Origin of the sequence: Janthinobacterium sp. LPB2021202312-11-4 (assembly GCF_037049705.1) — a bacterium.
GTDB lineage: Bacteria > Pseudomonadota > Gammaproteobacteria > Pseudomonadales > Pseudomonadaceae > Aquipseudomonas.
The window spans coordinates 1-55,185 of the sequence record NZ_JBAGKV010000022.1 but is presented as its reverse complement, the minus strand read 5'-3'; the positions used below and the strand labels follow the sequence as shown (position 1 = coordinate 55,185).

Here is a 55,185-nt window from a genome sequence, read left to right as displayed (position 1 = left end):
CTGCCATCCATGACGTCGTAGATCACTTTAATCCCGGTTTCAGCGGTGAATTTGCTCAGGGTGTCTTCGGCAAAGTAATCGGCCCAGTTGTAGAGCCTGAGAGTCTTTTCCTCGGCGTGCAGCGACGACACGGCACACGCCAGTACCAGGGCACCGAGCAGCAGTTGATTGGCAGTTGGCATGTCAAACCCCTTGAGTCGTCCAGCGTGCATTGATGTGGCGCCCGTCCTGGCTCAACAGCGCTCCGTACATTTCCGGACGGCGGTCACGGTAAATGCCCCAGCTCAGACGTTCTTCGCCCATGGCGGCCAGGTCGAGGCTGTGCACCCGCACGCCAGTGCTGTCGCGGTCAGCCTCGGCGAGCAATTTGCCCTTGTGGTTGCAGATGAAGGACGAGCCGTAGAAGCCCATTTGCAAGGCCGGATCGGTGGTCGCCGTTTCCGGGCCGACACGATTGGCCGCCACCACTGGCAGCAAGTTGGCCGCCGCGTGGCCACGCATGGTCATCTGCCAATGGTCCCGGGAATCCAGGGTGGCGCAGCCCGGTTCGGAGCCGATGGCGGTGGGAAACAGCAGCACTTCGGCCCCCATCAAGGCCAGGCAACGGGCGGTTTCGGGGAACCACTGATCCCAGCAGATCCCCACACCGAGGCGCCCGAACGCGGTGTCCCAGACCCGGAAACCGGTGTCGCCGGGGCTGAAATATTCTTTCTCCTGGTAGCCGATGGCATTGGGGATGTGGGTCTTGCGATACACCCCGAGCAGGCGTCCGTCGGCATCGGCCACGCTCAAGGAGTTGAAGTAGGCATTGCCGGCCTTCTCGAACCAGCTCAACGGCAGCACCACGCCCAATTCTTTGGCCAGCGCGGCGAAGCGCTTGAGCACGTGGCTGTCGCGATATTCTTCGGCCAGCGCCAAATGCTTGTGGCTTTGCTCGATGCAGAAGTACGGCGTGGCAAACAGCTCTTGAAGCAGGATGACCTGGGCGCCCTTCGCCGCCGCTTCGCGCACTAATTGCTCAGCCTGATCGAGGTTGCTTTTCAGGTCCCAGGTACAGGGCATCTGGGTGGTGGCGATCGTCAATAACGTCATGATTTCAACCCTCCACCGGCCAAGCGGGTTGCTGCTGGGTGATGCAGTGCACCCCGCCGCCGCCATGGGCCAGATGATTGATCCGCACCGGCACCACCACCCGACCCGGGAAGGCTTGAGCCAGGACTTCGGCCGCCGCGTTATCGGCCTCGATGCCATAGGCCGGCATGATGATTGCGCCGTTGGCGATGTAGAAATTGGTGTACGAGGCGCAGAACACTTCGGCCTCGGTGTCCACCGCGTCGGTGGCTTCGAACAACTCGATCAGCTCGAATTTGCGGCCCCGGGCATCGGTGGCCAGTTCCAGGGCACGACGGTTTTCGCGAGCCACTTCTGCGTACACCGACTGCGTGTCATGGGTTGCGTCCACTAACAAAACACCGGGGCGGGCGAAGGCGCAGACGCCATCGACGTGGCCGTCGGTCATGTCGCCGATGACGTAGTCCGGATCGCCCGGCAGCCAGATGGTTTTCTTCACCCCCAGCAGACGAGCGAAGATCTCTTCCATCTCGGCTTTGCTGGTGTCCGGGTTGCGGTTGGCGTTGAGCAGTACCGATTCGGTGGTGATCAGCGTGCCTTCGCCATCGACGTGAATCGCCCCGCCCTCATTGCTCAACGGGGTGCCGAAGCACGGCAGGCCCAGGTGATTCAGTACGCGGCGTGCCAGGCCTTCGTCGAGGTCGTGGGCCGACTTGCCGCCCCAGGCGTTGAAGCGCCAGCTCACCCCGGCCACGCCTTGTTGCGGGTGGCAGACGAAGCTCGGGCCAGAGTCGCGGCACCAACTGTCGTTCACCGCCAAGACAATCAATTCAATGTTGGGTCCGCACAGCGCTTTGGCACGGGTGACCGCCGACGGATCGACAACCAGCTTCACCGGTTCGAAGCGGGCGATGGCGTTGGCCACCCGGGCAAAATCCTCCTGCACCAACGGCAAGGTGACACTCCAACCGGACTCCCAAAGGGCCTGATTGTGTGGCCAGACCATCCACGTTGCGGCGTGCCTGACCCACTCTGCCGGCATCATCCAACCGCTGTTTTTATTGTCGTTCTGCTGCATGATCACTACCTTCAAGTTAAGCCATTGTGTTCAATGGAAACCGCCTCGTTCGGCTTGCCATGCATGCTACGGCTGTAAAAACGGGCAAACAAACGATGGATTTTGCCCACAAGTGATTAGAGGAACTTATCAATATGCTCAAGCACTGGCCCCCGCTCAGCACCCTTCGCGGCTTTGAAGCCGCCGCCCGCCTGGGCAGTTTTCACAAGGCGGCGGCTGAGCTGAACCTCACGCAATCAGCGATCAGTCAGCAGATCCGCAGCCTTGAGGCGTACCTGGAACAACCGTTGTTTTTCCGCAGCGGGCGCAGCGTCAGCCTGACCGATGCCGGCCACGATTTGCTCAGCACCACCCAGGCGCTGTTGCAGCAATTGGCCGTGGGCATTCGCCGCCTCGGGCAATACCAGAAACCCAATCAACTGGTGCTCAACACCACGCCGGCGTTCGCCCGTCACTGGTTGTTGCCGCGTCTGGGGGATTTTCGCCGCCAGCACCCGGAGGTGGATCTGTGGATTTACAGCACCGATGAAGTCCCGGACATGACCACCCAGACCATCGACATCGCCATGCGCGACGACATCAGTTCCCAGGCCGAGTGCAGCTTCAAAGTGCTGCACGCCGACCGCCTCTACCCGGCGTGTCACCCCAGCGTGTTGGCGCTGCCACGGGAACAGCGCGCGACCCTGCACGGCGAGCGGGAAATGGATTGGAGTCACTGGGCGGTGGAGGCTGGCGTCGATGTCGGCCAGCAGGATCAGGGGCTGAACTTCTCTGATCCCGGCCTGTTGCTCGACGCCGCGTGTGCGGGGCTCGGCATCGCCCTGGTCAGTGAACTGTTGAGTTGCCAGGCACGGGCCAGCGGATTGTTGCAACCCTTGGTGGAGCAAACCATTCGCGGGCCGAACTGGGCGTTGCTGACCCATCGTGACAGTGAAAACAATGCGCGCAGTTTCAGCGAGTGGCTGTTGAGCAACCTGGAAGCGACGAACCCCTGAAGCGTCCATTCATGCGAAATCCGGCAACAGTGTTTGTCCGGTTGCTGGCTATTTGAGGGAGGGCTAAACACCTAGCATTGTCTCTACCCGCTGAGCAAACGGCTCACGAGGTAAAAAACCAAACCCTGGATGAGACGGTGAACATCATGAAAGTTACAAGCATTGCGTTGTTATTGGCTCTTGCCGGTTTAGGCACACAGGCCTATGCAGACGAGCTCGCGACCGGCAACGCCGCTGTTGAAACCTATGCCTATGGCATGAACCTCGATATCAAGAAAGTCGTGGCGATTACCGATACCGGTGATCAGTGCGGCCCCGTCCCGGCCCAGATGACTTATGAAGATTCCCACGGTCAGCAGCACGTTCTTCAGTATCAAGTAATGGGCAACGGCTGTTCGAACGGTTGAGTCCGGTGCAGACGATGGAGGGTCGACACTCCATACCTGCTGCGCTAGCGAACCCTTTCTTTGGGCGAGCCCACGATTTTTTCATCGGCAGCCAACAACCCGGGAATGCAGTGTTTAAGAAACTCCACCCAGGTTTTTATTTTTGCATCGACGAACTTGCGTGACGGGTAGATGGCGAACAGATTCAACTCTTCAAGATGATGGTCCGGCAGTACCCGCACTAACGTCCCCGCCTTCAAGCCATCAACGGCAGACGCAATCGGTTGAATACCGATCCCCATCCCGCTGAGTATCGCGACGGTCATCGCATCGGCGGTGTTCACATGAAATGGCGACAACGGAACGGTGACAGTTTGCGCGCCCTCCGGCCCTTCAAATGCCCAGTGTTCAACCGGCATCACGGTATTCACAATCCTCAGGCAATCGTGTGTGCCAAGTGCCGCCGGTGAATCCGGAGCGCCGCGTTTCTTCAAGTACGCGGGCGAGGCGCAAAGGATGCTGTAAGTGATGCCGAGCCGCTGGGCGACGAAACCTGAGTCAGGTAAATCCCGCGCCAGGACAATCGACATGTCGTAGCCCTCCTCCAACAAGTCCGGCAACCGATTGGTCAGGGTCAGATCGAACATGACCGAGGGGTGGGTCTCGCGGTACTTGGCGATCGCATCGATCACGTAATGATTGCCCACGGCCGACATCGCGTGAATTTTCAGCCTGCCGACCGGCATGACCTGCGCCGTACCCGCCTCTTCATCCGCCTCACGCACCTCGTCCAGAATCCTCTCGCAACGCTGCAAGTAACGCAGGCCGGCTTCGGTCAGCGCCAGGCGGCGGGTCGTGCGATTGATCAAGCGGGTCTGAAGCCGGGCCTCCAGGCTGGAGACGGCTTTGGAAACGTTGGTAGTCGTGGTGTCCAATAACTCGGCCGCAGCGGTAAAACTGCCGCTTTGCGCGACGGCGATGAAGACGCGCATGGTTTGGAAAACGTCCATCAATGGCACCTCAATAGCCTGGAATAAATAACAGGGCGAACAGAAAACCTGTGGCGAGGGCGCTTGCTTCCTCGCCACAGGTTCACGGCATTACGCTGGTTTCTTGCGCGCAATGAACCCCGGCACACCGGTTTCCACCACCGAATTGAAGCGTACCCGAGTCGTAATCTCTTCCTTGATTTCGCGCAGGGCCCTTTGCGGCAGGGTCGCAATATCAAAGTTTTCGCGGATGTGGCTCGGTGTTGCGGACGTGGTCAGGAACGCTACACCGCGCTGCACCGACCAGGCCAGCGCCACTTGCGCCGGGGTTTTCTGCACGCGCCGGGCGATCCCGGTAATCACCGAGTCTTCCAGCACTTTAGGCTCCATGCCGTGCCCGAGTGGCGCGAAGGCCAGGAGGATAATGCCCTGTTGCTGGCAAAACTCCAGCAGCTCCCATTCCGGCAGATAAGGATGAGCTTCCACTTGCACCACGGCCGGTTTGATCCGCGCCGCCGCGACGATTTCTTTCAACGCAGGCAACGTGATATCCGACAAGCCGATGGACTTGCAGCGGCCATCCTCCACCAGACGCTCAAGGGCCCGCCAGGTGTCGATCAGCGTCACGCCCGAGTCATAGATGACGTGCCCTTGCTCATCCCGTGGGTCCTGGTTGTCACCGGGTTGAAAAGCAAACGGGGTATGGATCAGGTAGCAATCGATGTAGTCCACTTGCAGGCGTCGGCAACTGGCCTCGAACGCCGGCTCGACACGCTCGGGACGGTGGTTGGTGTTCCACAGTTTGGTGGTGATAAACAGCTCTTCGCGGGGGACTTTGCCGGCGTCCAGGGTTTCTTTCAGCGCCACGCCAACCGCCTCTTCATTTCGATAACGCTCGGCACAGTCGAAATGGCGGAACCCCGCGTCCAGTGCATCCTTGACCGCTTGCGTGGTGACACTTAGATCGCGAAACAGCGTGCCAAAACCCACCGCCGGCATCGCGCCCGAACCGTGCTTGAGAGGAAATCGGGTGTCGCGAAGATCATCGTAAAAGGCTTCGTAAAAGGACATGTCTCTACTCCACTACCTGGGGCCGCAGCCGTTATTGATACGCACGTCGGGATGCTTCGCGAGTCGCGACTTTCTGCTCAAACACACCGACCGAATTGCCACCGAGCGCCACATACAGCCGCACGGTGTCGAGGTACTGGGCCGTCTTCACTCTGATCTGGCCGAGCAACGCCTGCTCATACGCGCGCTCCGCTTCCAGCACCTGAAGAATGCTGTTCTCGCCTTGTGAGTAGGCTTGCTGGTTCAAGCGAAAACTGCTGTCGGCGGCGCGCAACGCGTCGTCCTGGGCCAGGTTTTGCTCGGCGTCATGGTTGATCGCTTGCAGCGTGTCGGCGACCTGGCCGAACGACTTGATCACGGTCTGCCGGTAACCGGCGAGGGACGCCTGGTAGCCATCGACGGCAGCCTGGCGTTCAGCCTTGAGCGTGCCGCCATTGAAGATCGGCGCGGTCAGCCCGGCGGCGAACCCCCAAAGCGCGGCGCCGCCATTGCCGGAGGCCGCTTGGGCCAGCGACGCGGACAACTCGACATGGGGATAGAGATTGGCAGTCGCGACGCCCACCGCCGCGCTGGCCATGTGCAGTTCGGCCTCGGCTTGCAAAACATCCGGCCGGTCGTGGGCCATTTCGGACGGCAAACTGACCGGCACGTTGGATGGCAAGGCAAACTCGGCCAGTTCGAAGTCCGGCGCGACCCAGTCACCCGGTCCCTTGCCCGTCAGGATCGACAGCGCATGGCGGGCCGAATCCCGCTGCTGAGCAAGGGGCGGCAACAGCGTGCGATCCTGCGCGAGCCGCGTCTCGGCCAGCGACACATCGATCTGGGTGGTGGCGCCGTTGGCGTGGGCGGCGCGGACCAGTTCGAGGTTCTTCGCGTCATTGGCGAGCAAGGTTTCGACGGCTTTCATCTGCGCGTTGGCGGACGCCAGCAACAACGCCTGGCTCGCGACATCACCCGTCAGGGTCAGGTAGGCCGCCTCGTAACGATGGGTTTGCAGCGCGGTAAACGCTTGCTGCTGCTCGACCTGCCGTTTGTTACCGCCAAAAACGTCAAGGTCAAAACCAACCCGTGGCCCGATTGCATAGACGTTGGAAATCGTTGGCTCGGGGCCATTGTGGGTGCGTTGACGCCCGGCCTGGGCGGCAAAATCCACCTGCGGATACAACGCGCCTTCCGCTGCCGCGACCGAGGACGCGGCCTGACGGATCGTCGCGTCGGCGGCCACCAATTCAAGATTGCCGTCGATGGCCCGGCGCACCAACGCATCGAGCTTCGGCGAACGGAACGCCGTCCACCAGTCACCGTTGATCTTCTTGCCGATTGCGATGTTCCGAGCCAGACGCTGCTCGACCTGTTGATCGTAGTGTTGCGATTGACTTGCCGCTGGCGTTTGAAAATCCGGGCCGACGGTGCAGGCGGACAGGAACACCAGAAACGACATCGCACCTACCATGACGGGCAGATGTCTGTTGATGACGAACGCATGAGATTTCATTGGTCAGACTCCACGATAGCTAGTTGGTCGGAACGGGTTTGCGCAGGAACACAATCAACGGGCATACCAGCAACATCGCCCACATCAAAATCTTGAACTGGCCGATGACCGCGATAAACGCAGCCTGGCCGGTGATCATTTCGTTAAGCCCGCCGAGGGTTTGCAGGGAATGCCCGGCCACGCGATAAGGCGTCAGGTGACTGGCCAACGCCATGTGCATCGCCTGGGTGTTGTTGAAGAAGAACGTTTGCACCACCGCCACCCCAAGGGTGCTGCCGTAGACACGGGCCAGATTGAAAAACCCGGTGCCTTCCGGGCGCAGCTTGGGGTCGAGCGTGTTGAACGCCACTTTGCTGATCGACGGCATCAACACACCGAGGCCGATGCCCTGAAGCGCGCCGGCAATCGCCACGGGCGGCCAGTCCATCAACGGCGAATAGCCGAGCATCAGCCAATTGGCATACACCACCAGCCCGGCGCCCACTGCGACGAAGAATCGCTGGTCAAGGTGAGCAGGCGCACGCGCCACCAGCATGAATGCGCCAACCAACCCGGCGCCGCGCGGCAGTGTCATGCAGCCGGTCATGATCGGTGGGTAGCCGAGGATTTCATCGAGCATCGGCGACGTCAGCGCCATGGTCGACAGCAGCACAAAACCCAGGGCGAAGAAGATGAGCGTCGACAGCATGAAGTTGCGGTCTCTGAACAAACGCTTGTTGAGGAAATGCACCTTCGCGGTCAGCACGTGCACCCCGAACAGGTACAGCCCCGCCGCTGCGGCCACGGCTTCCAGCCAGATCTCGGGCGAGTCGAACCAGTCCAGGCGTTCGCCACGGTCGAGCAGCATTTGCAAGCCGATCATCCCCAGCGTGAAGGTGCCGACGCCGAAAAAATCAAACGGCGGGCGCTGATCGGCTTTCTTCTCGGCCAGTAACAGCGCCGCCACCAGAAAGATGAACACCGTCAACGGCACGCTGAGATAGAACATCGCGCGCCAGCCAAAAGAGTCGCTGACCCAAGCGCCGATGCTCGGAGCGCTGGCGATGCCAAAGAGCACGATGGCGGTGAACGTCGCGCCGAATTTGGCACGCCGATCCGCCGGCAATGTCTCCAGGGCAATCGCCATCGACAGCGGCGCCAACACGCCACTCGCAACGCCTTGAACAATCCGCGCGCCGACGAATTCCAGCGGCGTCGTGGCGACCGTGGCGAGCAACAAGCCCAAGGCAAAAAACCCTAGCGCCGTCAGGTACACGAACTTCAGGACAAAGCGCGCAGCAAGCCACTGGGCGACCGGCAGGGTGATGGCGCTGGCCGCGAGGTACGCGGTGAAAATCCACCCGGCCTGGTCGTCGGTCATCGACAAGCTGCCCTGGATAAACCGCAGCGCCGAATTGGGCAGCGGCAGGTTCGCGGACTGCATGTACGTCGCCAACAACGCGGCGAACCTGAGGGAACGCGACTGGGCGTTCATCAGAAACGACTCGCAGTCAGCAGCGATTTGAGCGGATGCCACCACGGCGTGCTGAACCCGGTATCGACCTTGACCGTGGCGCTGGTGCCCGAGAACAGCGGCGTCGCCGGGTCCAGCTCATCGAGCTCAAGGCGCACCGGTACACGCTGGACGACCTTGACCCAATTACCGGTCGCGTTTTCCGGCGGCAGCAAGGCGAAGTCCGATCCTGCACCGGGGCTCAGGCTGATGACGTGCGCCTTGAACAACCGATCCGGGTAGGTATCGATGCTGATCGTGGCTTCCTGGCCGGGGCGCATGTGCGTCACTTGGGTTTCGCGGAAGTTGGCCTCGACCCAGACCTGACGATCGGAGATCAGCGCAAAGGCTGGCGCCCCGCTGTTCACGAAGTTGCCGACCTGCAAATCATCGACCTTGGCGACGATCCCGTCGTCCGGCGCATACACCGTCGCGTACGACAGATAAAGCTGCGCCTCGTCCAGTTGCGCCTTGGCCTCGTGAACGGTCGGGTGGTTATCGGCGGCGATGTTTGGGTCACCGTTCAGCGCAACGACGGTGCTGGCGATCTGTTGCTCGATGGAGGCGATGCGTTGCCGTGAGACTTTGAGGTCGGTGTCGGCGCGTTCATAAATGGCCCGAGAGACAAACTCGGTGGCCACCAGCGCTTTCTTGCGGGCAAATTCCTTTTGGTCGAAATCCGCCGACTCTTTGGCCGATTGCAACTCCGCTTGTTGCTGGCGATAGCTGGCCTTGAGCCCGTCGATGCGCAACCGTGCCACGCTCAACTGCGCTTGGGCGCGGTCCACGGCGATTTGCAACGGTTTGGGGTCGATCCGAAACAGCACCTGACCTTTGTGAACCGGCTGGTTGTCCTCGACCGCGATCTCGACGACTTGCCCGGCAATGCGCGCGTTGATCGAGGCTTTCGCCACTCGGGCGTAGGCGTTATCGGTCGAGACAAAGGGCTCGTCGGCCACGTAATGAGCGTAGCCGATGACGGCTAACAGCGCTGGAAACCCCACCATCAGCAGTGGGCGGAGTTTTTCTCTGAGCGGCTTCTTGATGGGCGCGTCCGGCCCAGGGTGCTCGAAGGCGGGTGTTGCTGAGATGTCGAACTGTTTAGTCATGATCGAATGCACCTATAACCGGATGATCGGCGAACACGGCACGCTTTGCCGGCAGCCCAGAAGCCAAGGAAATTGGGGTTCTTATTTTTGTGCGATGATGTAAGAATATCCACGAAGCCCATCCTCATTCAAGAGTTTTGTACGACATGGCACAAAAAAAGATCACAGAAGGCAAAGGTCGTGGCCGCCCCCGCGCTTACGACCCGCAAACGGCGTTGCAACAAGCCCTCGGCGTTTTCTGGAACACCGGGTATTCCGGCGCGTCGCTGGACAGCATCGCCACCGCCGCCGGGATGAATCGCCCCAGCCTCTACGCCGCGTTCGGCGACAAGCACGCGCTCTACATCAAGGCGCTTGAGCAATATTGGGAGTTCGCGGCCGCCGCCATGCACCAGGCGCTGACCGACAGCCACCTGACGCTGAACGAGGCGCTGATGCGTTTTTACGAGGGGCAGTTGTCGATCTACTTTTCGGGCGAAGGTCAGCCACGCGGCTGCTTTGCCATCGGCACGGCGACCACCGAAGCGGTCGAGGACCCGGAAATCCGCGACGTGCTGTCCGACCGATTGAGCCGGCTCGACGCCGACCTGGAAACCCGTCTGCAAGCAGCCGTCAGCGCCGGCGAATTGAAAGCCGATGCCGACCCGGCGGCCCTCGCCGTACTCGCGTCGTCCCTGTTGCACAGCATTTCGATTCGGGCACGGGCGGGCAAATCCCGCGATGAACTGACCGCGCTGGCCCGCAATGCGGTCAACGTGATCTGCGGCTAAGAGGTTTTATCGTGGGTGAAAAACTCGAAGACATCCTGAGCGAACACCTGGCCGTGATTTTTTGCGGTATCAATCCGGGATTGCTGGCCGCCGCCCAAGGGCATCACTTTGCGGGTCGCGGCAATCGCTTCTGGCGCACGCTGCATCGGGCCGGTTTTACCCCGGAAGAAATCAAACCGGAAAACGATCGGACGATCTTGCAGTACCAGTGCGGGTTGACCGCCGTGGTGGACCGGCCCACGGCGCGGGCGGATCAACTGTCATTGGAGGAGTTCAGCGCGGCGGCGGTGGATTTTGAACAGAAGATCATTCGTTATGCGCCCCGCGTCGTGGCGTTTCTCGGTAAAGCGGCGTATTGCGCGCTGTCCGACCAACGGGATATTGCCTGGGGGCTTCAGCCACAGACATTCGGCCACGCATCGGTGTGGGTCTTGCCCAATCCGAGCGGGCGAAACCTGGCGTTCACACAGGAGCAACTGGTGGACGCCTACCGCCAGCTCTATTTAGCCGCGATCAACGACCCCAGAGTCCGGTAGCATTCCCCCTCTCAAGGATCACTTCCCGCCAAGGAGCTTCAATGCTGTTTACCACACGCCCGACCCACACCCCGTTTCTGCTGTGCCTGGGGATTTTCATCACGTTCTGGCTGGTTCAATTCTTCGCCTTCAACATCATCGTCTGGAGCTACAACTTCTGCCATTTCCTCTATGGCTTGTGCGCGGCGCTGCTGGCGGGCTACGTAACGGTGCCGACCCGATTCTTCAAGCGCTCGCTGCAAGAGAATGTCCACGCATTGAAAGCAGGAATGCCATGGAGCCCCTGGGGTGGCCTGATCATCGTGCTGTTTCTGTCGGCGTATAACGAGATGGTCGTAGACCCGCGAGAAAACGGCATCCCGTTCACCTCCGCCTACCAGAACTTTGTCGCCGATATGCTGGGATTGAGCCTGTGCCTGGTGCTCAGTCACTTTGCCTTTCGCGGCCGATCAGTGCTTGTTCATCAACCCGTGCAGCACACCAAAGCGTAACCCCGGCTCGGACGGCGTCATGTGTGAGATGCCAAACACTTTGAACGCCGCCAGCATCACCACCAGGCCTCCGGGCAAAATGCTCAAGCGATGGGTTTGCAGCCCGGCCAGCCTGAGTTGGTTGACGTGCCCCACTTCCAGCAGCCGCAACGACAGGCGCAACAACCCGCCATAGGTGATGCCGTTTTGGCCATCGTCGTTCAAGCCGTTGGCCTTGAGCACTTTGGCCAGCATCCGCGCGGTGCCGGACGAGCCTATGGTCTGCTGCCAGCCCAGCGCACGATAACGCCGGGCGACTTTCTCAAATTGCAGCGAGGCCACGCGCTCGGCCTCCAGCAACGCCTGAGCGGTGATGCGACCGCCATGGAAATAACGCGAACCGAAGGTGCCGCTGCCGATGGCGATGCTCTCGGCCACCAACGGCTGAGTGCCGCGCCCCAGGATCAGCTCGGTCGAGCCGCCGCCAATGTCCACCACCAGTCGCTGGCCTTCTGCACCCGGCAGCGTGTGAGCGACACCGGCGTACACCAGTTGCGCCTCTTCCTGCCCGGTGATGACGTCAATCCGAAACCCCAGGTGCCGCTCGGCGCTGGCCAGAAACAGTTGCGCATTATCAGCCTCGCGCACGGCGCTGGTGGCCACTGCCCGCACCCGGCACGACTCAAAACCACGGAGCTTTTTGCCAAATCGCGCCAGCGCCTGCCAGCCGCGATCCAGCGCCAGTTCGTCGAGCGCTCCACCCTGAAGCCCCTCGGCCAGACGCACCGGTTCGCGCAGGGTTTTGACTTCCTGGATCGCCCATTGCTGGTTCCGTTTGACCGACTGGCCAATCATCAGGCGAAACGCATTGGACCCCAGGTCAATGGCCGCAAACAGCGAGGCTTCTGCTTTCATGGTAGGGATTCCTGGCCGCTTCATCCGCCCGCCTTCAAGACGGTTTGCGAAGAGCTTGCCACGGCTTAGGTGACACGAAGATGACACCGCCACTCCTGCGTCCTACAGCCGTTTCGTCACCACTTCGTCATATCTCCCGGAATACCATCGTCAACGCCACCTTCCACGGGAGCCTCCTGCCATGCTTGCCAACAACGACACACTGATGCAGCGAATCCATCGCGAGCTGATCGATCACAACGACGAAGAGCTGGAACTGGAACTGCTGGAAGACGGACACGACCTCGATGCGCTGTTCGACGGGCACGTCGACGACGGCAGCGAGAAGGAAGAGCGGCGGCGCTATTTCAGCGAACTGTTCCGCCTGCAAGGCGAACTGGTGAAGCTGCAAAGCTGGGTGGTCAAGACCGGCGCCAAAGTGGTGATTCTGTTCGAAGGGCGCGATGCCGCCGGCAAGGGTGGCGTGATCAAGCGCATTACCCAGCGGCTCAATCCACGGGTCTGCCGTGTCGCCGCCCTGCCCGCGCCGAATGACCGCGAACAAACCCAGTGGTACTTCCAGCGTTACGTTTCGCACCTGCCGGCGGCGGGGGAAATCGTCTTGTTCGACCGCAGTTGGTACAACCGCGCCGGGGTCGAGCAGGTGATGGGGTTTTGCAACGCCGACCAATATGAAGAGTTCTTCCGCACCGTGCCGGAGTTCGAGCGGATGCTCGCCCGTTCCGGCATTCAGTTGATCAAATACTGGTTCTCGATTTCCGACCAGGAACAGCACCTGCGCTTTCTCAGCCGCATTCATGACCCGCTCAAGCAATGGAAACTCAGCCCCATGGACCTGGAGTCCCGTCGGCGCTGGGAGGCTTACACCAAAGCCAAGGAAATCATGCTCGAACGTACCCACATCGCCGAAGCGCCCTGGTGGGTGGTGCAAGCCGACGACAAGAAAAAGGCCCGGCTCAATTGCATCAACCACCTGCTGGGGCAAATGCCCTATGAAGAGGTGGAACACGCGGTGATCGAACTGCCGCAGCGCGTGCGCCAGGAAGATTATTCCCGCAGCCCGACGCCGCCCGAGCTGATCGTGCCGCAGATCTACTAAACGTCATCATTCTGTAACGTTGCGTGGCCGATACTCGGGCCATACACAACGCGTGCTGTTTTTTTATTGCTGCCTTAACCGGCGGCATTTTTTTTGCCTGCCGGTTTTGTGGCGAAAGGCTTCTCAGCTTGGCCCATCAAACCGTTTCAACGAAAACGCCGACAGGTCCAGCTCACTGCTGCCGCGAATGCAGCGTTGCGCCAGCGCTTCGCCCAATGCGGCGGAATGCTTGAACCCGTGACCGGAGCAAGCGGACACCACCGTCACGTTCTGCAGATGCGGGTGCTCGTCGATGATGAAATCGCCGTCCGGCGTGACGGTGTAGGCGCACACCGCAGACTTGGCCACCCGCGAGGTCACGCCGGCAATCTTGCCGCGCACCTGAGTATCGAACATCTCGCACGCTTCGGCGGCGCTGATGGTTCGGTCCAGGGTGTCGGGCGAAGACGTTTCGCTGTATTGCTCGCTGGCGACTTTCAGGCTGCCCTCGCCGGGTAACGGGGGAAAACCGTAATGCATGTCCGCATCGCCGGGGCCGTGGTGCAGGATGAAGGTTGGCGATACCTCGGCAAACCGGGCGTGCTCCTCCAGTTCGAACCAGAACAGTTTCTGCCGACACACCCGCAGTAAGCGGTCGAACGGCGCGCCGAGCAAATCCCTGGACCACATGCCGGCGCTGATCACCACTTTGTCGGCGAGGATCGTGCGCTGGTCGGTGGTGACGGTGACACCCTGCTCGTCGGAGGTCACTTGCATCACGGTTTCACCCTTGAACAGGGTCGCGCCGTGTTCTTCGGCGAGCCGCAGTTGCACGGCAATGCAGCGCTCGGGACGGACGTAACCGCCCGCCGATTCGAAGTAGCCGATGGCCGTGTCCAGCACCGGAGAAAATTGCGGGAAGCGTTGGCGAATCTGCGCCGCCGACAACACGTCATGCTCGATGTCATGGGTTTGCGCGAGATGAAGGGTGCGATGAGTGAAGTCGTTTTCGTCATTCGGGTCATAGTCGGGGTTGGAGCTCATCACCAGCACCCCGCATTGTTCGAACAGCGACTCACCGGACAGCGCTTCCAGTTCACGCCAGATCCTGTGGGCATTGCGCACAATCGGCAGGTATTGCGCGCCTTCACCCACCGAGAGCCGGGTGATGCGCGTATCCCCGTGGCTTGAACCCTGATCGTGCGGCGGGTGAAAGCGGTCGACACCGATCACCCTGACCCCGGCCTTCGCCAGTTGATACACCGTGGCCGCACCCATCGCGCCCAGGCCAAGCACCGCTACTTCACACCGTTCCATCGATACGCCTTCCAAAAAGCCCTTTGAGCGCGCAACCCTATGACATTCACCGAATGAAAAGCCAGAGGCCAATGCGGCGCTGGCACGCAACCCTCCATTACGCCTAACATGCCGCGATTCCAAAAACGGCAGACACTCCCTCATGTTCAAAGCAAGCCTGCGTAGCCACCTGACCCTTTGGTTTGCCGGTCTGTCGCTGCTCACATTGATGAGCGTGGGTTTCTATGTGGGCCACATCGCCACCGGACAGATCAAGCAGGCGAGCGGTAATGCGTTGTTGAGCACCGCCAAGTCGGCGGCTGAGCTGTTGGGGGCGCAATTGCGAGAGCGTCAACTCGAAGTGGACGTGCTCAGCCGCGCGCCGTTGTTGAAGCGCGGCAACCTGGACGACCCGGACATTTTGACGTCGATGCAATTGCGCACCCAGTCCCGCGCCGAATACGCCTGGATGGGCGTGGCGGATGCCGACGGCCGTGTGCGCCAAGCGGTGAACGGGTTGCTGGTCAATCAATCAGTGAAGGAACGCCCGTGGTTTCAGGCCGGGCTGCGCGGTGACTACACTGGCGATCCCCACGAAGCGGTGCTGCTCGCCAAACTGCTGCCGGGCAGCCCTGGCGGCGAACCGTTGCGGTTCATCGATTTCGCCGCGCCCATCCGCAATGCCCAAGGCCAAGTCGTTGGTGTGCTCGGCGCGCATGCTCACTGGAGTTGGGTGACGAAGATTGTCGATGCCGCCGTGTTGCAAAAAGACCGGATGCCCCAAGTGGAGGCCTTGATCGTCGACCATGACGGCAAAGTGCTGTACCCGGAACTGCTTGCCGGCGAACAACTGCCGAACCTGCCGGGCACCGCGCAAAACCCTGGCATCGCGCCGGGCTGGTCGGTGGACAATGGCTACCTGACCAGTGCCGTCGCCGTACCGACGCCCACCAGCGCTGGCCTGGCGTGGTACATCGCGGTTCGGCAACCGCTGGATATCGCCCTGCAACCGGCGCGAATCCTGTTTTACAAGTTGCTGGTGCTGGGCGTGATTGCTGCGGCGGTTTTTGGCCTGGTGGCGTACTACCTGGCGCTGTACCTCAGTCGCCCGATAGAACAACTGGCGCGGGCGGCCAAACAAGTGCAGGAGCAGCACCCGGACGTGGCGTTTCCGGTGGATCATTCCGTGCGGGAAATTGCCCAACTGGTGCAGTCGATCCAGGGCATGACCCAGTCATTACTCGGCAAGGAGCGCGAACTGCAAGAGGCCAATGCCTCGCTGGAGGCCACGGTCGCCCAACGCACCGCCGCCCTCACCCTGGCCAACGCCGAGTTGTTGAAACTGGCGACCCACGATGCGTTGACCGGTGTGTTCAACCGTCGTCGCTTCGATGAGAAGCTGGCCGAATGCAGCCTGTTGTTTCAACGCACCGGCCGTACCTTCGCGCTGCTGTTCATCGACGTCGATCACTTCAAGCGAATCAACGACACCCACGGCCACGCCATCGGCGATGACGTGCTGGAACAACTGGCGCGGCTGATCCAGGCCAACACCCGTGGCACCGACTTCGTCGCCCGCTACGGTGGCGAGGAGTTTGCCGTGCTGCTGCCGGAAATCGAAGAACCCGATAGCCCCGAGATCGTCGCCGAGAACATCCGCGCCGCAATCGCCGAGACACCCTTTGCCGTGGTCGGCCAGGTGACCGTGAGTATCGGCATCGGCTTGGCCGCTTCGGCGGACAGCAACACCTCGATGCTGATCAAACGTGCCGATCAGCAGCTATACGAGGCAAAGGGTTCGGGCCGGAACCGGGTGGCCTGAAACATTACGGCGCCGGATAGCCTTCAACCTGATCCGGCCACGGCGTCAGCACTTCAAAGCCGTCGTCAGTCACCGCGACCATGTGTTCCCACTGAGCCGACAGCGACAGGTCCTTGGTGACCACCGTCCAGGCATCGGCCAGGGTTTTCACATGGCGCTTGCCGGCGTTGAGCATCGGTTCGATGGTGAAGATCATCCCGGTTTTCAGGGTCAGGCCCTGGCCGGGGTAGCCGTAATGCAGGACCTGCGGCTCATCGTGGTAGACCTTGCCGATGCCATGCCCGCAGTACTCGCGCACCACGCTGAAGCCGTCGCGCTCGGCCACGCTCTGAATCGCATGGCCAATGTCGCCCAGGGTCGCGCCGGGGCGCACCAGCCGAATACCGGCGCACATGGCTTCATAGGTGGTGTTCACCAGGCGTCGTGCTTCAGGGCTCGGTTCGCCAACGAAGTACATGCGGCTGGTATCGCCGTACCAACCGTCCTTGACCACGGCAATATCGATGTTGACGATATCGCCGTCCTGCAGGACCTGGCCCGACGGGATGCCGTGGCACACCACTTCGTTGACCGAGGCGCACACGGTTTTCGGGAAGCCGTGGTAACCGACATTGCCCGGAATCGCTTTCTGTACGTTGACGATGTAGTCGTGGCAGAGCCGATCAAGTTCGTCGGTGGTGACCCCGGCCTTCACGTGGGGCGTGATCATCGCCAGCACCTCGGCGGCCAGCCTGCCCGCCACGCCGGACTGAGCGATTTGCGCCGGGGTATTGATCACGACGCTGGTCTTCATTGCCCGACTCATTGTTGAACTCCCGCAGCGGCACACACCTGTTGCAAATTCAGGCCACCGGCCTGTTCGGCACGAATCAGCAAGCGACAGATGTCGCTGTGGTCCAGGTCGGGGTGTAACTCGGCGAGCATGCCGATGCGCATCCAGTGCTCAGCCTGGGCGTTGATCGAGCGACTCAGCGCGTTGCTGGCGACACGCAAGTTCTCGTGCATGTCTTCGGAAATTTTTACGATACCCATGTTTACCACTCAATACGAAATGCATACGAAACGTATACTACTTCAAAGAATAGCCGCCGGCCAACTGCTGAATTTCAAAGCCCCCACGCAAGTGCTAGATTGACCCGCCCCGCTCGTCACCCAAGAGGTTTTGCCAATGTTCACCCCGCTACGCCTGCCGCAATGGCTGATCAGTTGCGCCGCCCTCGGCGTGTTCGTCGCCAGCGCCCAGGCCGCCACGCCCTCGCCGGCCCCCGAGGCGTTGAAACCATTACTGGAGACCTTGAATGAACGCCTGAACATCGGCGACCTGGTGGCGCTGACCAAATGGGACAGTGGCAAACCGGTCCAGGACAGTACTCGGGAAGCGCAGGTTATCTTCCAGGTCAGGGCCGAGGCGACGTATCTAAGACTCGATCTGGAAGACGTCAGCCAATTCGTCACCGCGCAAATGGAAGCCAACAAACTGGTGCAATACGGATTGCTGGCCCAATGGCAAGCCGCCGGCAAGGCGCCGGACACACCACGCCCGGACCTCGTGAAGCAAATCCGCCCGCGCCTGAACGAGTTGCAAAACCGTCTGCTGAAGCAATACATCGACTTCCTGCCTTATCGCCAAGACCCGCATTGCGTGGACTGGCTGACCGAGGCCCGGGCCCACCTGACCCAGGATCGCCTGCATGAACTGGCATTGATCCGCGCCACCGGCGAGTTGTGCACGGCCGATCTACCGCGTGCCTGACGTTGAGCCAAACGCCAGAAACTGAAAAGCCCGGCTAAACCGGGCTTTTCCACGTCTCAAGGCACGCTCGCCAATCGGCGAGACGTCGCGCTTACTGAACGTTTTTCAGCTTGACCACGTCACCGGAAACCTTGGTGGTGTAGCCGGTCAGGACCCACGCCCAGAACCAATTTTCCTGCACCTGGGTGTTGATCATGGCGTCGCCGCCCTTGGCCTGGATCGCCGCGTCTTGAGCGCGAACAAAACGGCTGTTCTGCTTGATCGGGATCACGCCAAACAGCAGCAGGCCGGTGGCGCTCGCTTCACTGTGGCCCAGGACCGTGTATTGGCTGCTGTCGTAATGCTGGGTCTTCATCGGGGCGCCAGTGCAACCCGCCAGAACCAGACCGAACAGGGAAACGGCAACCACTTTGCTGAGGTAATTCACGTGTAACTCCATTAGAAAACGCCCGGGACCCATCTCTCGGGCGGCGCACACTCTAACGGACGTGGTGGCTAATAGGTATCACTATTAGCGATGTTCAGCCCTCTTTGTGCACCACACCGCGCTCCTCCAGCAAGCGCACAAACATGGTCAGGCTCTGCGACACCGTGCCCCGGCGCCACACCAACCAGGTGCGCAAATAACGGAACGATTCCGACAACGGCCAGATGCTCACCGTGGTGCAGCCGGGCATGCTGTCGAGCATGCTGCGCGGCATCAACGCCAGGCCGGCACCGGCACTGACGCAGGCGAGCATGCCGTGATAGGACTCCATTTCGAAAATCTTGCCGGGCACCGAAGCGTCCTTGTTAAACCAGCTTTCGAAGTGATGGCGGTACGAACAATTGGAGCGGAACGCGTAAATGTTCTCGCCGTTGACGTCTTGCGCGCGGTGGATCGGCGCGTGATTGAGCGGCGCGATGACCACCATTTCTTCCTCGAACGCCGGCACGCCTTCCAGGGCCGGGTGCAGCACCGGGCCATCGACGAACGCGGCGGCCAAGCGGCCCGAGAGTACGCCATCGATCATCGTGCCGGACGGCCCGGTGGACAGGTCCAGTTCGACCTTGGCGTGCTTCTGGTTGTAAGCGGCCAACAGCTCGGGAATCCGCACCGCCGCCGTGCTCTCCAGCGACCCTAGGGGGAAAGCCCCTTGCGGCTCTTCACCGGCCACGGTGGCCCGGGCCTCCTGGACCAGGTCGAGGATGCGCCGGGCGTAGTCGAGAAAACTCCAACCGGCCGGCGACAGGCGCAAGCGGCTTTTCTCGCGGATAAACAGGTCCACGCCCAGATCCAGCTCCAGTTGCTTGATCCGCGTGGTCAGGTTAGACGGCACCCGGTGGATGTGCTGCGCCGCAGCGCTGATGCTGCCGTGCTCGGCAACCGCTTTGAAAATCTCGAGCTGGACCAGATCCAAGTCATTCTCCAAACATGAACGTTTCACTCAGTATTATTCAGTTTCCAGAAAACAACCACCCCCGTAATCTGAGCGCATACCCACCCAGCAGGACGGTGCCATGACCCAGATCTCCAGCCTCACCCATGCGATTTCGCTCAACCCCGCCAACGGCGAGCAGATCGGCCACTACCCTTTTGAATCCGCCGAGGCCCTGAACGCCGCCCTCGCCCGCGCCGCCACTGGCTTCGCGGGCTGGCGCCGGACGCCGGTGGAACAGCGCGCGCAATCGCTGATCGCCCTGGCCAAGGCGCTGCGCGACGACGCGCAAAATCTGGCGCACATGATCACCCAGGAAATGGGCAAGCCCACCCACCAGGCTCGCGGCGAAATCGAGAAGTGCGCGCAGCTCTGCGAGTGGTACGCCGAACACGGCCCCGCGATGCTGAGCGCCGAGCCGACGCTGGTTGAAGGCGGCAAGGCGCGGATTGAATACCGCCCACTGGGCCCGATTCTGGCGGTGATGCCGTGGAACTTCCCGATCTGGCAAGTGCTGCGCGGCGCCGTCCCCGCGCTGATTGCCGGCAACACCTACGTGCTCAAACACGCGCCGAATGTGATGGGCAGCGCTTATCGGCTGCGCGACGCCTTCCAGCGCGCCGGGTTCGCCGACGGCGTGTTTGAAGTCATCAACGTCACGCCGGACGGGGTTTCCAGCGCCATCAAAGACCCCCGCATCGCCGCCGTGACCCTCACCGGCAGCGTGCGCGCCGGCATGGCCATCGGTGCCCAGGCTGGCGCTGCGCTGAAGAAGTGCGTGCTGGAGCTGGGCGGTTCCGACCCGTTTATCGTGCTCAACGATGCCGACCTCGACGAAGCGGTCAAAGCCGCCGTGATTGGCCGTTATCAGAACACCGGGCAAGTCTGCGCGGCGGCCAAGCGCTTTATCATCGAGCAAGGGGTGGTCGAGGAATTCACCCGCAAATTTGTTGAAGCGACTCGCCAACTGGTGGTCGGTGATCCGCAGTCCAGCGACACCTATATCGGCCCGATGGCGCGTTTTGATTTGCGTGATGAACTCGACCAGCAAGTGCGCGACACCCTGGAAGAAGGCGCAACGTTGTTGCTCGGCGGCCAGAAAACTGAAGGCCCGGGCAACTTCTATGAGCCGACCGTGCTCAGCAACGTCACCGACCAGATGACCTCCTTCAAACAGGAACTGTTTGGCCCGGTGGCCTCGATCATCACCGCCCGCGATGCCGGGCATGCCCTGGCGTTGGCCAATGACAGCGACTTCGGGCTAACGGCGACGATCTACACCCGCAATCTGGAACTGGCCAAGCAAATGGCCGACGAACTGGAAACCGGCGGCGTGTTCATCAATGGCTACAGCGCCAGCGACCCCCGCGTCACCTTTGGCGGCGTGAAGAAAAGCGGCTTTGGCCGTGAGTTGTCGCACTTCGGCGTGCGGGAATTCTGCAATGCGCAGACGGTGTGGCTGGATCGCCGCTAAGTCACTGCGCAACCACAAGCTCGGGGCCGTTTGGCTCCCGGGCTTTTTTTACGCGCAGAAAAAATCCATCCTTTTCCCACTCAGCAATTGATGGCAAGCGGCCATCAACGGATAATCCCCGCCCCCGATTCTCACGCAAGGAACCGCCGTGAAAAAAGCCCTTATGCTCATCCCGTTGTTCGCGTTGTTACTGCAAGGCTGTGGCGTCACCATGACCCGTTATGAGCCGAGCTATGAGAATGTCCAGCGACTCAAACAAACGCCCCCACTGCAATCGATCGGCACTGCTGAAGTGAAGGCTGAGTCCGGTCAGGGCACCCTGACTGTTCGGGCCAATCCGATCAGTTCGCCAAGTGGCAGCATCCCGTTGCATATTCAGGACGCCGTCAACGAAGAACTGCGTCGGGCGGGTTTGCTGGACCCGCAAGCACCGCGTCACCTCAATATATTGCTGGTCAAGAATGAGCTGACGGCAGGCATGGGCACCGGTACTGGCCAGATCGCCGCCCGTTTCACCTTGCTCAAGGGCAATGACGTGGTGTACGACGCAACCAAGGACGTGAGCAGCCAATGGGACAGCAGTTTTTTCGGCGCCATTGCGATCCCTCGAGCGGCCTTCGCCTACAACCCGATGGTGCGTGATTTGCTGAAGACGTTGTACAGCGACCCGCAGTTCATCCAGGCCCTGAAATAAGGGCAAAAAAAGAGCCGCGATTGCGGCTCTTTTTGCATCAGGCCCGGGGCACGCCGGAATCGAGCGCCGAATACTTCAGGCTTTTACTGTCGACCATCTGTTTGAGCAGTGCGTTGACCTGGCGGCTGAAGGTATCGGTCACCGCTTCTTTCGGGGTATTACCCATCAACGGCACAAACCAGATGCCGATCCAGGTGTTGACCGAGTCATGATTGGCCGCGCTGCTGACGGCCTGACCTTGCGGGTCGAGCGTTTCAAGACTCATGGAGTATTGGTCAGTCGCCAACGACGGAATGACGGTCATGGTCAGCCCACTGATAAAAGCCATGACCATCTGACCACCACCCGGTGGATGGTTGTAAACCTTCAGGCGCAGGTTGTAATCACCCGGCTGCTTCTGGAATTCATCCAGGGTCACCCGACCAAAAAGCCCGGAATCGCTCAGCACTTTTTGCAACTCAGGCTTGAGCATGTCGCGGGCCTGGGGCACCTCAACGGCTGAAGAACTTTTCGGCATGCCTTGATAGAAGTCGAAATCCACGTAGACGTTCGGCTTGTTCGAATAACTGGACATGGACGGCAGATTGACCGGGGCCACTTCGTCCTGGGTAAAGCTTGCGCAACCGCTCAGCCCGAGCGCCAGGGCCAGCCCCAGCATTTTTCCGATTTGCATGACAACTTCCTTAATTGATGGCATTGCGCCTCCATCGCGGAGAACAGCGGCGGATTCTAGTGAGTGGCGAGTGATTGTAAAAGGCCATATCTCAAAAAAAATCAGCGCGCCGTGCCCCCCCTCTGTGGACTCACCGAATTCGGACAGTTCATTGGGTGTGACCGTCGATCAGTGATTTAGAGTTCCACCCAATAAAAACATATTTACATGCTTTAATTGATATTGTTGGACAATCCCACGAATCAGAGGGTGCCGTCATGAATATCAAAACCTTGGCTTTACTGTTGTTGGCTTTCTGCGCGCAACCGGCCTGGAGCCAGACACCTCCCACCCCCGAGCCCGGCGCTGACAGCGCCGCGCTGAGCACGCGCCTGGCGATGCGTGACCTTTGGGTCGAGCATGTGTTCTGGATCAGAAACTATGCGATCGCCAACCAGGCGACGGACAAACCCCAAGCGAAAGTCGCCGCCGACCAAGTGGTGGCCAACGCGACCCAAATCGCCAACAGCATCGCCCCGCTCTACGGCCAGCCTGCCGCCGATCAACTGCTCAAGCTGCTTGCCGGTCACTGGGGCGCGGTGAAACACTACAGCGACGCCACGGTTGCCAAGGACGCCAAAGGCAAGCAGGCGGCAGTCGCGGACCTGACCAGCAACGCCAAGGCCATTGCGGCGTTCCTGGCCGGTGCCAACCCTAATCTGCCCGAAAGCACGCTGGTCGGCATGTTGGCCGCCCATGGTGGTCATCATGTAGCGCAAATCGATGAGCTCGCCACCCACGATTACGCCGCTGAAGCACGCACCTGGCAGATGATGCGCCCCCATGTGCTGGCCCTGGCGGACGCGTTGACGGCGGCTCTGGTCAAGCAGTTCCCGGACAAGTTCTGACCCCGCGAGGCCACACCATGCTTGAAGGACTGGGCCGCACCCAGCAAGACCTGCTCAACGCGCTGCTGCACCATGCGGGCGGCATGAGCATTGACGAGTTGGCTGAGCGTCTGGCAGTCACCCGCACTGCGATCCGCCAACACCTGGCGGCCCTGGAGCGTGACGGATTGGTACTGCGCGGGGAAACCCGTCCGACGGGTCGGCGGCCGGAGCAACTGTACCGGCTCACCGACCACGCCAAGGAGCAGTTTCCCCGCCAGTACCAGATGCTCGCCAGCGTACTGATTGACGAAGTGGCCGACATCATCGGCCCCGAGGCACTGGCGACGCTGATGCGCAGCCTGGGCCGAAAACTGGCGCAGGACCGTGAACATCAGGTAGTCGACGAAGCGCGGATCGTGCAGCACATGAACCAGGCGGGGTACGAAGCCGAAGTGTTCTTTCGCAGCGCCGATGCCCCGGAAATCGTCGCGCACAACTGCGTCTTCCACCGCCTCGCCGAGGCTCATCCGGTGGTCTGCGAACTGGACCTGGCCTTGATCGGGGCGTTGGGCGGCGCGGACGTCGAGCACACGGAGTGCATGGTTCGGGGCGGCCATGTCTGCCGCTTCAAGCTGCGACCTGCCGAACCTGAGGCGGTCGTCGATTCGCAATCAAACTAACGGGGTGGCCGGCCCAGGTCGAACAAACCATTGGCCGGTAATCCGTGCGCCCCAATGCGCTCCTTCCTGCTCCTGCTGCAACGTGAAACCCACGTCTTCATAGAGTTTGCGTGCCGCCTCCAGGCCTTTAAAGGTCCAGAGCTTCGTCTCAGTAAAACCGCATTCATCGCAGAACTTAATCGCCTCAGCCAGCAAGCGTTTGCCAGCCCCTTTACCCCGGGCGCTGTCATCCAGAATGAAACAACGCAGCACCGCCGCCCCACCCTCGCCTTCGCCGTCAATGGCAATCGACCCGACAATGCGCTCGCCCTCCAGCGCGACCCACACCTCGTTGCGCGGGTTGTGCAAGCGGCCCATCAACTCAGCCATGTCGCTGGCCACCAGGCTTTCGAACGGCTGACCGAAATTTGCGTGTTTGGCGTAATAGCAGGCGTGCATTTCGACGATGCGACCGATGATCCCAGGACGATAACCCCGGGCAATTTCCAATGGCGGTTTGGGCGATCCTGCACCGAGGCGCTGGGTGCGCAAGGCAACGGCGTAGTGACCGAGGCCGTCACTCACCGTGCGCTGTTGCGCCTCGGTCAAGTGCGCCATGGCCGCGCCGACCCGCTGAGTGGCAAAGGCATCCACTGCACGCAGGGTTTGCCGGCCTTGCTCCGTGAGTTGGAGTTTTTTCGAGCGCGCATCGTCCTCGTTGGGCACTTCTTCGATCTCGCCCGCCTCGATGAGCTTGCGCACCATGCGGCTGACGCTGGATTTTTCCAGGCCGAGCAGCGCGACCAGTTCCACCGCCGTCAGCGAATCGCGATTCCCAAGCTCGACAATGGTGTGCACAGAAGAAGGCGGATAGTCCGTCGCCGCCAGTGTGGTTTGCATAAACCCCAACTCCCGCACCATCAAGCGCGACGCCGAGCGGACATTCTTGATCAGGTCTGAATCGATCACGGCGCACACCTCATGGGAAACGATCATTTAGTTGTATCGCACAACAAAATGCTCGTCAATTGAGGCTTACCGTGCAATGGCCGTCCTGACCCGGCTTGCCACCGTAATGGCGAGCGCTGCGACGATCAGAGCAGCGGCCACCGCAAACGTAAGTCGCATACCGCTGGCGACGGCTTCGGGGGTCGTCGTCACGTCCGGCGCCGCCGAAGCCAGGGCAAACACGGCGCCCATTGCCGAGGCGCCGGTGATCAAGCCGAGATTGCGCGACAAACTCAGCAAGCCGGACATTACGCCGCGCTGGTCCGACGGCACGTCCAGCATCACCACCGTGTTATTGGCAGCCTGGAACAACTGATAACCGGGGGTCAGGATGGCGATAGCAGCCACATACCCCGCCAGGCCGAAAAACGCCGGGAGCACCGAAAGCGCAATCGACCCGGTCGCCATCGCCATGAGCCCGACAATGACCATCACCGGCGCGCCAAAACGGTCCACCACCCGCCCTGCCGGAAAGCCGCTCAGCACCGAGATGATCGGACCTATCGACATGACCACACCGACAACAGCCAGGTTAAGCCCGAGCCCGCGAAAAAGATAAAACGGCCCGACCACCAGCGTCGCCATCATCACCGTCGAAACGAACACGTTGGTGGCGAGGCTGGCGCTCAGCGCACGATCGCGGAACATCGCCAGACGGATCAAGGGCGATGCCACCCGCGACTCGATGAGCACAAAGAGTCCGACACCCAGGACGGCCATCAACGACAGCCCCACGTTGAGCGCACCGAAACTGCCGCGCCCCAACGTCATGGCCAGTGCATAGGCCGCGAGCGTCAGCGCCAGCAACAGCGTGCCCGGCAAATCGAAACCACTGCCCCCGGTCTTCAATCGCGGGCGATCAGCGGGCAGATAAAGCCAGGCCAACGAGAACGTCAGGATGCCCAGCGGCACATTGATCAGGAAGATCGCCTGCCAGCCGAAACCAGCGATCAGCACGCCGCCAAGGGACGGCCCCAGCGCAGTGCCAACGGCGGACATCGTCCCGAGCAGCCCCATGGCGCTACCGGTCCGGGCCTTGGGCACCGTTTCGGCGATAAACGCCATGGTCAGGGCCATCATGATCGCCGCGCCAACACCCTGCGCCGCCCGCGCGGCAATCAGCCACCAAAGCGAGGGCGCCAGGCCGCACAAGGCGCAAGCCAGCGTGAACAGCGCGATGCCAGCCAGCAGCAAGCGACGGCGGCCGATAAGGTCACCCAGCCGTCCGACGCTGACAATCAACGTGGTAATGGCGAGCAGGTAGGCCAGAACGACCCACTGCACCGCTTGAAAGGTCGCGCCGAACACCTCGGCCAAGGCCGGCAAGCCTACGTTGGCGATGCTGGTGCCAAGCGACGATAGCAACATCGACAGCGACAGGCTGGCAAGCACCCAGCGAACTGAAAGTGCCCGTGGGGCGCTGGCGGCGAAGGTCTGGTTTAGATCGGTCATGAGGCTGAACTCCTTGGCTGACGACTCCAAAAACGGAGCTGTCAAAAGCGTACGGCGTCGTCTGACCAGGCGGAAGACGCACCGTTTGCACATTACTTGTGCGTCTGACGCCACATCCCGACCGAGCGTGTGCTACCGTCGCCACATGTCGATGCCCGATCTCAACTTGCTCATTACCCTGGATGTTCTGCTGACAGAAGGCAGCGTCACGCGCGCGGCCCAGCGACTGCGGCTGAGCCCCTCGGCGATGAGCCGGGCATTGGCGCGCTTGCGTGAGACGACCGGCGACCCATTGCTGGTCCGCGCCGGTCGCGGTCTCGTGCCAACGCCCCGGGCCCTCGAACTGCGTGACCGGGTCAGCCAATTGGTCCAGGACGCCGAAGCGGTCCTGCGCCCGGTCGAACAACTCGATCCGAAACACCTGGGGCGAACCTTCACCATTCGCACCAGTGACGGTTTTGTCGAAACCTTCGGCCCCGACCTGCTGGCGCGCATCAGCGAAGAGGCGCCGGGCGTGCGGCTGCTGTTTGTGAACAAGCCCAACAAGGACAGCACGCCACTGCGCGACGGAACCGTGGACATGGAAACCGGCGTGATCGGCAAGTCGATGGCGCCGGAAGTACGAACCCAGGCCTTGTTCCGGGACCGTTTCGTTGGCGTCGTGCGCCTGGAGCACCCGCTGAGTCAGGGCGAAATCACGCCCGCCCGTTATGCCGCCGGCCGCCACATCGGTGTCTCGCGACGGGGCCTGGACAAAGGGCCGACGGCCATTGATGACGCCTTGAGCGCCCTCGGCCTGGAACGGGAAATTGTCACCCTCGTCGGCGGCTTTTCGACCGCGCTGGCACTCGTTCGGGCCTGCGACCTGATCGCCAGCGTGCCGGAACGGCATACCACCAGCCTGCGCACCGGACTGCACAGTTTTCCCCTTCCGGTCTCCATCCCGCCGATCACCGTGTCATTGTTTTGGCACCCGCGACTGGATGCCGACCCGGCACATCGCTGGTTGCGCGGGTGCATTCGGGACATTTGTGCGTTGCCGCTTTTGTAGCGCGATGTGCAAGCCCTGTGGGAATGCCGGCATCAGCATGGGCTGATACACCGCTTTCGCGAGCAAGCCCGCTCCCACAGGGGGCCGCGTCGATCACACATTCCGCGAACGACACCGAACAAATGTGGGAGCTGGTTTGCTCGCGAAGACGTCAGATCAGGTACCTCGCAAAGGCCTGACCCTCAACTAGTATGACTACTGGCCGCCAACCACGCCCACCCACGACCCGCCGGTCAGATCGATCTCCAGCGTTGGCACACCCACCCAATCACGAGGGGATACACGCCATGAATTTCATTACGACCAAAGACGGCACCGAGATTTTCTACAAGGATTGGGGGCCCAAAGACGCGACGCCCCTGGTGTTTCACCACGGCTGGCCACTGAGCGCGGACGATTGGGATGCCCAGATGATGTTCTTCCTGCTCAAAGGCTACCGGGTGATCGCCCACGACCGCCGAGGCCACGGGCGCTCGACCCAAACGTGGGAGGGCAACGAAATGGACACCTACACCGCCGACGTCATCGAACTGACCGATGCGCTCGACCTCAAGGGCGCGATCCACATCGGCCACTCGACCGGTGGCGGTGAAGTCGCCCGTTATGTCGCGCGGGCCAAACCGGGACGCGTTGCCAAAGCCGTACTGATCAGCGCGGTTCCGCCGATCATGGTCAAGTCGGAAAAGAACCCCGGCGGCTTACCGCTGGAAGTGTTCGACGGGTTCCGTGCGGCACTGGTCGCCGGCCGTGCGCAATTTTACGTGGACGTGCCGGCAGGCCCCTTCTATGGCTTCAATCGACCCGGGGCCAAGGTCTCGCAAGGCGCCATCGACAACTGGTGGCGCCAAGGCATGATGGGTGGCGCAAAAGCCCATTACGACTGCATCAAGGCGTTTTCCGAAACCGACTTCACCGAAGATTTAAAGGCGATTGAGGTGCCCACCCTGGTCATGCATGGCGAGGATGACCAAATCGTGCCGTTCGCCGACTCCGCGCCGCTGTCCGCCAAATTGTTGAAGCACGCAACGCTCAAGACGTACCCAGGCTTTCCTCACGGCATGCCGACCACCCACGCGGATCAGATCAATGCTGATTTGTTGGCGTTCATTCGCGGTTGAGTGCTGACGTCACTTGCCTAATGCCAGTCAGTCAAGAGATGGAACCAGCGATAAGCAACCTGTGGCGAGGGCGCTTGCTCCCTCGCCACAGGTTGGGTGTCGGGCCTAACTGATGGGTACTAGTCCACTTTGCCGCGTTCATTTAAGCCAGCAGCTCGGTAATCCACCGGGCCTGCGTGGCGATGTCTTGCAACTTTTCCTCGGGCACGGCCTGCCGCGCTCGGGCGAACTGGCTCAGGGTCTTTTGTTTCTCGCGCAGGATGCGCTGCCACTTGCTCAGGAACACCGGCGTGCGTGCCTGCATCTGCAACGGGCCGAAGTACAGTTCCTCGGCGCTGTACATCATTGGCCCGGTACGCTCGGCAACGATGATTTCGTAGTCGAAGCGGTTTTCCCGCAGCAGTTCCTCGCAGAGGATGCGGTAGCCATTCTCCATCAGCCATTGGCGCAGCGGCTGCTCGCCGCCGTTGGGTTGCAGGATCAGGCGTTCCTGACCGCTGAGCCGCGTCTTGCCGCTGTCGAGGATGTCGCGGATGGTCTCGCCGCCCATGCCGCAAATGCTGATCGCGGTGATCCCGTCTTCCGGCTCAATCGCCGCCAAGCCATTGGCAAGGCGCACGATGATCCGCTCGCTCTGGCCGTTTTCGCTCACCGTGCGTGAAGCTGCGTGGAACGGCGTCAACGCCACCTCGCCGGCCACCGCCGCCGCAATCACGCCCCGGCGCATCAACGCCACCGGCAGGTAGCCGTGATCCGAGCCGATGTCGGCCAGGCGCGCACCGGCGGGCACATGCGCCGCCACCCGCTCCAGGCGCATGGACAATGTCTGTTCGTTCAACTGCAACCCCTTTTCACCACGAACGACCGGCCGCTTTGACCGGATCGGGGCGCGACTCTATCGGGCAACGACGTGTATTTCAAATGGGCGCGACCGGGGCCGTGACAAATAGACAGATCAACTCCAACTCGGAGCCTAATGCCCTGAGAGCGCACCACCGCGATCAGGATTCAGATTGAAGCTGATATCATCCAGGCTTTTACACGCTGAGCAGAAACACATGAATCGTCAAAAAAAACTACAGCAGCTATTTAAGGCTAAAGCCAAAAAGGCGAGTGCCAAACTGGCCCCGCAAAGCAAGACTAAATACATCAGTAAAGCGGACCGATTGAAACTGGCGGCTGAAGCCACTCAGGACCCGACCCTTACGGTTGAGGACTGATCGCCGAACTGGCTGGCCGGCATTTCCCGTACAGAAATTCGTCCGAATCCGCCCCGCGCTCAACTTGCATGCTCAGTAGTGAGGGAGCAGTGCTCCCTCACTGACACACCTGGCGACTACCCAGGCTTGTGGTTATCCAGTACCCGATTGACCGCCAGCTCACCCAACTTGATCACCTGTTGCAGCACCAGCATCGTCCTGCGTTGCGGGCCGTCCATTGCTTCGGCGAAATCACTGGCCATGTCGCAAGCGGATGCAAGCGATTCGCTGGCCTGGACGAGCAACGTTTCGTCATCCACCACCGTCGGGTCGATGATGAAAATGGTGCTGCGGGGCGGTATCGGCTCTTTCAGCGCCCCGGGGTTGAGGTAGAAGTCGAGCGCGCGGTCGGCCGCCTCTTTCAGTTTTCTGGGGTCCAGAGCGGCGTCGTGGGGGACTGGATCGGTGTTCGGGGGGTTTGGCGTTACTTTGAACATAGTTTGCTGCTCCACATTGGAGCCGCTGATCTCTTCTCTACTAAAAGAAGGGTGGCGGCTGTACGCAGGTTAGTAGACCGGGGGAGTCAGCAAGACCGGCGCGCCCGAGGGCGCCCTGCGCACAGCCACCATCAAGTGCAGGCATGGAAACACCTGATTGAATCGCGCTCGTGCACATACCGACAACCACGGGCTACTAAACCCGACCACTGATGAGCAGTGGCAGGGAAACAATAGAGGCCGGGGTCAAGGCGCACAAGCCGGCGGATTCTGGCTGAACCGTAGGCAAAGGCACAAGGTTTTGTAGCCTTTAGGACGTAACTTCGAGTGTCGTTAAACGCACATCGACAAACATGTTTAGGCAATCGACTGCCTGGTCCTGCATTTCGGAAATGCACTACACCCCCAATATTGTTGGCCGATTTTAGTACCGCTCTTGAATGTCCGAACCACCAATGCACTGCCACATCGCGGACATTGGCGCGAGGCAGACAAGTCACTGCGCTGTTTGAGTCGTTGCACGTGCTCGCGCCCCGTCGCCAGCGTTGGCGCTCGGCGACCGGTTTGCAACGCCTGCACCATCGCCCTCACCTCTTCTTCGCTAAACACCGGCTGCCGAAAGGATTTGATATAGCGGATGAAGCGCATGCCTTGGGTGACGTTGGCTGGCATTTCGGTCTTGAATGTTGTGCCGCCAACAAAGGCAATTACTGAATGCAGATGTTCCAGCTCAATCCCCAGCGCGACCTCCAATGCCTTCAAGTGCTTGTAGTTCTGTCGTGTCGGGTTCTGGAAACTGAAACGCCGGCTATATAGCTGCTGCGTCCATTGCGCCTGATGTTCACTGCCAAAGATCCAGCCGCGCATGTTCTTGGTCTCCAGCACGAAGACGCCGAAGGGAGAAAGGAACACATGGTCGATCTGCGTGGTGCCGTCCGGGGTGTCCAGCGTCACGTTATGCAGGCGTCGATAGACTTGGCGATCCAGACAATAGTGGGCGAAAAACCCTACCAATTGCTCACCGAACCAGCCCTTGAACGTGGCTGTTTTCAGCAGCTTTACCACCAACCAGATCAGCAGTACTGGCGGCAACAACCATTTCAGGGTGTGGAACAGCGGTTGAAAAGCATGGAGGGCATTCACAGGGCATTCCTTTGCTGTAGGTGCTAACTGGGTAGGCGACCCAATCGGTGGCATATCGGCATTGTGCGCGCAAATATCGACGCGATGCGGGTGAGTTTGATAGGTGTTCGATGCAGATCAACGTTGCCCGAGATGCCCGATGGTCGCCGGTCAGGGTGGGCTGCAATTGCCGATCTATACTCATGAGTTCGTTATCCGAGTGTCATGCAACACGTCGACACCCGTGCGCTGTGGGCGCACCCGTGCCAATCGCCAACGTAATCAGCCCGAGCCCGTGCGTCGTGCCTCCCTGGATCAAACGACCGGCAGTGTTCAATCACTTTGTGGCTGATGGGTTATGGAGAACATCATGAAACATAAGCTTTTTTCAGGCGTTGTTTTGGCCCTCGCGGCAGCCGTGGTCATGCCCGGTGCCTGGGCTGCGCAGGCGCAAGCCCTGGCGGCGGATGGCTCAGATCATGTTGGGGCTGGGGCAGTCGCCGCAGATGGTGCTGATCACGTCGGTGCCGGGGCAGTCGCTGCGGATGGCTCGGATCACGTCGGTGCCGGAGCAGTTGCAGCGGATGGCGCAGATCACGTCGGTGCCAACGCTGTCGCTGCGGATGGCTCGGATCACGTCGGCGCCAACGCAGTTGCAGCAGACGGCGCTGATCACGTCGGCGCCAACGCAGTTGCAGCAGACGGCGCTGATCACGTCGGCGCCAACGCAGTTGCAGCAGACGGCGCTGATCACGTCGGCGCCAACGCTGTCGCAGCGGATGGTTCCGATCATGTTGGGGCAGGTGCAGTTGCAGCGGATGGTTCCGATCATGTCGGCGCCAACGCTGTCGCTGCGGATGGCGCCGATCACGTCGGTGCCGGGGCAGTCGCAGCAGATGGCGCCGATCACGTCGGTGCCAACGCAGTCGCCGCGGATGGCGCTGATCACGTCGGTGCTGGGGCAGTTGCAGCGGATGGCGCAGATCACGTCGGTGCCGGAGCAGTTGCAGCGGACGGCGCTGATCACGTCGGTGCCAACGCTGTCGCCGCAGACGGCGCCGATCACCTCAGCGCAGCTCGCCTCGCCTACGCGCGCAGTGGCATCGGTTCGGATCGGGTGGCATCCTCGCTCATGGACGGCAGTTACTCCGACCAGTTCAACAGCCCGATCATTAACCAGTAACACACCACTTCAACGAGGGAATGACCGTACATGACGACGCAAACCGAAACCGCGATCCTGGCCGGTGGCTGCTTCTGGGGCATGCAGGATTTGCTGCGACGCTACCCCGGCGTGCTGGCCACGCGGGTGGGTTACTCGGGCGGCGATGTGCCGAACGCGACTTATCGCAACCACGGCAACCACGCCGAAGCGATCGAGATCGTGTTCGACCCACAGCAGATCAGCTACCGCCAGATCCTCGAGTTTTTCTTTCAGATCCACGACCCGACGACCCAAAATCGCCAGGGCAACGACATCGGCGCCAGCTATCGGTCTGCCCTCTTCTACCTCAGCAATGAGCAAAAAGAGATCGCCGAAGACACCGTCGCCGATGTCGACGCCTCGGGTCTCTGGCCCGGTAAAGTGGTCACCGAAATCAGCCCGGCGGGCCCGTTCTGGGAAGCTGAACCGGAACACCAGGACTACCTCGAACGCCTGCCCAACGGCTACACCTGCCACTTTATCCGGCCCGGCTGGAAACTGCCTCGACGCGGGTAATCACTGAATCGCGCCGCCCCCGGAATGTTGGCCGCCAAACGGGCCGGGGGCCGGCGCACTGTCTTCTAAACTGAATAAAGCACGACCCTACAGACGCTTCTCCAGCCTCTTGATTCAGGGGAAATGGGATGACCGGGAAAACAGCACGCCAATGCTTGTCATGGGGCCTACTTTCCCTGCTCGCCATCGCCCTGGCGCTAACCGCAGGATGTGCCGGCAAAGGGGCCAAGGCTCGCTATTCGACCTCAAGCACTGGCTCGAACTGCTACGCAAAAGCGCTGCCCACGTCCGGCGAGGGCGGCCTGGCCTGGGGCGACACCTTGAGCATGGCGCGGCAAAAATCCATGGATAATTGCGCCCGTTATGCCGGCCAGTCCGGCGGCACACCGAGCACCTGCCAAGTGGTGTTGGCGCAGTGCAAGCATTAGCCCCGCGCCGTCGGATCAGCCCGCAAACTCAGCCCTTGGCCGCCATCGCCGTCACTTCCACACGCATGCCTTCAACCGCCAGCGCAGCCACACCAACCGCCGCGCGCACCGGCCAGGGTTTGGCGAAGAAACGTTTGTATACCTCGTTGAACGCAGCACGGTCGGCCATGTCGGTGAGGTAGATGGTCAAGTGCAGCACTCGGTCCATGGAACTGCCGGCACCTTCTAGCGCGACCTTCAAGGCCTGCAAGGTGCATTCGCTCTGCTCGACAATGCCGCCCAGTTCCAGGCTGCCATCAGCGCGAGTAGGAATTTGCGTGGAGACCAGCAGGCCACCGAAACCGGCGACGTCGGAGGAAATGGAATCCGCGTCAGGGTCGGGGATGAACGTGATGTCTTGGTTTGCCATGGAAACTCTCTTGTTTGCAGGTGTGCGTGAATTCGGCGGCCAGTTTACAGGCCACTGGTGCAGTCGGTGTGAATTGGCGCAGTTTCGCAGGCCCACCCGGTATCGATCGACAAGTTGCCGAGCAGCGCTCAGCCATCGCAATGCTGGATATCACGCCATCGCTCAGGAACGGTGAACAACGATATCCAGCCCCTCGCGCGCATCAGGAACACAAAAGTAGCGGGTGATCAGGTCAAACTCGGCATCGGTCGCTGCAAAGTCATGTCCGCCCTGCTCGTTGCGGGCGTGCAGCCTGGCACGACACGTATCGTCATCCACCTCGAGATAGTGCAGAGAATGCGGCACCTTTGCCGCCTGCGCCAAATTGCGCAGCCATTCACGATCCGGGCCTGTGTTGCCAGGAAAATCCAGAACCACACAAACGCCTGACTCAAGCATGTCGATGACTAATGGCCCCAGCACTGCGCGAATACGCTGTGCACAGCGCAGGTAATCCGCTACCGAGTTAATCTCGCCAGGATAGAGCCGTGAGAGCCATTGATCCTCACTCAGTAAAATCGCGGAATGTTCGGCAGCCAGTGTCTTGGCGAGCGTTGATTTTCCTGAGGCGATCTTGCCGCACATCAGGTGCAGTGTCGGGGTGGACATGGGGACGTTTCCTTATGTCGAGTTATCGATGATGCACAACACAGGCTGACGGAGCAATTGAAGGCCTGTCGAGTAGACGCCACAGGGCACGACCCGTAGCCTCCTGTATTCACTGCACTGACCATTCACGTTGCCCAACGCGCTGGGGCGCCGGCGCAAGGCCTGAGCGCTGCCCCCATCTGCGGGAATGGCACCCTAGCCAGCCTGTAGGCGATACTCACCGCCGACTCCAATCACAAAGGCATTCGGATGAACACTCCAATCGCGATCATCGGTGCGGGGCTCGGTGGCTTGACCCTCGCGCGGGTGCTTCATGTGCACGGTATCGCGGTGACGATCTACGAGGCGGAACCTTCGGCAGACGCCCGAGCACAGGGTGGCCTGCTCGACATTCATGAATACAACGGGCAGCTCGCGCTCAAGGCTGCAGGCCTGTTCGACAGGTTTCTTGAAATCATCATCGAGGGTGCGGATGCCAAACGGATCAGCGATCAACACGGCAACATCCTGCTCGATTGGCCCAGCCCGGACAACGGCGGTCGGCCTGAGGTCGAGCGCGGTGAGTTGCGGCGGATTCTGCTTGAATCGCTGCCAGCCGAGACGATTCGCTGGGGACACAAGCTCACCGCCGTTGCCTCGCTCGGCGGCGGACGGCACGGGCTGACCTTCGCCAACGGGGCAGCCGTGACGACCGCCCTTCTAATCGGGGCCGATGGCGCTTGGTCGAGAGTTCGGCCACTGCTATCGGATGTTAAACCTGCCTACGCCGGCCTCTCGTTCATCGAGACATTCCTGTTCGACGCCAACCGTCGCCACCCGGCCAGTGCCGAGGTGATCGGCGACGGCACCCTGATGGCGGTTGTGCCCAATAAAGGCATCCTTGCCCACCGACACGCCAACGGCACCCTGCAAACCTACGTCGCCCTGAACCGGCCTGAAGCCTGGTTTGACCGCCTCGACCTCTCCGACCCCGTGACGGCCATGGCCCTGCTCGCCAAGGAATTCGACGGCTGGGCGCCAGCACTGACCGCGCTCATCACCGATTCTGATACTGCCCCCGTGCTGCGCCCGATCCATGCGCTCCCGGTCGCACACCAATGGGAGCGCATCCCCGGCGTGACACTGCTCGGCGATGCTGCACACCTGATGTCGCCGTTCGCTGGCGAAGGCGCCAACCTTGCCCTGTACGACGGTGCGCTGCTCGCTGAGGCGATCGTCGCCCACCCTGCCGATGTCGAAGCGGCGCTGACCGCGTATGAAAAAGAGCTCTTCCCTCGAAGTGCCGAGACCGCGGCGGAAACGGACAAGAACCTCAAGTTGTTTTTCAACGAGACCGCGCCCCAAGACCTGATTGATTTGTTCACCCAATACCTTCCCGACAAATGACCGACCACACAGTCCCAAGTCCCTGAACCAGATCGAAAAACCGCAGTCCTAGACCTGCCCTGAACTGCGCTCGCCGCCCCAAACGGCCAGCGCAGCCTCAGCCCCATGGTCGTCTTTCATCAGAGCCGTTCGCCTCATGCGCCAGCCCGTCGTGTCCTTTCGCGTTGTTTCGCTCTGCCTCATGCCTTTGCTTCCCCTGTTTGCCCTGCCCGCCCACGCCAGTGAAGAACGGCAACTGGTCTCGGAGATCAATGCCTACCGCGCCCACCCCCGTGGCTGTTCGGTGCGCCCGCCCCAGGCGTTGGCACCGCTGGCGTTGAAATCGAGCCTTGCCCTGCCAATCGGTTATGGCGGCCCATTGCGTGACGGCTTGAAGCAGAACGGCTATCAAGCGGTGACCGTGCGGACCATTCGCCTGGTCGGTGCGCAAGACGCCGAAGAAGCGTTCGATATGTTGCAGGGCCGCTACTGCGGGGCGTTGCTCGATGGGCAGTACGCCGACATCGGCATCAGTCGCGCTCGCAGCGAATGGCAAGTGGTGTTGGCGCGGCCGTTACTCGACAGTCGCATGGGTGACACGCGGGCGGCGAGCAAGACCTTGCTGGCCGAGGTCAACGCGGCGCGAGCCCGGCCACGGTTGTGTGGCCGCCAGCGTTTCGCCGCCGCCCGGCCATTGAGTTGGAACGCCGCGTTGGGCGCCGCCGCGCAAGGTCACAGCAAAGCCATGGCCTATGGCAATTACTTTGCGCATCAGGACCCCGACGGTGATATGCCGGCGGATCGCGCCCGGGCCGCCGGTTACCGGGGCCGGCAGATCGGCGAGAACATCGCCGCCGGCCAGGGCTCACCGAGCAAGGCGATGGCCGGTTGGCTGGCCAGCCCCGGGCACTGCGCCAATTTGATGAACCCGATGTTCACCCAGGTCGGCGCAGCCTTCGCCACCGATGCGCGCAGCGACGAAGGTGTCTACTGGACGATGCTGTTCGGGGCCAATTGACTCAACCGCCGTCTACAGAAGCGCCAAGGATTTAGGTAGAGTGAGGGCCTTGCGCAACGCCTGTACACGGGGATTCACCATGATCAGTCTTTCAGTCCTTGCGCTGTTTTCCGGCGCCTGCCTTGCCCTGGCGCTCACGCCCGGCCCCGACATGCTGCTGATCGCCTCGCGCAGCGCCAGTCAGGGACGGGCCGCCGGCTTCGCCTCCCTGGCGGGCATCCAGCTCGGCACCTATTGCCATGCACTCGCAAGTGCGCTGGGGCTTTCCCAACTGTTCGTCACGGTGCCCGTCGCCTATGACGTGGTGCGTTTCGCCGGGGCGGCGTACCTGGCCTTCCTGGCCTGGAAGACTTTCCGTTCCGCCGGCACGCCGCTGTCGACGGGCATCGCCGTCGCCGCCCATCCCCTGCCGCAGATTTTCAAGCAAGGCCTGCTGACTAACTTGCTGAACCCGAAAATGGCGCTGTTTGTGTTGGCGCTGTTTCCCCAATTCATCAACCCGCAGTCAGGCTCAATCGTCGTGCAGATGCTGGCCCTCGCCACCGTACTGAACCTGATTGGCCTGCTGGTGAATGGCGGCGTGATTGTCATGGCCAGCAAACTCGGTACACGCATGGCGGCCAGTAAACGAGTCGGTAAATGGATGAATCAATTGCTGGGCGTGGTCTTTCTCGGACTGGCCTGTCGTTTGGCCCTGGCCAGTCGCAACTGATGAATCAGCCCGCCTCGCCGCAACCCGCCACGGCCCCCGGCAAACTCACCGCCCGCGAACTTCGCGGGCTGGTGGCCATTCTCATGTCGATTGCCCTGGCGGTACTCGACACCGCCATCGCCAACACGGCGCTGCCGACCATTGCAGCGGATTTGAATGCCTCGCCCGCCGCGTCGGTGTGGATCATCAATGCCTATCAATTGGCGGCCGTGGCCACCTTGCTGCCGTTCGCCGCGCTGGGCGGCATCATCGGGCATCGCAAGGTGTTTCTCGGCGGCATCATCCTGTTTGTGGTGGCGTCGGCGTTTTGCGCACTGGCATGGTCGCTGCCGACCCTGACCGTCGCCCGCGTCCTCCAGGGCGTCGGTGCCAGCGCCATCATGAGCGTGAACGCCGCGCTGATCGGTTTGATCTTCCCCCCGGAACGCCTCGGCCGTGGCCTGGGTTTGAATGCGCTGGTGGTCGGCACCTGCTTCGCCGCCGGCCCGACCATCGCGTCGCTGGTGCTGTCGGTCGCCAACTGGCCGTGGCTGTTTGCGATCAACCTGCCGCTGGGCCTGTTTGCCCTGACCTTCGCCTGGAGTTCATTGCCGACCAGCACGCCCAAAGCCGTGGTGTTCGACCGGCGCACCGCGATGCTCAATGTCATCACCTTCGGCGCGTTGATTTTCGCGCTGAGCCAGGCTGCGCAATTGGGTTCGATGATCAGCGTGTTGATTGCCCTGGCGGTTTTCCTCATCGCTGGCGCCTTGATGCTGCGCCGCGAAGCCGGGCACCCGGCACCGATGTTCCCCCTCGACCTGCTCAAGCGGCCGATGTTTGCCTTATCGACGCTGACCGCGTTCTGTTCCTTCGCTGCCCAAGGCCTGGCATTCGTCTCGCTGCCGTTCTTTTTCGAAACGACGTTGGGCCGCGATCCGATCCAGACCGGTTTCCTGATGACCCCATGGTCCATCGTTGTGGCGCTTATCGCGCCGGTGGCCGGACGCCTGTCGGATACTTATCCGCCAGGCCTGCTGGGCGGGATCGGGCTGGCAATTCTCAGCGCGGGGATGGTGTCGCTGGCCTTGTTGCCCAGCGATCCGAGCGCCCTCGGGATTGTGATCCGCATGATCGTCTGCGGCATCGGCTTCGGTTTCTTCCAGGCCCCGAACCAGAAAGCCCTGATGACCAGTGCCCCCCGGGAACGCGCCAGCGGTGCCAGCGGCACCATCGCCATGGCCCGGTTGATCGGCCAGGCCACCGGCGCGGCGTTGGTGGCGTTGAGTTTCGGGATGTCCGGCACCCACGGCCCGGTGCTGGCGTTGAGCATCGGCGCGGGGTTTGCGGCGGTGGGGAGTGTGGCGAGTGCGTTGCGGTTGGTGGCGCGGTGAGCTGAAGGTCAGGCCAACTATTCAAAAGCTGACACAAAACCTGTGGCTAAGGGGCTTGCTCCCGCTGGGTGCGAAGCAACCCCCAAGAAGGGACTGCTTCACAGTCCAGCGGGAGCAAGCTCCCTCACCACAAAAGCCCTGCTGCTAAAGCTTATTCTGCGTTTCCCTGTCTGACTTACCGCGCCGCCCACGCATTAAAGCGTTCTTCCAGCTCCTCGCCATGGTCCACCCAGAACTCCGCATCCACGGCTCGAGCCTTGGCCATGTTGGCTTCTGCCGTCGGCAATTGCTGTTGCACGGGCAGCGGCAGCAGCGCTAACGCCTGACGGTGAACCGGGCCATACGGGATGTTTTCGGAGAACACTTTCTGAGTCTGCGGCTGGCTGGCAAATGCGATGAAACGCTCGGCCAGGGCCTTGTTCGGCGTGCCTTTGACGATGGCCCAGTATTCCGGGTCGTACAGGCTCTGTGGCCAGACGATGCTCAGCTTCATGCCCTCTTTCTGCGCGGCGGCGATACGCCCGTTGTATGCGGCGCTCATCACCACGTCACCGGCAATCAACCACTGCGCCGGTTGAGCGCCGGCCTCCCACCACTGGATATTCGATTTGATTTTGTCGAGCTTGGCAAAGGCCCGGCTTACACCCTCAGGGGTGCCCAGCACTTTGTAGAGTTGGTCCGGCGCGACACCGTCGGCCATTAGCGCGATTTCCAGGGTGTACTTGGCGCCTTTGCGCAGGCCGCGCTTGCCCGGGAAGTCGCTGACGTTCCAGAAATCCGCCCAGGAGCTGGGTGTCTTGGCCAGTTTGTTCTGGTCGAAGGCCATCACCATCGACCAGACATAAGTGGCCACGCCACACTCGGTAAACGTCCCCGGCACGTACTGGCTCTGATCGCCGAAACTGGCGGCGTCGAGTTTCTCGAACAGGCCGGCATCACAGCCGCGTAGCAGCTCCGGACTCTCGACCTCGACCACGTCCCAACTGGTATGGCCGACATCGACCATGGCCTTGATTTTCGACAGTTCGCCATTGTATTCGCCGGCGACGATGCGCCCGGCACCGCTGGCGTCGAAGGGTTGGAAGTAGGCCTTGTCCTGGGCCTGCTTGGTGACGCCGCCAAAAGAAATGACGGTCAAATCCTGCGGCGCGGCGAACACGCCGGTGCACAACAGGGCCAGGGAAAAAGGGACACAGGTACGCAAAGATAAAGACATGGAACGCTCCCACAGCTGTTTTTTAAAATTAGGGTAAAGCCGGGCAGTGCTGGCCAGAGACCATTAACCGTTCAATCGTGGCGGGCTCTTGGGGCCGACATCGTTGTGTAGAAGACTTTCATCCTGGAAAGCCGTATCGCGCTTGGTGAAGCTCGATAGTGCGACATCCCTCTGCATAGGAAAATTAGTAAAAATATGCTTGGGAGCGATAAAAAAGCTCTCTAGCCGGGCCAGCCGACTGACGGTATCCAGTGCTTGCTGTCGCAGCACAAACCCCTCTGCGCCAAGGCTTTTAATCCTTTTCTGTGCGCGCATCCCGAGTAAAGCCAGGATTTTTTACGCCTCGTGTTGATATGTTTATTTTCACTGTATTGATTTATGAAATATTACGTGTCATTTATAGCTCCACAAAATCGCCCCCCCAAGGAGTCAACAACATGAACAAGACAGCACTTCTAGGCGCCCTGGCCCTGTCCGCTGCAAGCTTTTTGGCTCACGCCGACGACGACAGCCTGCGCATCGGTATCGAAGCCGCTTACCCGCCCTTTTCCTACAAGACGCCGGAAGGCAATGTCAGTGGTTTCGACTACGACATCGGCAACGCGCTGTGCGAAGAAATGAAGGTCAAGTGCGAGTGGGTGATCCAGGAATTCGACGGCATGATCCCGTCGCTCAAAGTACGCAAGATCGATGCCGTGCTGTCATCGATGTCGATCACTGAAGACCGGATGAAATCGGTGGATTTCAGCGAAAAGTACTACCACACGCCGGGCAAGTTCGCGATGAAGGCCGGCAACGTGATCAACGATCCGCTGGTGGACCTCAAGGGCAAGAAAGTCGGCGTGCAGCGCTCCTCGACCTACGACCGTTTCGCCACCGAGCAGCTTGAAAAAGCCGGGGTCGATGTGGTGCGTTACGGCTCACAAAACGAAGCCTTTCTCGACCTGGCCTCGGGTCGTCTGGACGCCACCCTCGCCGACATCGTCAACACCAACGAGAGCTTTATCAAAACCCCGGCAGGCAACGGTTTTGCCCTGGTCGGGCCGGACATCAACGACCCGAAATACTTCGGTCGCGGCGCCGGGATCGCGGTGCGCAAAGGCGACAGCGTGAACGTTGCACGCCTCAACACCGCGATTGATGCGATCCGCGCCAACGGCAAGTACCAGCAAGTCATGGCCAAGTACTTCGCGTTCGATATCTACGGCGAGTAAACCCTTACCCGCAAGCCTGGCGCCCGCCTCTGGCAGGCGGCGCACCGGGTTGTCTCGCGCGTTTTTTGAGGAACTTCATCATGCTTCACGGCTACGGATCGAGCATTCTCGATGGCGCCTGGCTGACCATCAACCTGGCCCTGACCTCCATGGCCATGGCGATTGCCCTCGGCCTGATCGGCGCGGCCTTTCGCCTGTCGCCGCTCAAATGGCTGGCGATGCTCGGTGAAACGTACACCACACTGATTCGCGGGATTCCGGACCTGGTGCTGATCCTGCTGATCTTCTACGGCGGCCAGGACCTGGTGAACCGCATCGCCCTGGCGTTCGGTTACACCCACTACATCGACATCAATCCGTTCATTGCCGGCGTCTGCACCATGGGCTTCATTTTTGGCGCCTATCTGTCGGAAACCTTTCGCGGCGCGTTCATGGCGATCCCCAAGGGTCAGGCCGAGGCCGGCGCGGCGTATGGCATGAGTGGAGGGCAAGTGTTCTGGCGGATTCTGATGCCGCAGATGATCCGTTTCGCCATTCCGGGGTTCACCAACAACTGGCTGGTGCTGACCAAATCCACCGCGCTGATTTCGGTGATCGGTCTGCAAGACATGATGTTCAAAGCCAAGAACGCCGCCGACGCGACCCACGAGCCGTTCACGTTTTTCCTCGCCGTCGCGGCGCTGTACCTGATGCTCACCAGCGTGTCGCTGCTGGTGCTGCGCTATCTGGAAAAACACTATTCGGTCGGCATCAAAGCCGCCGAATTGTGATCGGGAGCCAACACTGATGCTCGACTACAACCTGATCTGGGAAAACCTGCCGCTGTACCTCAACGGCGCCGTGTTGACCCTCAAAGTGCTGGCGATTTCCCTGGCGTTCGGCCTGATGCTGGCGATCCCGCTGGCGTTACTGCGCGTCTCCCGCTCACCGCTGCTCAGCTTCCCGGCGTGGCTCTACACCTACGTGATTCGCGGCACGCCGATGCTGGTGCAGTTGTTCCTGATCTATTACGGCCTGGCGCAATTCGCCGCCGTGCGTGAAAGCGTGCTCTGGCCGTACCTGTCCAGCGCGACTTTCTGCGCGTGCCTGGCGTTTGCGATCAACACCAGCGCCTACAGCGCGGAATTGCTGGCCGGCAGCCTGAAATCCACGGCCCACGGCGAGATCGAAGCGGCCAGAGCCATGGGCATGTCGCGCTTCACCTTGTACCGGCGGATTCTGCTGCCCTCGGCCCTGCGCCGGGCGCTGCCGCAGTACAGCAACGAAGTGTTGATGATGCTGCAAACCACCAGCCTGGCGTCAATCGTCACGCTGGTGGACATCACTGGCGCGGCGCGAACCGTCAGTTCGCGGTTCTACCTGCCGTTCGAGGCGTTCATCACCGCCGGCCTCATCTACCTGGCCCTGACCTTCATTCTGGTGCGCCTGTTCAAGCTGGCCGAGCGCCGCTGGCTGGCCTACCTGGCACCGCGCAAGCATTAAGGAGCGCTTATGGAACACATTGAATATTTGTTGCCGTGGAGTGCTTCTGGCACTGAACGGCGTCTGTCGTTGTTTCGTTTTGGCAGCGGGCCGCGCAAGGCGTACATCCAGGCGTCGCTGCATGCCGATGAGTTGCCGGGGATGCGCGTGGCGGTTGAGCTCAAGCGCCGTCTGCGGGTGCTGGAGGAGCAAGGTCGGCTGAACGGCGTGATCGAGTTGGTGCCAATGGCCAATCCGATTGGCATCGCGCAGATGTTCCAGGCCACCCATCAGGGTCGTTTCGAGTTCAACAGCGGCAAGAATTTCAATCGGGATTTCCCGGAGCTCGCCGAAGCCGTGGCGGCGCTGGTGAAAGATCAACTGAGCGACGATGCCGACCTCAACGCGCTGCTGATCCGCCGCGCCATGGTCGATGTCGTCGCCGACATGCCACCTGCGACCTCGGAACTCGACGGCCTGCGCCGCTTGCTGCTGCAACACGCCTGCGACGCCGATGTGGTGCTGGACCTGCACTGTGATTTCGAGTCGATCATGCTGCTTTACGCCATGCCGCAACACTGGCCGCGTCTGCGCTCATTGGCCGCGCGCCTGGGTGCCGACGCCGCGCTGCTGGCCGAAGATGCCGGCGGCAGCGCCTTCGATGAAGCCTGCGCGATCCCTTGGTTGCGTTTGGCCGAACTGTTCCCGGACGCCGCGATTCCCCTGGGCTGCGTGGCAACCACCATCGAATTGCGCGGCATGGCCGACACCGAGCGCGAGCCATGTGTCGACAGCGCCGAAGCGATCCTGGGCTACCTCGCCGACCAAGGCCTGATCAGCGGTGACTGGCCCGCCGCACCACCGAGCCGCTGTGAAGCAACACCCTTCGCCGGCGCGCAATACGCCTACGCGCCGCACCCCGGCGTGGTGAGTTTTTTGCAACCGTTGGGCGCCAAGGTTCGGGTCGGCGATCCACTGTTCGAAGTGCTCGATCCGCTGACCGACCGCCACAGCATCGTGCGCGCCAGCACCGACGGCATCCTCTATGCCCGGGAACGCCTGCGTTTCGCCCAGCCCGGTTTGTGGCTGGCGAAAGTCGCCGGCACCCGCCTTATTCGCCAGGGTCGCTTGCTCAGCGACTGACCCCAGAAGAGTGAACAGCATGTACAAACTTGAAATCCAGAACCTGCACAAAAGCTACGGTTCACACGAAGTCCTGAAGGGCGTGTCCCTGGAAGCGAAGGCCGGTGATGTGATCAGCATCATCGGCTCCAGCGGCTCCGGCAAAAGCACCTTTCTGCGCTGCATCAACCTGCTGGAGCAGCCCAACGCCGGCAACATCGTGCTCAACGGCGAACCGCTGAAACTGGTCTCCAATAAACTCGGCGGGCTCAAGGCTGCCGAGCCTAAACAGTTGCAGCGTATGCGTTCACGGCTGTCGATGGTGTTCCAGCATTTCAATCTTTGGTCGCACATGAGTGCTTTGGAAAATGTCATGGAAGCCCCGGTGCATGTGCTGGGCATCGGCAAAAAAGAGGCGCGGGAAAAGGCCGAGCATTACTTGAACAAAGTCGGCGTCGCTCATCGCAAGGATGCGTGGCCGGCGCACATGTCCGGCGGCGAACAGCAGCGCGTGGCGATTGCCCGGGCGCTGGCGATGGAGCCGGAAGTGATGCTGTTCGACGAACCAACCTCGGCACTCGACCCGGAACTGGTCGGTGAAGTGCTCAAGGTCATGCAGGACCTGGCCCTGGAAGGCCGGACCATGGTGGTCGTGACCCACGAAATGGGTTTCGCCCGCGAGGTGTCGAACCAATTGGTGTTCCTGCACAAGGGCCAGGTCGAAGAACGTGGCGACCCGCGTGAAGTGCTGGTCAACCCGCAGTCCGAACGGCTCCAGCAGTTTCTGTCCGGGAGTTTGAAATAGTCAGTCAAACCCGCGCAGCGCACCGACGGTTGGCTTCGGATACACTCCAGCCAACCTTATGCCCTCAGGACGTATCGAGCCGCACATGCCGAGCCCCTCGAAAAACACCACGGTCTATGCCGCGCCGGTCATGCGCAAACTCGCGGAAATCGTTGCCGATCTGCCGCCGTCATTGCGCAAGGTCGCGGACTTTATCCTGCGTCATCCCTTGCGAGCGGCGACGCTGACCATCGAAGAGATGGCCCACGAAACCTCGACCTCACCCGCGGCGGTCAACCGTTTGGCCAAGGCCATGGACCTGGGCGGCTACACCGGGATGAAGGCCGAACTGGTCGCGACATTGCAGCAAATGGTCTCGCCGGTGGACAAACTGCGCAACGAACTGGCCCATCGGCCGGGCGGAGCGTTTGGCCTGCATGAACAAATCCAGAGCGCCAGCAGCAACCTCGCCACCGCAGCGACCAACAACCACGCCGACACCTTTGAAGCCTTCGTCACCCGACTGACCACCGCACGCAAGATCTACATCCTCGGCTTTGGCAACAGCGTCTACTTCGCCGGCCTCGCGGCCTCGACCCTGATGCCGTTCTGCGCCGACGCCACCGCAATCAGCATGGAGGGCGGCAACGAAAACGCCGCGTACCGCCTGGCCGCGATTACCGATCAGGACGTGTTGCTGGCGATCTCCCTGCCGCGCTATTCCCTCGACACCCTGCAACTGGCGCGCTTCGCCAACGAGCGCGGCGCCGCGGTATTGGCGATCACCGACTCCCCTGCCTCGCCGCTCACCAGCATCGCCGAACACACCCTGTTCGCCCCCGCCGACCACCCGGTGCTGACCAGTTCCAACATCGCCGTACTCGCCTTGATCGAAGGTTTGGTCGCGGGGGTGATGGCGCGTAACAAAGAAGCGGTGAAACTGGCGACCGAGCTGACCGAAAGCGTGATGGCTTACCTGCATATCCCCAGCAGCGGCAAGGTGCCGAAAAAATGATGACCACCACTGCGCGATTGATTTTGAGGGCGCCGAAAGCTGAAGACCTGACTCGCCTGTTTGCGATCTACGGCGACCCGGCGACCCATCAGTTCAACCCCGCCGGACCGCTGACCGAGCTTCGTCAGGCCGAAACACTGCTGGAGGGCTGGCTCAAACACTGGCGAGAGCACGGCTATGGGCAATGGGCGATTGCCACCCGTGAAGCGCCAGACCAGGTGATCGGTTTCGGCGGCATTGCGCTGTACCACTACCTGGACGACGAACGCCTTAACCTGGGTTATCGGTTTGATACGGCGGCGTGGGGCAAGGGTTATGCGACAGAGCTCGGCACTGCGGCGCTGGAATTCGCCTTTGCGGACCTGAATGCCGAGCAGGTGTTTGCGCTGGTCAGGCCCGCCCACTCGGCGTCTATTGGTGTGCTGGAAAAAATCGGCATGCAGCGCTTCGACGTCCTGGATGACGTCCCGGGGCAACCCCAGAGCCTCGTGTATCTGGCTCGCCGCACCTGACACTGGAGGTCTCCCATGCACCCGTTTTGCAAGCTCGTCCCGGCCCTGTTTCTCAGCCTCGTGGTGCCGTGCCTGGCCAGCGCCGAGCCGCGTCCCGAGCACATGGTCTACCTGCGTTCGATCGACCCGAGCATCGAGCAAGACATCCGCTACGCCACGGCACATAACTTCACCGGCCATCCCCTCGACGGTTACGAGGCGCCCGAGTGCCTGTTGTCCGTGGACGCGGCCAAGGCCCTCAGCCGGGTGCAAACCGCATTGCGGGCGCAAGGCTATGGGTTGAAGGTGTTCGACTGCTATCGACCGGCCCGCGCGGTCGCCGACATGGGCAACTTCGCCAAAGTTGCGGGCGATCCCACCAAGGCCGAATTCTATCCTCGGGTGGACAAACAGGACTTCTGGAAACTGGGTTATGTGGCGCGAGTCTCGGGGCATTCCAAAGGCAGCACGCTGGACCTGACGCTGACCGGCCCTGACGCCATCCCCGCCGCCACCTGGACGCCCTCGGCCAAACAAGTCGATTGCACCTTGCCTTATGGCCAGCGCTTTACGGACGGTGCGCTGGACATGGGGACCGGTTTTGACTGCTTCGACGAGCCGGCACACGCCGACAGCACGGCGATCAATGCGACCGCCAAAGCCAATCGCCAGCGACTCACCAGCGCTTTGGAAAAAGAAGGGTTTGTCGGCTATTCGAAAGAATGGTGGCACTTCACCTACAGCGGTAATCCGGCATTGAATCAGGTGATGGATTTCCCCATTACCCCGCTGGCGCTCAATACCCGCAACCAGCTAATTATCGTCACCACCAAAAACTGGACCGACATCCAGGGCACCGCTCAGCGCTATGAACGGCACGGGCCAACCTTTCAAAAAATCGGCGACCCGTTTGCGGTGGTGGTCGGTAAAAGCGGACTGGCCTGGGGTAAGGGGCTGACGGTGGTTGACCCGCGCGACGGCCCCATTAAACGCGAGGGCGACGGCAAAGCCCCGGCCGGAGTTTTCAAACTGGGCACCGCATTTGGCTACGATAAAACCGCCGAAACCCAACTGCCTTACTTACCGCTGACCCCGACCATCGAATGCGTGGATGACAGCCAGTCCAAACGCTACAACCAACTGGTCGATGGTGCGACCGTGACCAAGGACTGGAACAGCTCCGAACACATGCGCCGCGACGATGACATGTACCGCCAAGGCATTTTTATCGAGCACAACACCCCCGCATCTGCTGGTGCAGGCTCATGCATTTTCTTTCATATCTGGCGCGGGCCGGCGTCGGGGACGCTGGGCTGCACGGCCATGGACCCTGCGGACATTGCGCGCCTGCTCAAATGGCTGGACCCGCGTCAGGGGCCATTGCTGGTGCAGTTGCCGGAGTCGGAATATGCGCAGTTGCAAGAGCGTTGGGGCCTGCCGCAACGTTGATTTGTGCATCAGAGACTGACGTTCAACTCACGCTCTGATCGTGACGGGCATCCGCGTCGATCCCCCGCTGCACACACCAGGACAACGGCAACGTCAGCAACAGGGTCGTAGCCAACAACATCACCGCGACGGGGACACCGGTGGCGTCACCCAGGCTGCCAAACAGCACCGGCGCCAGCGCACCACCGCCGATGGTGCCGGTGTAAAACACCGCGAACGCCTGCTCGCGTTTGCCCGACCCTGCCAGGTCCGGCACCGCGCCATACAGCACCGACGACGTGCCATTAAGCGCCAGCCCCAGCAACGGCAACATCACCATCAGGCCGAAAAACGGCAGATATACCGCCATAACGATCAACACCGCTGTGGTGAACTCGGTCAGCCACACGGTTTTCACCATGCCGATGCGTGCGCCCAGATAGCCGCACAGCAACTTGCCGAATGCACCGCCGATAAACAGCATCGTCAGCGCCAGACCGATGCCAGCGGTCCCGGCACCTTTGTCTTTCAACAGGAAGGGCAAAAATGTGAGAAATCCCATGCGCACTGCACTGTCCAACGTTCCGGTCAGGATCAGCGCCCGCAACCCACTGGCAGAACCGCTGCCGGTGATCACCCTGGACGTCTTGGCGTGGGTGGTTGCAGACTCGCAACGCGCCGGAATCAGCCACCACAGCAAGCCTGCTGCGGCCAATCCCAGGAAGCCCAACAGAGTGACGCTGGCACGCCAACTGATGACCGTCAGCAACAAACCGATCAACCCCGGAACCAGCGTTTTGCCGATATCTCCGGAAAAGTTGTACTGCGCCAACGCCTGCTTGACCCCGCCGCCCGCCTCATACGTATCGGTGATCAACGAAGACGCCAGCGGATGCTGGGTACTGGCGCCCAACCCGCCCAATAGCAGCGCCAGCAACAACACCGTCAACCCGCCGGCCTGCCCAGCCAGCAAATAGGCCAGGCCGGCGAGTGCCGTTCCGCCCACCAGCAAGCGCTCGCGCCCCCAGCGCTTGGCGGCCCGACTCGCCAGCAGTTGAAAACCGGCCATCATCCCCGCATAGGCGCCGCGCAACAGCCCGATCTGGGCGAAACTCAAGCCGAACTGCGCCTGCCAGATCGGCAATAACACATAAATAACGTCGGTCAGCCCATCATGGATGGCGTGAGCACCGCAGCCAGCCACCAGGGAGCGGCGCCGGTCAGACGCCTCGGCAGAGGGCGATGGGTGAAGAGAAGAGAGATTGTCTTTCAGGTCGGTCATTGTATTGAAGGCTGAGTCGTCGGAAGTTTCTATTCAAGCAGGTTTTTAGGAAGACCTAGAAAAAACACACCGACTCGGGCCAGGCACGAACCCAACGATCAGCTGTGATCCACACCCGCACGCTTAAGCATCTTCTTGCAGCGCTCCGACAAGTGAAACACCTGCAGATGCTTGCCGACCTTTTCATAGCGTTCACGCAAAGTCTTTAGCGCCGCGATGGCCGAGTAATCGACGAAGCTCAAATGACGACAATCGAGCGTCACTTGCGCCGGATCGTTGGCCGGATCGAACTGGTTGAGAAACGGCGCGGTCGAGGCGAAAAACAACGTGCCGTGCAGGCGATAGAGTTTGCTGCCGTCGGTTTCCAGGTACGTGTCGGCGTACAGCTCGCGGGCCTGCTGCCAGGCAAAGTTGAGCGCGGCGATGATGATCCCGCAGAGCACGGCAGTGGCCAGGTCGGTGAACACGGTGATGGTGGTCACGGCGATGATCACCAGCACATCGTTGAGCGGCACTTTATTAATCACCCGCAACGAAGCCCAGGCGAAGGTCTGCTGCGAGACCACGAACATCACACCAACCAACGCCGCCAGCGGAATACGCTCGATCAGCGGCGACAGAAACAGCACGAACAACAGAATCATCACCCCGGCAATGACACCGGACAGTCGACCACGACCGCCGGAACTGAGGTTGATCACGGTCTGGCCGATCATCGCGCAACCGCCCATGCCGCCAAACGCACCGGACACCATATTCGCCGCGCCCAGCGCCACGCACTCGCGATCCGGGTAACCACGGCTCTCGGTGATTTCGTCGGTGAGGTTCAGGGTGAGCAGGGTTTCCAGCAGGCCGACCAGGGCCATCAATATCGCGTAGGGCGCGACGATGCGCAGGGTGTCGAGGTTCCACGGAATATCCGGCCACGCAAAACCCGGCAAACCGCCGGCGATGTGCGCCATGTCGCCCAATGTGCGCGTCGGCAGGCCCAGCAGGTACACCGCCAACCCGACGCCAAGAATCGCCACCAATGCCGGTGGCACCGCACGGGTCAAGCGCGGCAGCAGATAGACGATGGCCATCGTCAGCGCCACCAGGCCGCCCATCAGGTAAAGCGGTGTGCCGCTGAGCCAGGTGTCGCCGCTCTTGAAGTGCTCCAACTGCGCCAACGCAATGATAATCGCCAAGCCGTTGACGAAACCCAGCATCACCGGGTGCGGCACCATGCGCACCAGTTTGCCCAGGCGCAACAACCCGAACGCCATCATGATCACCCCGCCCAACAGCACCGTGGCCAGCAAGTACTGCACGCCGTGCTGCACCACCAACGCGACAATCACCACCGCCATCGACCCGGCGGCACCGGACACCATCCCCGGCCGGCCGCCGAACAGCGCGGTCAACGTGCAAATAATGAACGCGCCATACAGGCCCATCAGCGGATTGAGGTGCGCCACCAAGGCGAAGGCGATGCATTCGGGCAGCAATGCAAAGGATGTAGTGAGCCCGGCCAGGGCATCGGCGCGCAGACGTTGTGGTTTCATGACTGACCTGAAAGGCGGGCCGATGGTGCCGGCCGCTGGGAGATGCGGAGAAAGAAGGTTGCGGATGTTACGGAATTGGGGGCGGCAGGGCCAGCGACAGTGGCGACCACCGAACCGCAATCAATCCTGTAACAAGCGATCGGTGATTTTTCCCGAAAAAACCGCCTCGACCGGCCCGGTGAGAAAGACCGGCCCTGCGCCATCCCACTGAACCGTCACGGTGCCGCCATCACATTCAACCTCAACGCAATTGTCCAGCAGGCCACGACGAATCCCGTTAACCGCCGCGCCGCAGGAGCAGGAACCCGAACCGAGCGGAATCCCGCCCCAGCGTTCCCAAATGCGCAGGCGAATGTGCTTACGATCAATGATCTGAACGAAGTGCACATTTGTTCTTAACGGGAACAAGGGATCGATTTCAAGGGTCGGCCCGAGTACCTCTACATCGACGGCGCTCAGGTCATCCACAAAATAGGTGCAGTGCGGATTGCCCATGCTGCACGCGGCCGGGCCGCCGGTCAGGGGCAGCACGGCGGTGTCCAGTTCTTGCGCCAGGGGGATATCCGGCCAGCCGAACAGCGGCGCGCCCATGTTGACGGAAATGGCACCGGTCGAGGTTCGCTCGCACGTGAGCAAGCCGCGATTGGTTCGCAGCGTTACCGAACGGGTATTGGATTCGCACATCAGCATCGCCGCGACGCCCCGGGTTGCGCTGCCACAGACAGCCAGCGTCGAGCCATCGGCATTCCAGAACATCAAGCGTGCAGTGGCGTCAGCGCAATCGAGCATCACCGCGAGTTGATTGAAGCCAATGCCCCGGCGCCGATCACCCATTCGCCGGGCGAGGGTACTGGTGATGGGATTGGCCGAGTTTCGCGAGTCGACAACAACGAAGTCATCACCATTGGCGTGCATTTTGTGAAAACTCAGCGGCATACGGAGGTCCTGGCGGCGGCATCGAGTGGACTGATGTTTAAAGGCGATTGGGCTGTGAGTCAATTAAACGATCCGTTCGAGCGCGTACTCAAAAGCCGCTGTCAGGTATAACCTCCCCCTCATTGAGCAATGAACATGAGCCAGCGCCCCTTGATTCCAGCACCCGCCCTCACCGCCCGCGAAGTCTGCCAAATCCTGCGCGACGCCGCCTTGGAAGTCCGCCCCTTGCGGCGGCTTCATCAGCCGTGCGAACCCGGCCAGGTCCAGGTCAATATCGAAGGCTGGCGCCTGACCCTGGACTTCGACGGCCTGCGCTTGCAGCACTGCCAACACTGCCTGAGCCCGGACGGTCGCGAGGGAACCCTCGACGCCTGGCGCTTTGGCACCGACCCGGTGAGTTTGCTGAGTACCTGGGAGTTGGCGCAGATTCAACGGCTGTTGAGCTGAGGCGATCAGCCCTGCTTCAAATCGAGGCAATAGGTGTAGTAACCCGTATCCCGCACGTACCCCACCGACTCATACAAGCGCTGGGCGCCGTAATTGTCGGTCGCCGTTTCCAGCATCAATCCCTTCGCCCCCGTCGACAGCGCAAAAGCGCGGGCGGTGTTCATCAGCAACCTCCCTACCCCACGGCCCCGTGCGGCGGGCGTGGTGAACAGGTCACTGAGCAACCACGCGCGGTGGGCGTCGATGGAGGAGAACGTCGGGTACAACTGCACAAAACCCAATGCCTCGCCGTCGGCGTCCAGGGCCAGGAAAATCGCGGACTCATCCTTGGCGATGCGCTCGGCGATGAAGTCCCGGGACTGCGGCAGGTTCGAAGGTTGGCCGTAGAAACCACGGTAGGCGTCGAAAAGGTTGGCGGCTTGGTCGAGGTGGCTGGCGTCGGCGCGTTGGGCGTGGATGGCCATGGGGACTGTCTCCATACAGATTGAAAGAATGTATCGAATTCGCGGGGGCTAACTCTATCCTGTGGCGAGCGAGCCTGCCCCCTCGCCACAGCAAGCTCCTCGTCACAAGGAGTGTAAGCGCTCACTGGACGCCTGAGCGCCGACTCGGTCCTGACGACGCAGGTTTTCAGGGGGCCATCTTGCTCGGCAGTATTATTTTTTTTGTTCCGCATTCAAAACGGCGACCGGAACCGATAGGCGATCCAGCCCCACGAACGGTGCCTTGGCCCACACCACTTTGCCGCCGACCATCGTCAGCAACACGTTATTACGCGCCAATTCCACTTCGGGCACTTGCATGAAGTTCTTGTCCAGCACGATCAGGTCCGCAAACTTGCCAACCTCGACCGAACCCACCACCGCGTCCAGTTTCAACTGCTCGGCGGCATTCAGGGTAATGGTGCGCAGCACTTCGGCACGGGATAACGCCGGATCGGCGTTCAACCGGCCCGCGTACTGAGGGCCGTAACTGTGGGGGTTCAGCGGATCGCCCGAACGGGTGACACCGATTTTCAGCGCAAGAAACTCGTCGAGCGGGTCCACCGGCCAATCGCTGCCATAGGCCACCCGACCACCCGCCCGGGCGATGCTGCCCGACGGTTCCATGCGGGCGAACCGTGCGGCGCCGAGATGATCGCTGGTGCCATCCACCGTGGACGGCGCCTGCTGTGCCCACTGGAAGGACATGTTGGCGGTCACGTCCAGCGCCTTGAAGCGCGGATAGTCGGCGGGGTCCACGGACTCGTTGTGAGTAATCGTCGGACGGAAAGCCTTGCCCGGCAGTTGCTGGCGCACGTACTCGATGCCGTTCAACGAGTCACGCACCGCGCGGTCGCCGGTGGCGTGCAGGTGCGGATCAAAACCGGCCTCGACCGCTTTCAGCAGCAACGGATTGAGCACCTGCGGCGGGAAGTACAGTTCACCGAGGTTTTTACCCGGCGCCCACTTCGGCGTCTTGTCGGTGCCCGCGTTGTGCAGGTAGGGCGTCAACATTGCGCCCGTGTCAGCCGGCGCGTTGATGATGCCATCCATGAACAGTTTGACGTGGCGCATGCTCACGCCCGGCGCGACTTTGGTTTCGCCCTGATCGTACGTGTTGGCGAGGGCCTTGGCCTCGGCGATGGTTTTGGTCGGGTCTGCCGCCGCAGCCGCCGGGTCCAGTTTGATCGCCAGCAAGGCCCGGGCGGTCAGTGCGCCGGATTGCTGCAGGGTGGTGAAGGCTTTGCCATTTTCCGGCCCCGACAAGGCGTCGAAGAAACTGGTGATGCCTTGCTGACGCATCGCGTCCAGCGCGGCGCGGATCTGGGTCAGTTTCTCGGCATCGGTGGCGGGCGGCACCACGGCGGCCATCGTATCCGCCGCGCCGTCCTCGCAAATACCGTTCGGGTTGCCGGTGCTGTCGCGCATGTACTTGCCGTCACTCGGGTTGGCGGTGTGCTTGTTGATGCCCGCCACTTCCAGGCCCCGGGAGTTGACCAACACCGTGTGGAAATCCGTGGAGCGAACCTGGATCGGACGTTGGGTCTTCAGCGCGTCCAGCGTCGATTTATCCGGATCGCCGTCGAGCCCGTCCATGCCCATGCGATCCCAACTGCCCACCTCCAGCCACACGTCCGGTCCCTTGTCCTTGTCGGCATCGAGGCACGCCTGAATGGTGTCCTGGAACACCTTGCGCGTCATCGTCTGGTATTTCAGATCGCACAACGTCATGGCACGGCCGCCGTCACCGGGGTGCATATGCCCGTCGATAAAACCCGGCATCAACATGCGACCGGCCAGATCGATCAGTTGTGTCTGTTTGCCGATGTAGGGCGCCACACCGTCATCGCTACCGACATAAACGATCTTGCCCCCGGTCACGGCGATCGCCTGCTGCACCGAATTCTTGCCGTCGACGGTATACACATAACCATTGCGCATCACCATATCCGCGCCGGTCGAACCCTGGGTCTGACACCCCACCAGCGCCCCACCCGCCGTGGCCGCAATCGCGATAAAAAGCCTGGAAAATTTCAACGGAACCACCTCTGTTCTTATAGTTTTTGAAGTGCCCGAACGGACTGAAACGCAAACCCGTGGCAGGCAGGGCCTACCCTATAGGGTGCGGTGGGAATTCGGACCTCTGCAAATGAGGAGGGTTGGGGGATTAATGGGCCGGCGCGGCGAACCCATCGAGACCTACTGAAGGCCAATATTTTGTGCCTTCAGACGGGTTGGTATTTGCGACAGGAAATCGTCAGGAAGACTGAAATTACTTAGCGAGAAACGTTGATTCGTCTCTTTCAGATCAATGATCAGCGACTTGAAAAACGGATTACGTCGAACCCGGATTGAGCGTATTTCTTCGCTCAGGATCAAGTCTTGACGATTGAAACCTGGGGCTTCGTCGCGAAAAATTAATCCCTCGGGGACTATGGAAATGCTGACTTTATGGTCGCGTCTTGCAAAGGCGCTGGTGACGATAAGGATTATGTTCGCCAGAATTGACAAGCTTATTAGCCAAAAACCT

General features: G+C 61.2%; 60 protein-coding genes (1 of these 60 only partly in view). 30 read left to right on the top strand and 30 right to left on the bottom strand.

Translation table 11 applies throughout. The features are described 5' to 3' along the window. The 3 genes in view from V5E99_RS21915 to V5E99_RS21905 are tightly spaced (at most 4 nt apart) and all read right to left on the bottom strand, a layout consistent with a single transcriptional unit that may run on beyond the window. Positions 1-182: the beginning of an extracellular solute-binding protein gene (locus tag V5E99_RS21915; protein WP_499804338.1), read on the bottom strand. Its footprint begins 916 nt before the window's first position; only the first 182 of its 1,098 coding nucleotides appear in the window; its start codon is at positions 180-182; its stop codon lies beyond the left edge, outside the window. A 1-nt stretch (position 183) separates the two neighbouring features. Next, positions 184-1,092: an N-carbamoylputrescine amidase gene (aguB, locus tag V5E99_RS21910; RefSeq protein WP_499804337.1), complete on the bottom strand. Its 909-nt coding sequence runs from the start codon at positions 1,090-1,092 to the stop codon at positions 184-186. 4 nt (positions 1,093-1,096) lie between these two features. Then, complete coding sequence (locus V5E99_RS21905) at positions 1,097-2,149, bottom strand: agmatine deiminase family protein (RefSeq protein WP_499804336.1); 1,053 nt, start codon at positions 2,147-2,149, stop codon at positions 1,097-1,099. Between the two features lie 134 nt (positions 2,150-2,283). Here V5E99_RS21905 and V5E99_RS21900 point away from each other — a divergent pair, with 134 nt between their 5' ends. Together V5E99_RS21900 and V5E99_RS21895 are read left to right on the top strand one after the other, a co-directional pair. Next, the gene (locus V5E99_RS21900; protein ID WP_499804335.1) at positions 2,284-3,144 is read left to right on the top strand and encodes a LysR family transcriptional regulator; all 861 of its coding nucleotides are present in this window, start codon (positions 2,284-2,286) and stop codon (positions 3,142-3,144) included. A 146-nt stretch (positions 3,145-3,290) separates the two neighbouring features. After that, a complete protein-coding gene (locus V5E99_RS21895; RefSeq protein ID WP_499804396.1) occupies positions 3,291-3,551 on the top strand; it encodes a DUF2790 domain-containing protein in 261 nt (86 codons plus the stop codon). 44 nt (positions 3,552-3,595) lie between these two features. Here the strand turns inward: V5E99_RS21895 and V5E99_RS21890 are convergent, their stop codons facing one another. From V5E99_RS21890 to V5E99_RS21870, 5 genes are all read right to left on the bottom strand, one after another. Further along, the gene (locus tag V5E99_RS21890) at positions 3,596-4,540 is read right to left on the bottom strand and encodes a LysR family transcriptional regulator (RefSeq protein WP_499804334.1); all 945 of its coding nucleotides are present in this window, start codon (positions 4,538-4,540) and stop codon (positions 3,596-3,598) included. 90 nt (positions 4,541-4,630) lie between these two features. Continuing rightward, positions 4,631-5,590, bottom strand: a complete 960-nt coding sequence (locus V5E99_RS21885; protein WP_499804333.1) for an aldo/keto reductase — start codon at positions 5,588-5,590, stop codon at positions 4,631-4,633. Between the two features lie 31 nt (positions 5,591-5,621). Then, positions 5,622-7,085, bottom strand: a complete 1,464-nt coding sequence (locus V5E99_RS21880) for an efflux transporter outer membrane subunit (protein ID WP_499804332.1) — start codon at positions 7,083-7,085, stop codon at positions 5,622-5,624. Positions 7,086-7,104: 19 nt separating this feature from the next. After that, on the bottom strand, positions 7,105-8,559 hold the full coding sequence (locus V5E99_RS21875; RefSeq protein ID WP_499804331.1) for a DHA2 family efflux MFS transporter permease subunit: 1,455 nt from the start codon (positions 8,557-8,559) through the stop codon (positions 7,105-7,107). Then, positions 8,559-9,686: an HlyD family secretion protein gene (locus V5E99_RS21870; RefSeq protein ID WP_499804330.1), complete on the bottom strand. Its 1,128-nt coding sequence runs from the start codon at positions 9,684-9,686 to the stop codon at positions 8,559-8,561. The genes V5E99_RS21875 and V5E99_RS21870 overlap by 1 nt, the downstream gene beginning before the upstream one ends. A gap of 146 nt (positions 9,687-9,832) precedes the next feature. On the opposite strand from V5E99_RS21870, the gene V5E99_RS21865 reads away from it, so the two are divergent. The 3 genes from V5E99_RS21865 to V5E99_RS21855 are packed head-to-tail and all read left to right on the top strand — an operon-like array spanning position 9,833 to position 11,483. Continuing rightward, positions 9,833-10,456 (top strand): TetR/AcrR family transcriptional regulator, encoded by a 624-nt coding sequence (locus V5E99_RS21865; protein ID WP_499804329.1) that lies wholly within the window; start codon positions 9,833-9,835, stop codon positions 10,454-10,456. Positions 10,457-10,467: 11 nt separating this feature from the next. Beyond that, positions 10,468-10,992 carry a G/U mismatch-specific DNA glycosylase gene (gene mug / locus V5E99_RS21860; protein ID WP_499804328.1) on the top strand — a complete coding sequence of 175 codons (525 nt, stop codon included), beginning with the start codon at positions 10,468-10,470 and terminating at the stop codon, positions 10,990-10,992. Between the two features lie 41 nt (positions 10,993-11,033). Further along, positions 11,034-11,483: a hypothetical protein gene (locus V5E99_RS21855; protein ID WP_499804327.1), complete on the top strand. Its 450-nt coding sequence runs from the start codon at positions 11,034-11,036 to the stop codon at positions 11,481-11,483. On the opposite strand, the gene V5E99_RS21850 is transcribed toward V5E99_RS21855, so the two are convergent. Further along, positions 11,442-12,377, bottom strand: coding sequence for a Ppx/GppA phosphatase family protein (locus V5E99_RS21850; protein ID WP_499804326.1), 936 nt, complete (start codon positions 12,375-12,377; stop codon positions 11,442-11,444). The two genes, V5E99_RS21855 and V5E99_RS21850, sit on opposite strands and share 42 nt — an antisense overlap. A 181-nt stretch (positions 12,378-12,558) precedes the next feature. On the opposite strand from V5E99_RS21850, the gene ppk2 reads away from it, so the two are divergent. Next, positions 12,559-13,476 (top strand): polyphosphate kinase 2, encoded by a 918-nt coding sequence (ppk2, locus tag V5E99_RS21845; protein ID WP_499804325.1) that lies wholly within the window; start codon positions 12,559-12,561, stop codon positions 13,474-13,476. A gap of 123 nt (positions 13,477-13,599) precedes the next feature. On the opposite strand, the gene solA is transcribed toward ppk2, so the two are convergent. Beyond that, positions 13,600-14,772, bottom strand: a complete 1,173-nt coding sequence (gene solA / locus V5E99_RS21840; RefSeq protein WP_499804324.1) for an N-methyl-L-tryptophan oxidase — start codon at positions 14,770-14,772, stop codon at positions 13,600-13,602. A gap of 142 nt (positions 14,773-14,914) precedes the next feature. Here solA and V5E99_RS21835 point away from each other — a divergent pair, with 142 nt between their 5' ends. Beyond that, positions 14,915-16,573: a sensor domain-containing diguanylate cyclase gene (locus V5E99_RS21835; protein WP_499804323.1), complete on the top strand. Its 1,659-nt coding sequence runs from the start codon at positions 14,915-14,917 to the stop codon at positions 16,571-16,573. A 4-nt stretch (positions 16,574-16,577) separates the two neighbouring features. Here V5E99_RS21835 and map read toward each other — a convergent pair whose 3' ends face one another. Together map and V5E99_RS21825 are read right to left on the bottom strand one after the other, a co-directional pair. Further along, complete coding sequence (map, locus tag V5E99_RS21830) at positions 16,578-17,366, bottom strand: type I methionyl aminopeptidase (RefSeq protein ID WP_499804322.1); 789 nt, start codon at positions 17,364-17,366, stop codon at positions 16,578-16,580. 8 nt (positions 17,367-17,374) lie between these two features. Further along, positions 17,375-17,605, bottom strand: a complete 231-nt coding sequence (locus V5E99_RS21825) for a ParD-like family protein (RefSeq protein ID WP_499804321.1) — start codon at positions 17,603-17,605, stop codon at positions 17,375-17,377. A gap of 136 nt (positions 17,606-17,741) precedes the next feature. Here V5E99_RS21825 and V5E99_RS21820 point away from each other — a divergent pair, with 136 nt between their 5' ends. Further along, the gene (locus tag V5E99_RS21820) at positions 17,742-18,326 is read left to right on the top strand and encodes a chorismate mutase (protein WP_499804320.1); all 585 of its coding nucleotides are present in this window, start codon (positions 17,742-17,744) and stop codon (positions 18,324-18,326) included. A gap of 91 nt (positions 18,327-18,417) precedes the next feature. Here V5E99_RS21820 and V5E99_RS21815 read toward each other — a convergent pair whose 3' ends face one another. Together V5E99_RS21815 and ptrR are read right to left on the bottom strand one after the other, a co-directional pair. After that, the gene (locus V5E99_RS21815) at positions 18,418-18,753 is read right to left on the bottom strand and encodes a hypothetical protein (RefSeq protein WP_499804319.1); all 336 of its coding nucleotides are present in this window, start codon (positions 18,751-18,753) and stop codon (positions 18,418-18,420) included. A 94-nt stretch (positions 18,754-18,847) separates the two neighbouring features. After that, a complete protein-coding gene (gene ptrR, locus V5E99_RS21810; protein WP_499804318.1) occupies positions 18,848-19,726 on the bottom strand; it encodes a putrescine utilization regulator PtrR in 879 nt (292 codons plus the stop codon). 100 nt (positions 19,727-19,826) lie between these two features. Here ptrR and V5E99_RS21805 point away from each other — a divergent pair, with 100 nt between their 5' ends. Together V5E99_RS21805 and V5E99_RS21800 are read left to right on the top strand one after the other, a co-directional pair. After that, positions 19,827-21,218 (top strand): aldehyde dehydrogenase family protein, encoded by a 1,392-nt coding sequence (locus V5E99_RS21805; protein WP_499804317.1) that lies wholly within the window; start codon positions 19,827-19,829, stop codon positions 21,216-21,218. Positions 21,219-21,366: 148 nt separating this feature from the next. Beyond that, complete coding sequence (locus V5E99_RS21800; protein ID WP_499804316.1) at positions 21,367-21,912, top strand: hypothetical protein; 546 nt, start codon at positions 21,367-21,369, stop codon at positions 21,910-21,912. A 37-nt stretch (positions 21,913-21,949) separates the two neighbouring features. Here the strand turns inward: V5E99_RS21800 and V5E99_RS21795 are convergent, their stop codons facing one another. Then, positions 21,950-22,585: a hypothetical protein gene (locus tag V5E99_RS21795; protein WP_499804315.1), complete on the bottom strand. Its 636-nt coding sequence runs from the start codon at positions 22,583-22,585 to the stop codon at positions 21,950-21,952. Between the two features lie 257 nt (positions 22,586-22,842). On the opposite strand from V5E99_RS21795, the gene V5E99_RS21790 reads away from it, so the two are divergent. Together V5E99_RS21790 and V5E99_RS21785 are read left to right on the top strand one after the other, a co-directional pair. Beyond that, positions 22,843-23,472 (top strand): hypothetical protein, encoded by a 630-nt coding sequence (locus V5E99_RS21790; RefSeq protein ID WP_499804314.1) that lies wholly within the window; start codon positions 22,843-22,845, stop codon positions 23,470-23,472. Positions 23,473-23,489: 17 nt separating this feature from the next. Continuing rightward, entirely contained in the window at positions 23,490-24,134 is a 645-nt protein-coding gene (locus tag V5E99_RS21785; RefSeq protein ID WP_499804313.1) for a helix-turn-helix transcriptional regulator, read from the top strand. Here V5E99_RS21785 and V5E99_RS21780 read toward each other — a convergent pair. Next, complete coding sequence (locus tag V5E99_RS21780; RefSeq protein WP_499804312.1) at positions 24,126-25,082, bottom strand: bifunctional helix-turn-helix transcriptional regulator/GNAT family N-acetyltransferase; 957 nt, start codon at positions 25,080-25,082, stop codon at positions 24,126-24,128. The two genes, V5E99_RS21785 and V5E99_RS21780, sit on opposite strands and share 9 nt — an antisense overlap. A 66-nt stretch (positions 25,083-25,148) precedes the next feature. Next, positions 25,149-26,573, bottom strand: coding sequence for an MFS transporter (locus V5E99_RS21775; protein WP_499804311.1), 1,425 nt, complete (start codon positions 26,571-26,573; stop codon positions 25,149-25,151). A 145-nt stretch (positions 26,574-26,718) separates the two neighbouring features. On the opposite strand from V5E99_RS21775, the gene V5E99_RS21770 reads away from it, so the two are divergent. Further along, positions 26,719-27,624: a LysR family transcriptional regulator gene (locus V5E99_RS21770; protein WP_499804310.1), complete on the top strand. Its 906-nt coding sequence runs from the start codon at positions 26,719-26,721 to the stop codon at positions 27,622-27,624. Between the two features lie 287 nt (positions 27,625-27,911). Next, positions 27,912-28,742, top strand: a complete 831-nt coding sequence (locus tag V5E99_RS21765; protein ID WP_499804309.1) for an alpha/beta fold hydrolase — start codon at positions 27,912-27,914, stop codon at positions 28,740-28,742. 142 nt (positions 28,743-28,884) lie between these two features. Here V5E99_RS21765 and V5E99_RS21760 read toward each other — a convergent pair whose 3' ends face one another. Continuing rightward, on the bottom strand, positions 28,885-29,580 hold the full coding sequence (locus tag V5E99_RS21760; RefSeq protein WP_499804308.1) for a tRNA (adenine(22)-N(1))-methyltransferase: 696 nt from the start codon (positions 29,578-29,580) through the stop codon (positions 28,885-28,887). 220 nt (positions 29,581-29,800) lie between these two features. Here V5E99_RS21760 and V5E99_RS21755 point away from each other — a divergent pair, with 220 nt between their 5' ends. Continuing rightward, positions 29,801-29,962 carry a DUF2986 domain-containing protein gene (locus tag V5E99_RS21755; RefSeq protein ID WP_499804307.1) on the top strand — a complete coding sequence of 54 codons (162 nt, stop codon included), beginning with the start codon at positions 29,801-29,803 and terminating at the stop codon, positions 29,960-29,962. A gap of 116 nt (positions 29,963-30,078) precedes the next feature. On the opposite strand, the gene V5E99_RS21750 is transcribed toward V5E99_RS21755, so the two are convergent. The 3 genes from V5E99_RS21750 to V5E99_RS21740 all read right to left on the bottom strand — a co-directional run bounded on the left by V5E99_RS21750 (position 30,079) and on the right by V5E99_RS21740 (position 32,626). Continuing rightward, positions 30,079-30,438, bottom strand: a complete 360-nt coding sequence (locus V5E99_RS21750) for a DUF6124 family protein (protein WP_499804306.1) — start codon at positions 30,436-30,438, stop codon at positions 30,079-30,081. Between the two features lie 357 nt (positions 30,439-30,795). Then, a complete protein-coding gene (locus V5E99_RS21745; RefSeq protein ID WP_499804305.1) occupies positions 30,796-31,581 on the bottom strand; it encodes a nuclease-related domain-containing protein in 786 nt (261 codons plus the stop codon). A gap of 451 nt (positions 31,582-32,032) precedes the next feature. Then, the gene (locus V5E99_RS21740) at positions 32,033-32,626 is read right to left on the bottom strand and encodes a hypothetical protein (protein WP_499804304.1); all 594 of its coding nucleotides are present in this window, start codon (positions 32,624-32,626) and stop codon (positions 32,033-32,035) included. 147 nt (positions 32,627-32,773) lie between these two features. Here V5E99_RS21740 and msrA point away from each other — a divergent pair, with 147 nt between their 5' ends. Next, entirely contained in the window at positions 32,774-33,280 is a 507-nt protein-coding gene (gene msrA, locus V5E99_RS21735) for a peptide-methionine (S)-S-oxide reductase MsrA (RefSeq protein ID WP_499804303.1), read from the top strand. Positions 33,281-33,408: 128 nt separating this feature from the next. Next, positions 33,409-33,708, top strand: a complete 300-nt coding sequence (locus V5E99_RS21730; protein WP_499804302.1) for a hypothetical protein — start codon at positions 33,409-33,411, stop codon at positions 33,706-33,708. 28 nt (positions 33,709-33,736) lie between these two features. On the opposite strand, the gene V5E99_RS21725 is transcribed toward V5E99_RS21730, so the two are convergent. Then, a complete protein-coding gene (locus V5E99_RS21725) occupies positions 33,737-34,117 on the bottom strand; it encodes a RidA family protein (protein ID WP_499804301.1) in 381 nt (126 codons plus the stop codon). Positions 34,118-34,279: 162 nt separating this feature from the next. Continuing rightward, a complete protein-coding gene (locus V5E99_RS21720; RefSeq protein WP_499804300.1) occupies positions 34,280-34,765 on the bottom strand; it encodes a P-loop nucleotide/nucleoside kinase family protein in 486 nt (161 codons plus the stop codon). Positions 34,766-35,014: 249 nt separating this feature from the next. Here V5E99_RS21720 and V5E99_RS21715 point away from each other — a divergent pair, with 249 nt between their 5' ends. The 4 genes from V5E99_RS21715 to V5E99_RS21700 all read left to right on the top strand — a co-directional run bounded on the left by V5E99_RS21715 (position 35,015) and on the right by V5E99_RS21700 (position 39,233). Next, positions 35,015-36,151 (top strand): FAD-dependent oxidoreductase, encoded by a 1,137-nt coding sequence (locus V5E99_RS21715; RefSeq protein WP_499804299.1) that lies wholly within the window; start codon positions 35,015-35,017, stop codon positions 36,149-36,151. Positions 36,152-36,332: 181 nt separating this feature from the next. Beyond that, positions 36,333-37,148, top strand: coding sequence for a CAP domain-containing protein (locus V5E99_RS21710; RefSeq protein ID WP_499804298.1), 816 nt, complete (start codon positions 36,333-36,335; stop codon positions 37,146-37,148). 79 nt (positions 37,149-37,227) lie between these two features. Beyond that, a complete protein-coding gene (locus V5E99_RS21705) occupies positions 37,228-37,860 on the top strand; it encodes a LysE family translocator (RefSeq protein WP_499804297.1) in 633 nt (210 codons plus the stop codon). Next, the gene (locus V5E99_RS21700) at positions 37,860-39,233 is read left to right on the top strand and encodes an MFS transporter (RefSeq protein ID WP_499804395.1); all 1,374 of its coding nucleotides are present in this window, start codon (positions 37,860-37,862) and stop codon (positions 39,231-39,233) included. Before V5E99_RS21705 ends, V5E99_RS21700 begins: the two co-directional genes overlap by 1 nt. Positions 39,234-39,408: 175 nt before the next feature. Here the strand turns inward: V5E99_RS21700 and V5E99_RS21695 are convergent, their stop codons facing one another. Beyond that, a complete protein-coding gene (locus tag V5E99_RS21695) occupies positions 39,409-40,449 on the bottom strand; it encodes a gamma-aminobutyric acid-binding protein (protein WP_499804296.1) in 1,041 nt (346 codons plus the stop codon). Between the two features lie 437 nt (positions 40,450-40,886). On the opposite strand from V5E99_RS21695, the gene V5E99_RS21690 reads away from it, so the two are divergent. The 8 genes from V5E99_RS21690 to V5E99_RS21655 all read left to right on the top strand — a co-directional run bounded on the left by V5E99_RS21690 (position 40,887) and on the right by V5E99_RS21655 (position 47,985). Next, positions 40,887-41,663 (top strand): ABC transporter substrate-binding protein, encoded by a 777-nt coding sequence (locus V5E99_RS21690; RefSeq protein ID WP_499804295.1) that lies wholly within the window; start codon positions 40,887-40,889, stop codon positions 41,661-41,663. 80 nt (positions 41,664-41,743) lie between these two features. Beyond that, positions 41,744-42,433, top strand: a complete 690-nt coding sequence (locus tag V5E99_RS21685) for an ABC transporter permease (protein ID WP_499804294.1) — start codon at positions 41,744-41,746, stop codon at positions 42,431-42,433. A gap of 16 nt (positions 42,434-42,449) precedes the next feature. Next, complete coding sequence (locus tag V5E99_RS21680; protein ID WP_499804293.1) at positions 42,450-43,145, top strand: ABC transporter permease; 696 nt, start codon at positions 42,450-42,452, stop codon at positions 43,143-43,145. A 9-nt stretch (positions 43,146-43,154) separates the two neighbouring features. After that, positions 43,155-44,267, top strand: coding sequence for a succinylglutamate desuccinylase/aspartoacylase family protein (locus V5E99_RS21675; RefSeq protein ID WP_499804292.1), 1,113 nt, complete (start codon positions 43,155-43,157; stop codon positions 44,265-44,267). Positions 44,268-44,286: 19 nt separating this feature from the next. Continuing rightward, on the top strand, positions 44,287-45,051 hold the full coding sequence (locus V5E99_RS21670; RefSeq protein ID WP_499804291.1) for an ABC transporter ATP-binding protein: 765 nt from the start codon (positions 44,287-44,289) through the stop codon (positions 45,049-45,051). Between the two features lie 85 nt (positions 45,052-45,136). Next, on the top strand, positions 45,137-46,045 hold the full coding sequence (locus V5E99_RS21665) for a MurR/RpiR family transcriptional regulator (protein ID WP_499804290.1): 909 nt from the start codon (positions 45,137-45,139) through the stop codon (positions 46,043-46,045). Continuing rightward, positions 46,042-46,557 (top strand): GNAT family N-acetyltransferase, encoded by a 516-nt coding sequence (locus tag V5E99_RS21660; RefSeq protein ID WP_499804289.1) that lies wholly within the window; start codon positions 46,042-46,044, stop codon positions 46,555-46,557. Before V5E99_RS21665 ends, V5E99_RS21660 begins: the two co-directional genes overlap by 4 nt. 15 nt (positions 46,558-46,572) lie before the next feature. After that, positions 46,573-47,985, top strand: a complete 1,413-nt coding sequence (locus V5E99_RS21655; protein ID WP_499804288.1) for a M15 family metallopeptidase — start codon at positions 46,573-46,575, stop codon at positions 47,983-47,985. Between the two features lie 22 nt (positions 47,986-48,007). Here V5E99_RS21655 and V5E99_RS21650 read toward each other — a convergent pair whose 3' ends face one another. The 3 genes from V5E99_RS21650 to dapF form a co-directional block, all read right to left on the bottom strand. Beyond that, positions 48,008-49,246: an MFS transporter gene (locus V5E99_RS21650; RefSeq protein WP_499804287.1), complete on the bottom strand. Its 1,239-nt coding sequence runs from the start codon at positions 49,244-49,246 to the stop codon at positions 48,008-48,010. Positions 49,247-49,344: 98 nt separating this feature from the next. Then, positions 49,345-50,790, bottom strand: a complete 1,446-nt coding sequence (locus V5E99_RS21645; protein WP_499804286.1) for a SulP family inorganic anion transporter — start codon at positions 50,788-50,790, stop codon at positions 49,345-49,347. A 120-nt stretch (positions 50,791-50,910) separates the two neighbouring features. Beyond that, positions 50,911-51,726, bottom strand: a complete 816-nt coding sequence (gene dapF, locus V5E99_RS21640; RefSeq protein WP_499804285.1) for a diaminopimelate epimerase — start codon at positions 51,724-51,726, stop codon at positions 50,911-50,913. Positions 51,727-51,861: 135 nt separating this feature from the next. Between dapF and V5E99_RS21635 the strand changes: the two genes are divergently transcribed. Beyond that, on the top strand, positions 51,862-52,173 hold the full coding sequence (locus V5E99_RS21635) for a DUF7693 family protein (RefSeq protein WP_499804284.1): 312 nt from the start codon (positions 51,862-51,864) through the stop codon (positions 52,171-52,173). A gap of 5 nt (positions 52,174-52,178) precedes the next feature. Here V5E99_RS21635 and V5E99_RS21630 read toward each other — a convergent pair whose 3' ends face one another. The 3 genes from V5E99_RS21630 to V5E99_RS21620 form a co-directional block, all read right to left on the bottom strand. Continuing rightward, on the bottom strand, positions 52,179-52,637 hold the full coding sequence (locus V5E99_RS21630; protein WP_499804283.1) for a GNAT family N-acetyltransferase: 459 nt from the start codon (positions 52,635-52,637) through the stop codon (positions 52,179-52,181). Positions 52,638-52,829: 192 nt separating this feature from the next. After that, on the bottom strand, positions 52,830-54,692 hold the full coding sequence (locus V5E99_RS21625; protein ID WP_499804282.1) for an amidohydrolase: 1,863 nt from the start codon (positions 54,690-54,692) through the stop codon (positions 52,830-52,832). 162 nt (positions 54,693-54,854) lie between these two features. After that, on the bottom strand, positions 54,855-55,185 hold a 331-nt coding region (locus V5E99_RS21620), incomplete at its 5' end, for a hypothetical protein (protein WP_499804281.1).

Coding starts and splice junctions, on each gene's coding strand:
- V5E99_RS21870 (WP_499804330.1), bottom strand. CDS start 9,686: ATGACTAAACAGTTCGACATCTCAGCAACACCCGCCTTCGAGCACCCT.
- V5E99_RS21675 (WP_499804292.1), top strand. CDS start 43,155: ATGGAACACATTGAATATTTGTTGCCGTGGAGTGCTTCTGGCACTGAA.
- V5E99_RS21905 (WP_499804336.1), bottom strand. CDS start 2,149: ATGCAGCAGAACGACAATAAAAACAGCGGTTGGATGATGCCGGCAGAG.
- V5E99_RS21720 (WP_499804300.1), bottom strand. CDS start 34,765: ATGTCCACCCCGACACTGCACCTGATGTGCGGCAAGATCGCCTCAGGA.
- ppk2 (WP_499804325.1), top strand. CDS start 12,559: ATGCTTGCCAACAACGACACACTGATGCAGCGAATCCATCGCGAGCTG.
- V5E99_RS21825 (WP_499804321.1), bottom strand. CDS start 17,605: ATGGGTATCGTAAAAATTTCCGAAGACATGCACGAGAACTTGCGTGTC.
- V5E99_RS21705 (WP_499804297.1), top strand. CDS start 37,228: ATGATCAGTCTTTCAGTCCTTGCGCTGTTTTCCGGCGCCTGCCTTGCC.
- V5E99_RS21835 (WP_499804323.1), top strand. CDS start 14,915: ATGTTCAAAGCAAGCCTGCGTAGCCACCTGACCCTTTGGTTTGCCGGT.
- V5E99_RS21885 (WP_499804333.1), bottom strand. CDS start 5,590: ATGTCCTTTTACGAAGCCTTTTACGATGATCTTCGCGACACCCGATTT.
- msrA (WP_499804303.1), top strand. CDS start 32,774: ATGACGACGCAAACCGAAACCGCGATCCTGGCCGGTGGCTGCTTCTGG.
- V5E99_RS21695 (WP_499804296.1), bottom strand. CDS start 40,449: ATGTCTTTATCTTTGCGTACCTGTGTCCCTTTTTCCCTGGCCCTGTTG.
- V5E99_RS21820 (WP_499804320.1), top strand. CDS start 17,742: ATGTTCACCCCGCTACGCCTGCCGCAATGGCTGATCAGTTGCGCCGCC.
- V5E99_RS21895 (WP_499804396.1), top strand. CDS start 3,291: ATGAAAGTTACAAGCATTGCGTTGTTATTGGCTCTTGCCGGTTTAGGC.
- V5E99_RS21855 (WP_499804327.1), top strand. CDS start 11,034: ATGCTGTTTACCACACGCCCGACCCACACCCCGTTTCTGCTGTGCCTG.
- solA (WP_499804324.1), bottom strand. CDS start 14,772: ATGGAACGGTGTGAAGTAGCGGTGCTTGGCCTGGGCGCGATGGGTGCG.
- V5E99_RS21660 (WP_499804289.1), top strand. CDS start 46,042: ATGATGACCACCACTGCGCGATTGATTTTGAGGGCGCCGAAAGCTGAA.
- V5E99_RS21850 (WP_499804326.1), bottom strand. CDS start 12,377: ATGAAAGCAGAAGCCTCGCTGTTTGCGGCCATTGACCTGGGGTCCAAT.
- V5E99_RS21890 (WP_499804334.1), bottom strand. CDS start 4,540: ATGGACGTTTTCCAAACCATGCGCGTCTTCATCGCCGTCGCGCAAAGC.
- V5E99_RS21670 (WP_499804291.1), top strand. CDS start 44,287: ATGTACAAACTTGAAATCCAGAACCTGCACAAAAGCTACGGTTCACAC.
- V5E99_RS21795 (WP_499804315.1), bottom strand. CDS start 22,585: ATGCAAATCGGAAAAATGCTGGGGCTGGCCCTGGCGCTCGGGCTGAGC.
- V5E99_RS21715 (WP_499804299.1), top strand. CDS start 35,015: ATGAACACTCCAATCGCGATCATCGGTGCGGGGCTCGGTGGCTTGACC.
- dapF (WP_499804285.1), bottom strand. CDS start 51,726: ATGCCGCTGAGTTTTCACAAAATGCACGCCAATGGTGATGACTTCGTT.
- map (WP_499804322.1), bottom strand. CDS start 17,366: ATGAAGACCAGCGTCGTGATCAATACCCCGGCGCAAATCGCTCAGTCC.
- V5E99_RS21790 (WP_499804314.1), top strand. CDS start 22,843: ATGAATATCAAAACCTTGGCTTTACTGTTGTTGGCTTTCTGCGCGCAA.
- V5E99_RS21865 (WP_499804329.1), top strand. CDS start 9,833: ATGGCACAAAAAAAGATCACAGAAGGCAAAGGTCGTGGCCGCCCCCGC.
- V5E99_RS21690 (WP_499804295.1), top strand. CDS start 40,887: ATGAACAAGACAGCACTTCTAGGCGCCCTGGCCCTGTCCGCTGCAAGC.
- V5E99_RS21655 (WP_499804288.1), top strand. CDS start 46,573: ATGCACCCGTTTTGCAAGCTCGTCCCGGCCCTGTTTCTCAGCCTCGTG.
- V5E99_RS21635 (WP_499804284.1), top strand. CDS start 51,862: ATGAGCCAGCGCCCCTTGATTCCAGCACCCGCCCTCACCGCCCGCGAA.
- V5E99_RS21750 (WP_499804306.1), bottom strand. CDS start 30,438: ATGTTCAAAGTAACGCCAAACCCCCCGAACACCGATCCAGTCCCCCAC.
- V5E99_RS21630 (WP_499804283.1), bottom strand. CDS start 52,637: ATGGCCATCCACGCCCAACGCGCCGACGCCAGCCACCTCGACCAAGCC.
- V5E99_RS21730 (WP_499804302.1), top strand. CDS start 33,409: ATGACCGGGAAAACAGCACGCCAATGCTTGTCATGGGGCCTACTTTCC.
- V5E99_RS21725 (WP_499804301.1), bottom strand. CDS start 34,117: ATGGCAAACCAAGACATCACGTTCATCCCCGACCCTGACGCGGATTCC.
- V5E99_RS21650 (WP_499804287.1), bottom strand. CDS start 49,246: ATGACCGACCTGAAAGACAATCTCTCTTCTCTTCACCCATCGCCCTCT.
- V5E99_RS21785 (WP_499804313.1), top strand. CDS start 23,490: ATGCTTGAAGGACTGGGCCGCACCCAGCAAGACCTGCTCAACGCGCTG.
- V5E99_RS21645 (WP_499804286.1), bottom strand. CDS start 50,790: ATGAAACCACAACGTCTGCGCGCCGATGCCCTGGCCGGGCTCACTACA.
- V5E99_RS21665 (WP_499804290.1), top strand. CDS start 45,137: ATGCCGAGCCCCTCGAAAAACACCACGGTCTATGCCGCGCCGGTCATG.
- V5E99_RS21710 (WP_499804298.1), top strand. CDS start 36,333: ATGCCTTTGCTTCCCCTGTTTGCCCTGCCCGCCCACGCCAGTGAAGAA.
- aguB (WP_499804337.1), bottom strand. CDS start 1,092: ATGACGTTATTGACGATCGCCACCACCCAGATGCCCTGTACCTGGGAC.
- V5E99_RS21805 (WP_499804317.1), top strand. CDS start 19,827: ATGACCCAGATCTCCAGCCTCACCCATGCGATTTCGCTCAACCCCGCC.
- V5E99_RS21880 (WP_499804332.1), bottom strand. CDS start 7,085: ATGAAATCTCATGCGTTCGTCATCAACAGACATCTGCCCGTCATGGTA.
- V5E99_RS21775 (WP_499804311.1), bottom strand. CDS start 26,573: ATGACCGATCTAAACCAGACCTTCGCCGCCAGCGCCCCACGGGCACTT.
- V5E99_RS21770 (WP_499804310.1), top strand. CDS start 26,719: ATGTCGATGCCCGATCTCAACTTGCTCATTACCCTGGATGTTCTGCTG.
- V5E99_RS21765 (WP_499804309.1), top strand. CDS start 27,912: ATGAATTTCATTACGACCAAAGACGGCACCGAGATTTTCTACAAGGAT.
- V5E99_RS21875 (WP_499804331.1), bottom strand. CDS start 8,559: ATGAACGCCCAGTCGCGTTCCCTCAGGTTCGCCGCGTTGTTGGCGACG.
- V5E99_RS21680 (WP_499804293.1), top strand. CDS start 42,450: ATGCTCGACTACAACCTGATCTGGGAAAACCTGCCGCTGTACCTCAAC.
- V5E99_RS21755 (WP_499804307.1), top strand. CDS start 29,801: ATGAATCGTCAAAAAAAACTACAGCAGCTATTTAAGGCTAAAGCCAAA.
- V5E99_RS21700 (WP_499804395.1), top strand. CDS start 37,860: ATGAATCAGCCCGCCTCGCCGCAACCCGCCACGGCCCCCGGCAAACTC.
- V5E99_RS21685 (WP_499804294.1), top strand. CDS start 41,744: ATGCTTCACGGCTACGGATCGAGCATTCTCGATGGCGCCTGGCTGACC.
- V5E99_RS21900 (WP_499804335.1), top strand. CDS start 2,284: ATGCTCAAGCACTGGCCCCCGCTCAGCACCCTTCGCGGCTTTGAAGCC.